Origin of the sequence: Cryobacterium sp. SO1 (assembly GCF_004210215.2) — a bacterium.
Classification (GTDB): Bacteria; Actinomycetota; Actinomycetes; order Actinomycetales; family Microbacteriaceae; genus Cryobacterium.
In genome coordinates this window covers 2,385,077-2,442,747 of record NZ_CP067394.1, presented here as the reverse complement: position 1 = coordinate 2,442,747, position 57,671 = coordinate 2,385,077, and the positions used below count along the sequence as shown (strand labels likewise).

General features: G+C 68.1%; 41 protein-coding genes, 1 tRNA gene and 1 pseudogene (1 of these 43 cut by a window edge). 34 read left to right on the top strand and 9 right to left on the bottom strand.

All coding sequences use genetic code 11. The annotated features are described in order from the left end of the window. Nucleotides 1–158 precede the first annotated feature (158 nt). From BJQ95_RS11520 to BJQ95_RS11460, 13 genes are all read left to right on the top strand, one after another. Nucleotides 159–231, top strand: a tRNA-Glu gene (locus BJQ95_RS11520). A 154-nt stretch (nucleotides 232–385) separates the two neighbouring features. Continuing rightward, nucleotides 386–946 carry a DoxX family protein gene (locus BJQ95_RS11515; RefSeq protein WP_205750240.1) on the top strand — a complete coding sequence of 187 codons (561 nt, stop codon included), beginning with the start codon at nucleotides 386–388 and terminating at the stop codon, nucleotides 944–946. Between the two features lie 190 nt (nucleotides 947–1,136). Then, entirely contained in the window at nucleotides 1,137–2,162 is a 1,026-nt protein-coding gene (locus BJQ95_RS11510; RefSeq protein ID WP_130179086.1) for a TerC family protein, read from the top strand. A gap of 92 nt (nucleotides 2,163–2,254) precedes the next feature. After that, nucleotides 2,255–3,157, top strand: coding sequence for a PP2C family serine/threonine-protein phosphatase (locus BJQ95_RS11505; RefSeq protein WP_240694920.1), 903 nt, complete (start codon nucleotides 2,255–2,257; stop codon nucleotides 3,155–3,157). A gap of 14 nt (nucleotides 3,158–3,171) precedes the next feature. Continuing rightward, nucleotides 3,172–4,536 carry an FHA domain-containing protein gene (locus tag BJQ95_RS11500; protein WP_130179087.1) on the top strand — a complete coding sequence of 455 codons (1,365 nt, stop codon included), beginning with the start codon at nucleotides 3,172–3,174 and terminating at the stop codon, nucleotides 4,534–4,536. Then, complete coding sequence (locus tag BJQ95_RS11495; protein WP_256041363.1) at nucleotides 4,536–6,188, top strand: serine/threonine-protein kinase; 1,653 nt, start codon at nucleotides 4,536–4,538, stop codon at nucleotides 6,186–6,188. Before BJQ95_RS11500 ends, BJQ95_RS11495 begins: the two co-directional genes overlap by 1 nt. Then, a complete protein-coding gene (locus BJQ95_RS11490) occupies nucleotides 6,172–6,948 on the top strand; it encodes a hypothetical protein (RefSeq protein WP_370688333.1) in 777 nt (258 codons plus the stop codon). Before BJQ95_RS11495 ends, BJQ95_RS11490 begins: the two co-directional genes overlap by 17 nt. A gap of 172 nt (nucleotides 6,949–7,120) precedes the next feature. Beyond that, nucleotides 7,121–12,403 carry an Ig-like domain-containing protein gene (locus tag BJQ95_RS11485; RefSeq protein ID WP_256041362.1) on the top strand — a complete coding sequence of 1,761 codons (5,283 nt, stop codon included), beginning with the start codon at nucleotides 7,121–7,123 and terminating at the stop codon, nucleotides 12,401–12,403. 146 nt (nucleotides 12,404–12,549) lie between these two features. Next, entirely contained in the window at nucleotides 12,550–17,907 is a 5,358-nt protein-coding gene (locus BJQ95_RS11480) for an Ig-like domain-containing protein (protein WP_256041361.1), read from the top strand. Nucleotides 17,908–17,932: 25 nt separating this feature from the next. Then, nucleotides 17,933–18,901 carry a MoxR family ATPase gene (locus BJQ95_RS11475; protein WP_130179090.1) on the top strand — a complete coding sequence of 323 codons (969 nt, stop codon included), beginning with the start codon at nucleotides 17,933–17,935 and terminating at the stop codon, nucleotides 18,899–18,901. Continuing rightward, entirely contained in the window at nucleotides 18,898–20,199 is a 1,302-nt protein-coding gene (locus tag BJQ95_RS11470) for a DUF58 domain-containing protein (RefSeq protein ID WP_130179091.1), read from the top strand. The genes BJQ95_RS11475 and BJQ95_RS11470 overlap by 4 nt, the downstream gene beginning before the upstream one ends. Beyond that, nucleotides 20,196–22,772, top strand: coding sequence for a transglutaminase domain-containing protein (locus BJQ95_RS11465; RefSeq protein WP_165385024.1), 2,577 nt, complete (start codon nucleotides 20,196–20,198; stop codon nucleotides 22,770–22,772). Before BJQ95_RS11470 ends, BJQ95_RS11465 begins: the two co-directional genes overlap by 4 nt. A gap of 70 nt (nucleotides 22,773–22,842) precedes the next feature. After that, complete coding sequence (locus BJQ95_RS11460) at nucleotides 22,843–23,541, top strand: FHA domain-containing protein (RefSeq protein ID WP_130179093.1); 699 nt, start codon at nucleotides 22,843–22,845, stop codon at nucleotides 23,539–23,541. A 68-nt stretch (nucleotides 23,542–23,609) separates the two neighbouring features. Here BJQ95_RS11460 and BJQ95_RS11455 read toward each other — a convergent pair whose 3' ends face one another. After that, nucleotides 23,610–25,253, bottom strand: coding sequence for an MFS transporter (locus BJQ95_RS11455; RefSeq protein WP_165385025.1), 1,644 nt, complete (start codon nucleotides 25,251–25,253; stop codon nucleotides 23,610–23,612). Nucleotides 25,254–25,524: 271 nt separating this feature from the next. Between BJQ95_RS11455 and leuC the strand changes: the two genes are divergently transcribed. From leuC to BJQ95_RS11425, 6 genes are all read left to right on the top strand, one after another. After that, nucleotides 25,525–27,042 carry a 3-isopropylmalate dehydratase large subunit gene (gene leuC, locus BJQ95_RS11450; RefSeq protein WP_130179095.1) on the top strand — a complete coding sequence of 506 codons (1,518 nt, stop codon included), beginning with the start codon at nucleotides 25,525–25,527 and terminating at the stop codon, nucleotides 27,040–27,042. A gap of 11 nt (nucleotides 27,043–27,053) precedes the next feature. Next, complete coding sequence (leuD, locus tag BJQ95_RS11445) at nucleotides 27,054–27,662, top strand: 3-isopropylmalate dehydratase small subunit (RefSeq protein ID WP_130179096.1); 609 nt, start codon at nucleotides 27,054–27,056, stop codon at nucleotides 27,660–27,662. Between the two features lie 83 nt (nucleotides 27,663–27,745). After that, nucleotides 27,746–29,074 carry a UDP-N-acetylglucosamine 1-carboxyvinyltransferase gene (murA, locus tag BJQ95_RS11440; RefSeq protein WP_130179147.1) on the top strand — a complete coding sequence of 443 codons (1,329 nt, stop codon included), beginning with the start codon at nucleotides 27,746–27,748 and terminating at the stop codon, nucleotides 29,072–29,074. Between the two features lie 64 nt (nucleotides 29,075–29,138). Beyond that, nucleotides 29,139–29,897 (top strand): 1-acyl-sn-glycerol-3-phosphate acyltransferase, encoded by a 759-nt coding sequence (locus tag BJQ95_RS11435; protein ID WP_256041360.1) that lies wholly within the window; start codon nucleotides 29,139–29,141, stop codon nucleotides 29,895–29,897. Then, complete coding sequence (locus BJQ95_RS11430) at nucleotides 29,887–31,014, top strand: NAD(P)H-dependent glycerol-3-phosphate dehydrogenase (RefSeq protein ID WP_240694923.1); 1,128 nt, start codon at nucleotides 29,887–29,889, stop codon at nucleotides 31,012–31,014. The genes BJQ95_RS11435 and BJQ95_RS11430 overlap by 11 nt, the downstream gene beginning before the upstream one ends. Then, nucleotides 30,917–32,044 (top strand): D-alanine--D-alanine ligase family protein, encoded by a 1,128-nt coding sequence (locus BJQ95_RS11425; protein ID WP_130179098.1) that lies wholly within the window; start codon nucleotides 30,917–30,919, stop codon nucleotides 32,042–32,044. Before BJQ95_RS11430 ends, BJQ95_RS11425 begins: the two co-directional genes overlap by 98 nt. A 9-nt stretch (nucleotides 32,045–32,053) precedes the next feature. On the opposite strand, the gene BJQ95_RS11420 is transcribed toward BJQ95_RS11425, so the two are convergent. Then, on the bottom strand, nucleotides 32,054–32,596 hold the full coding sequence (locus BJQ95_RS11420) for a DUF3515 domain-containing protein (RefSeq protein ID WP_130179099.1): 543 nt from the start codon (nucleotides 32,594–32,596) through the stop codon (nucleotides 32,054–32,056). 24 nt (nucleotides 32,597–32,620) lie between these two features. Between BJQ95_RS11420 and thiL the strand changes: the two genes are divergently transcribed. Further along, nucleotides 32,621–33,670, top strand: coding sequence for a thiamine-phosphate kinase (gene thiL / locus BJQ95_RS11415; RefSeq protein ID WP_130179100.1), 1,050 nt, complete (start codon nucleotides 32,621–32,623; stop codon nucleotides 33,668–33,670). 51 nt (nucleotides 33,671–33,721) lie between these two features. Here the strand turns inward: thiL and BJQ95_RS11410 are convergent, their stop codons facing one another. Both BJQ95_RS11410 and rsmD read right to left on the bottom strand, forming a co-directional pair. Further along, entirely contained in the window at nucleotides 33,722–34,261 is a 540-nt protein-coding gene (locus BJQ95_RS11410) for a flavodoxin domain-containing protein (protein ID WP_130179101.1), read from the bottom strand. A 133-nt stretch (nucleotides 34,262–34,394) separates the two neighbouring features. After that, nucleotides 34,395–34,973, bottom strand: coding sequence for a 16S rRNA (guanine(966)-N(2))-methyltransferase RsmD (gene rsmD / locus BJQ95_RS11405; protein ID WP_130179102.1), 579 nt, complete (start codon nucleotides 34,971–34,973; stop codon nucleotides 34,395–34,397). An 84-nt stretch (nucleotides 34,974–35,057) separates the two neighbouring features. Between rsmD and BJQ95_RS11400 the strand changes: the two genes are divergently transcribed. The 9 genes from BJQ95_RS11400 to BJQ95_RS11360 all read left to right on the top strand — a co-directional run bounded on the left by BJQ95_RS11400 (nucleotide 35,058) and on the right by BJQ95_RS11360 (nucleotide 45,566). Next, entirely contained in the window at nucleotides 35,058–37,295 is a 2,238-nt protein-coding gene (locus BJQ95_RS11400; protein ID WP_130179103.1) for an ATP-dependent DNA helicase RecG, read from the top strand. A gap of 147 nt (nucleotides 37,296–37,442) precedes the next feature. Further along, the gene (gene coaD, locus BJQ95_RS11395) at nucleotides 37,443–37,931 is read left to right on the top strand and encodes a pantetheine-phosphate adenylyltransferase (RefSeq protein WP_130179104.1); all 489 of its coding nucleotides are present in this window, start codon (nucleotides 37,443–37,445) and stop codon (nucleotides 37,929–37,931) included. Beyond that, nucleotides 37,928–39,007 carry a MoxR family ATPase gene (locus BJQ95_RS11390; RefSeq protein ID WP_130179105.1) on the top strand — a complete coding sequence of 360 codons (1,080 nt, stop codon included), beginning with the start codon at nucleotides 37,928–37,930 and terminating at the stop codon, nucleotides 39,005–39,007. Before coaD ends, BJQ95_RS11390 begins: the two co-directional genes overlap by 4 nt. A 77-nt stretch (nucleotides 39,008–39,084) precedes the next feature. Beyond that, entirely contained in the window at nucleotides 39,085–40,467 is a 1,383-nt protein-coding gene (locus BJQ95_RS11385; RefSeq protein ID WP_130179106.1) for a DUF58 domain-containing protein, read from the top strand. Next, entirely contained in the window at nucleotides 40,464–42,875 is a 2,412-nt protein-coding gene (locus BJQ95_RS11380) for a DUF3488 and transglutaminase-like domain-containing protein (RefSeq protein WP_130179107.1), read from the top strand. Before BJQ95_RS11385 ends, BJQ95_RS11380 begins: the two co-directional genes overlap by 4 nt. Before the next feature lie 64 nt (nucleotides 42,876–42,939). Then, on the top strand, nucleotides 42,940–43,512 hold the full coding sequence (locus tag BJQ95_RS11375; RefSeq protein ID WP_240694924.1) for a DUF177 domain-containing protein: 573 nt from the start codon (nucleotides 42,940–42,942) through the stop codon (nucleotides 43,510–43,512). A 2-nt stretch (nucleotides 43,513–43,514) separates the two neighbouring features. Then, nucleotides 43,515–43,718 carry a 50S ribosomal protein L32 gene (rpmF, locus tag BJQ95_RS11370; RefSeq protein ID WP_130179108.1) on the top strand — a complete coding sequence of 68 codons (204 nt, stop codon included), beginning with the start codon at nucleotides 43,515–43,517 and terminating at the stop codon, nucleotides 43,716–43,718. Nucleotides 43,719–43,853: 135 nt separating this feature from the next. Further along, entirely contained in the window at nucleotides 43,854–44,531 is a 678-nt protein-coding gene (gene rnc / locus BJQ95_RS11365) for a ribonuclease III (protein WP_130179109.1), read from the top strand. Nucleotides 44,532–44,534: 3 nt separating this feature from the next. Beyond that, nucleotides 44,535–45,566, top strand: a complete 1,032-nt coding sequence (locus BJQ95_RS11360; protein WP_130179110.1) for an Fpg/Nei family DNA glycosylase — start codon at nucleotides 44,535–44,537, stop codon at nucleotides 45,564–45,566. On the opposite strand, the gene BJQ95_RS11355 is transcribed toward BJQ95_RS11360, so the two are convergent. Next, complete coding sequence (locus BJQ95_RS11355) at nucleotides 45,481–45,963, bottom strand: hypothetical protein (protein WP_240694925.1); 483 nt, start codon at nucleotides 45,961–45,963, stop codon at nucleotides 45,481–45,483. The two genes, BJQ95_RS11360 and BJQ95_RS11355, sit on opposite strands and share 86 nt — an antisense overlap. A 142-nt stretch (nucleotides 45,964–46,105) precedes the next feature. Then, nucleotides 46,106–46,429, bottom strand: a pseudogene (locus BJQ95_RS19540) (GNAT family N-acetyltransferase); the annotation flags it as partial. Between the two features lie 133 nt (nucleotides 46,430–46,562). Between BJQ95_RS19540 and smc the strand changes: the two are divergent. Further along, nucleotides 46,563–50,168 (top strand): chromosome segregation protein SMC, encoded by a 3,606-nt coding sequence (gene smc, locus BJQ95_RS11350; RefSeq protein ID WP_130179112.1) that lies wholly within the window; start codon nucleotides 46,563–46,565, stop codon nucleotides 50,166–50,168. Nucleotides 50,169–50,177: 9 nt separating this feature from the next. Here smc and BJQ95_RS11345 read toward each other — a convergent pair whose 3' ends face one another. Then, on the bottom strand, nucleotides 50,178–51,575 hold the full coding sequence (locus BJQ95_RS11345) for an FAD-binding oxidoreductase (protein ID WP_165385026.1): 1,398 nt from the start codon (nucleotides 51,573–51,575) through the stop codon (nucleotides 50,178–50,180). Nucleotides 51,576–51,692: 117 nt separating this feature from the next. Between BJQ95_RS11345 and ftsY the strand changes: the two genes are divergently transcribed. The 4 genes from ftsY (at nucleotide 51,693) to BJQ95_RS11325 (ending at nucleotide 55,683) form a co-directional block, all read left to right on the top strand. Further along, nucleotides 51,693–52,568: a signal recognition particle-docking protein FtsY gene (gene ftsY / locus BJQ95_RS11340; RefSeq protein ID WP_130179114.1), complete on the top strand. Its 876-nt coding sequence runs from the start codon at nucleotides 51,693–51,695 to the stop codon at nucleotides 52,566–52,568. A gap of 8 nt (nucleotides 52,569–52,576) precedes the next feature. Continuing rightward, a complete protein-coding gene (locus BJQ95_RS11335; protein WP_130179115.1) occupies nucleotides 52,577–53,083 on the top strand; it encodes a DUF2004 domain-containing protein in 507 nt (168 codons plus the stop codon). A 131-nt stretch (nucleotides 53,084–53,214) separates the two neighbouring features. Then, a complete protein-coding gene (gene ffh / locus BJQ95_RS11330) occupies nucleotides 53,215–54,786 on the top strand; it encodes a signal recognition particle protein (protein ID WP_130179116.1) in 1,572 nt (523 codons plus the stop codon). Nucleotides 54,787–54,876: 90 nt separating this feature from the next. Beyond that, the gene (locus BJQ95_RS11325; RefSeq protein ID WP_130179117.1) at nucleotides 54,877–55,683 is read left to right on the top strand and encodes an LLM class F420-dependent oxidoreductase; all 807 of its coding nucleotides are present in this window, start codon (nucleotides 54,877–54,879) and stop codon (nucleotides 55,681–55,683) included. A gap of 18 nt (nucleotides 55,684–55,701) precedes the next feature. Here the strand turns inward: BJQ95_RS11325 and BJQ95_RS11320 are convergent, their stop codons facing one another. Both BJQ95_RS11320 and BJQ95_RS11315 read right to left on the bottom strand, forming a co-directional pair. Next, nucleotides 55,702–57,315, bottom strand: coding sequence for an HNH endonuclease signature motif containing protein (locus BJQ95_RS11320; protein ID WP_256041359.1), 1,614 nt, complete (start codon nucleotides 57,313–57,315; stop codon nucleotides 55,702–55,704). A gap of 152 nt (nucleotides 57,316–57,467) precedes the next feature. Beyond that, a protein-coding gene (locus tag BJQ95_RS11315; protein ID WP_240694596.1) for a glutamate--cysteine ligase crosses the window boundary here: on the bottom strand, nucleotides 57,468–57,671 show its final stretch. 966 nt of this gene lie beyond the right edge of the window; 204 of the gene's 1,170 nt are visible here — the last part of the coding sequence; its start codon lies beyond the right edge, outside the window; the stop codon is at nucleotides 57,468–57,470.

Here is a 57,671-nt window from a genome sequence, read left to right as displayed (position 1 = left end):
CAGAGCACGGGCAACGCGCGACACGCGCATCCTGTGAGCACCCGCAGTCGGCCCAGGCATCCCGGCAGGTGCAGAGGATGCCCCGCGCGACGCGCGGACGACGCACTCGATTTGAACTCGGTATCAAGCCTGTGGCATACTCGTGAAGTTGCAAAAACGGCCCCATCGTTTAGCGGCCTAGGACACCGCCCTCTCACGGCGGTAACACCGGTTCGAATCCGGTTGGGGTCACAAACGCCCGTTCTCCTTCTTCACGAGGGAGGTCGGGCTTTTTCTTTTGGGACCTTCGACCCTATCGTTGCTGAAAACGGGCTGGGAGTCTGGAATTCACAGTCCAGTATCAGACGACTCGGGGCTTCGAATTCGACACAGAGGAAACCATCCCATGGCCAGCACCACCACCCGCGGGGCAGCGGTCACCGCCCCCGCCGCGACGACCGGCACCACCCTGCTCCAGCGTCGCACCCTTGCGGTGCTGCGCCTGGCCACTGGATTCATCTTCCTGTGGGCCTTCCTCGACAAGACCTTCGGCCTGGGCTTCTCCACTCCCGCCGAGCGCGCTTGGCTCAACGGCGGCACCCCGGCGCAGGGCTTCCTGAACAGCCCCGGCGTCACCGGTCCGCTGCAGCCGTTCTTCGTGGGGATCGCCAGCCCGCTGGTCGACTTCCTCTTCATGCTCGGCATGATCGCCGTGGGACTTGCTGTGATGCTCGGTGTTGGCCTGCGCATCAGCGCCGTCGCCGGCAGCCTCATCATGGTCTTCATGTACCTGGCCGAGTGGCCGTTCGCCGCCGGCGCGGCCTCGAACAACCCGCTCGTGGACTACCACATCATCTACGCGCTCGCGCTGATCGTCATCGCCGTCTTCGCGGCCGGTGACACCTGGGGCTTCGGCAAGACCTGGAAGGCTCTGCCGATCGTGCAGAAGTACACCTGGCTGATCTAGGCAGCGCCAGTACGACCCAGCCGGCCGCCCTTCGGGGTGGCCGGTTTTGTCTGCACCCCGGCGGAACCGGGAAGCACGCGAGGGGTAACATTGAAGGGCGTAGGGGATCATCCCTCTGGGCCCCCGCCTGGCCCTCTGCCGCGGGTGTCAACGCCCAGCATTCGCCGCACGTTCGAAAGGCCCCTTTTTCGTGAATCTTGAGCTGCCGATCGCCTTCGAAGTGATCTCGCTGGTCGTTCTGACCCTGGTGCTCGTCGCCGACCTCCTGATCGTCTACAAACGCCCGCACGTCCCCTCTATCCGCGAGGCGACCCTCTGGGTTGTCTTCTACGTGGGCCTGGCGCTGGTGTTCGCCCTTTTGATGCTGATCTTCGGCGGCGGCGAACACGCCGGGCAGTTCCTGGCCGGCTGGCTCACCGAGTACAGCCTGTCGATCGACAACCTCTTCGTCTTCGTGATCATCATGGCGAGGTTCTCGGTGCCTCGAAAGTACCAGCAGGAAGTGCTGATGATAGGCATCATCATCGCCCTCGTGCTGCGCGGCGTCTTCATCCTGCTCGGCGCCCAGCTGATCGAGAACTTCAGCTGGATCTTCTACATCTTCGGAGCCTTCCTGCTCTACACGGCCGTCCACCAGGCCTTCGCCAAGGAAGGCGGCGAGGACGACGCGGAGAACTCTCTGGTGCGCTACCTGCGTCGGCACATCCGCATTTCGCCCAGCTTCGACGGCGCGAAGATCCGCACCACCATCGACGGTCGTCGCCTCTTCACACCCATGCTGATCGTGCTGATCGCCATCGGCACCACCGACCTGATTTTCGCTCTGGATTCGATCCCGGCCATCTTCGGTATCACCCAGAGCCCGTTCATCGTGTTCACCGCCAATGTGTTCGCCCTGATGGGCCTGCGCCAGCTGTACTTCCTGCTCGGCGGGCTGCTCGAACGCCTGGAATACCTCAAGTATGGAATCGCGTTCATCCTCTTCTTCATCGGCGTCAAGCTGGTCTTCCACGCCCTGCATAACAACGAAGTGCCGTTCCTCAACGGCGGCGAGGGCTTCAGTTGGGCGCCGGAGATCGACACCTGGACGTCCCTGGCCGTGATCATCCTGTCGATGGCCGTCGCGACCATCGCCAGCCTGATCAAGACCCGGCGAGATGCCCGCCGCGAGCGGAATGCCGCCGTTGCTGAGCCCGTGCCCACGACCGGTGAATGACCCGGTCAGACTGCGTCTGAACGAGCCCGGGGTATTGGTACGGTGGTAGCTCCACTTCCCCCGAACGGGGCGGGAGCGCTTCGAGTCGGAGCATGGACGGGACTTTCGGGGTGCACATGGCGGTGAAAGGTGAGAGTGCGATCACGCTCGGCAACTCGAGCGTGCGTTTCAGTTTCAGTGCCGGCAGCGACGTCGGACGGGTGCGCAAGATCAACGAGGACAGCTACCTGGCGCAGTCGCCGGTGTTTTTCGTCGCCGATGGCATGGGCGGCCACGCCCACGGTGATGCCGCCAGCCAGACCGTCATCCGAGTCTTCAACGACCACATCGAACAAGACGTGCCGTCGACCCCCGAGCGGATCCTCGACGCGATCCACTCGTCCAACGACGCCGTGCGGGATCTCAGCTCCGCCGACGACTTCGGCACGGCCGTCTCCGGCACCACGCTGGCCGGTGTCGCGTTCGTTGACGCCGGCGACGACGTCGGCTTCCACTGGATGGCCTTCAACATCGGTGACTCGCGCATCTACACCTGGGACGGCCGCACCCTCGAACAGCTCAGCGTCGACCATTCTGCTGTGCAGGAGATGGTGGATGCCGGCTTGATCAAGGCGACGGATGCCGAGAAGCACCCGGACCGCAACGTCATCACCCGCGCCATCGGTGCCGACGAATTCGTCGACGCGGATGTCTGGCTGCTGCCCGCTACGGGACGGCATTCCTTCCTGATCTGCTCCGACGGCCTCACCAAGGAGCTGTCGGTGGTCGAGATCGCCGAGCTGCTGGCCTCGCATACCGTGCCGGAGGACCTGGGCTCGTTGGCCGACGTGCTCGTCGCCGCCGCCCTGGCCAAGGGCGGCCGGGACAACGTCACCGTCGTCATCGTCGAGTCGACCTGGGGTGACCCCGGCCATGACACCGATGTGACCCGCGAACGGCCGGCGGGGATACACGAGCACCTCGAAGACACTCGGCCGCGCAACACGAATCCTTAGGTAGGATCAAGGCAATGGGGGGATCTGTGCTTTCGTACGACGACGACATCCGGGGCGGATGGCTGGCGGGCGCCATGGCGGACCGTCTGGTGCTGTTCCCTGCCGCCGGCCCCGCTGCCACGGCCAGAGTCTGGGAGAGCCTGATCGGCCCGGGCCCCGCCGAGCAGGCTGCACGCGCCGTACTCGACGAGCTCACCGCGGGGGGACTGTCCAAGACCCCGCCCTTTGCACTCCTGTCCTGGGACACAGCGGCTCCGGCGACCATGCGGGTTTTCGTGCGCGGGGACGTCGTCGTGGTTTTGGCCACCGCCGACGGGGACGTCTCGATCGGCGGCCTGGGCATCTCCACCTGGGTGGAACGCTCCGTGATGCATGTCACCGGGGTGGACATCACCGCCGCGCCGGTGACCGCGGCGCCGGGCACCGAGAAGCCGGACGCTGACCTGACCGATGCAAACGATCATGCCGCCCTGCCGCTGGGAACGGGCCTTCCCCTGGAAGCGGGCATGGTGCGCACCCGCCGCCTGCACGTGGTGGTCGACAGCGCCCGTGCGGTGGAGCCCGTCCGGGCGGGGCCGCCCTCGCCTGTCGCTCCTCCGCTGCACATCGTGCCGCCCGTCGCCCCGCCCGTCGCCCCGGCGACCGCCCCGGCGACCGCCCCGGCGCCGCTGCCGGTTCCGCAACGCACGATCGCCGAACCCGTCAGCGAGCAAACCATTGCCGGGCAGCCCTTTATCGAGCAGACCATCTCAGACATCACCACCGCCGACCCGGCCGTCGAGAACAATGCCGACCTCGCCGGCGGCTACGACCACCTGTTCGGAGCGACCGTGATGCGCGGCGTCGAACAGGCGGCCGTTCGGCCCGACGCCGAGGACGACAACGAGAGCGTCAGCGCCCCGGACTCGGTCGGCATCGCCGACGTCCCCGGCGACCACGACGGCCACACCGTGATGAGCGGCGACATCCAGAAGCTGCGGGATTCACGCCGCCGCAACAACTCCGGGTCTGCCTCAGACGCGCCAACACCCGTCGCCGTACCGCGGCTGTACCTGCTGCTGCCCAGCGGTGTGCGGGAACCGCTCAACCAGCCCATCCGGGTCGGCCGGGCACCGAGCGTCAGCAAAATGTCCGGCGACCTCGTGCCCCGCCTGGTGAGTCTGGGCGGTGCCGATCAAGACGTCTCGCGCAACCACGTGCACTTTACCGTCGAGGGGGACACCGTGGTGGTCACCGATCTGCACTCGCGCAACGGCACTCTCGTGTCCCTGCCCGGCAAACCCGCCCAGAAGCTGCGCCAGGGTGAGCCAACGGCGGTCATCGTCGGCACTGTCATCGACCTCGGCAGCGGCATCACCATCACGGTCGGGCAAGAGTGATGCGCCGCCCGCCCTCCGTCGCCCCCGAACTGCCCGGCTACGAATTCGTCTCCATTCTCGGCTCCGGCGGGTTCTCCGACGTATTCCTCTACCAGCAGCGGCTTCCTCGGCGCCGGGTCGCGGTGAAGGTGCTGCTCACCGAGCAGCTGAACCCCTCGACCCAGGCGCAGTTCGTCGACGAAGCGAACCTGATGGCGCAACTGTCGACCCACCCGTACATCGTCACGATCTACCACGCCGACGTCGCCGGCGACGGACGACCGTACTTCGTGATGGAGCATTGCTCGGGCCCGAGCCTGGCCGAGCGATACAAGCGGGAGAAGTTCGGCGTCGAAGACGCCCTGCGCACCGGGGTCCGCCTGGCGGGCGCGATCGCCACCGCCCATTCCGCAGGCATCCTGCACCGCGACATCAAACCGGCCAATGTGCTCACCAACGACTTCGGCTGGCCCGCCCTCACCGACTTCGGCATCTCGTCGAGCCTTGACGAGGAACTGCCCGTGCAAACCAGCACCGGCGGCCACCGCCCGGCCGTACCGGAATCCACCGGCACCGGAGAGAGCCAGTCGGTGGGCATGAGCGTGCCCTGGTCGCCGCCGGAGATGTTCGAGGACGACCCCCGGCCGGACGTCCGCAGCGATGTCTTCTCGCTGGCCGCCACCATCCACACCCTGCTGGCCGGCCAGACACCGTTCGAGATCCACGGACGTTCCAACGGCACCCTCGACCTGATCGGTCGCATCGAACGCGGCGCCATCACCCCCATCGGCCGCGACGACGTGCCGCGCTCGCTCGTGGCGGTGCTGGCCAAGGCCATGGCCACCCGCCGCGACGACAGATTCGCCACGGCTGTGGACTTCGCCCGCGCCCTGCAACGGGTGGAGCTGGAGCTGGGTTACGCACCCACGGGCATCGACATCCCCACCGTCGCGGGCGTGCAGCACGTCAGACCGGATGCGCCGGCCGGCGACGACGAGACCCGGGCCAGGTCGGTGGTGTCGATCAGCGCCCAGGCACCGGCGGCTGCGACCGCTCGCCCGGCAACCGAAGCCCCGCCGGAAAAACCGAACTCGGCCGACGCCACACGGGTGCGGGGCGCCCGAGTCATCGAGCCAGTCAGGGAGCGCACCGTTGTGCGTCCCCGCGGAGCCGTGCGCCCGGCGGCCGCGCCCATGCCGGACGCAGTCCAGGCATCCGTTGACGACCCGGCCGCCCTCGTCGATAGCCCTCCGCGGCGACGCCCGTTGTTGCTGATCGGCTCCATCGTGGCCGGTGCCCTGCTTGTCGGCGCCGTGGCCACCGCCGTGGTGCTCACGGGCGTTGACGGCTCGGCCCAGACTCCCACGAAATCCCCGGCACCGGCGGAGCCGGGCGGCGCCAACGTCGCCGCCGGGGTGCCGGCCCCGGTGCTCGACGGCACGGCGACCTCGGTGGACGGCACCCAGGTCACCTTCACCGTGAGCAACCCCAGCCCGCAGGAGGGCGACGTGTACCGGTGGGCCCGTGCTGAGAACCCGGCACAGCCCTCCCTCAGCACGACGGCGGACATCACCGTGGACGGAATCGTCCCCGGTACGACCGTGTGCCTGGACATCTACCTGCAACGCGCCGACGGCAAGGTCTCGGAGGCCAACCGTGCCTGCAACCGTTGAGACCGGCGCCGACGAGACCGGCGCCGCCGCGACCGGCGCCGTGAAACCGCTGCGGATCGAGTTCTGCGGTGAGTGGTACTCGGTCGAGCCCGGCTCGGCATTCTCGATCGGGCGGGAATCCGACCTCACCATCGACGATAACCCCTACCTGCACCGCACGTTCCTGCGCCTCTACGAGGACTTCGGGATGTGGTGGATCGCCAACGTCGGCAACCTGCTCTCAGCAACCGTGTCGGACACGACAGGGTCCGTGCAGGCCTGGCTGGCACCCGGAGCGAAACTGCCGATCGTGTTCCAGACCATGCACGTGATGTTCAGCGCCGGATCGTCGACCTACGACTTCACGATCCACGCTGAAGACGATTTCTACAACACCTCGTTGTCCGCATCGCACGAAAGCGGCAGCACCACCATCCTTCCGGTGACCCTCACCACCAGTCAGCGGCTGTTGATCGTGGCTCTATCCGAGCGCATCCTCACCCAGTCGGTCCCCGGCCGCGGGGCCATCCCCAGCTCGGCCGAGGCCGCGGCCAGGGTGGGGTGGAGCATGACCACCTTCAACCGCAAGCTCGACAACGTGTGCAGCAAGCTCGACAAGCTCGGTGTCGCCGGGCTCCGCGGCGGCACCGGCCACCTGGCCACCAACCGGCGGGCCCGACTGGTCGAATACGCCGTGGCCACTCGACTGGTCAGCGTGGACGATGTTGTGCTGCTGGACCGGGCGGCCGAGGAGTCCCGCAAGGGTGAGGAGTACCCGTAGTGGTGGCACTCCTTCGCGTGTTAGCGTAAGAGCCGATCAGGAGCCAGTGCTAACGTCCCGCGGTAGCGGATGACGCGCACGGTCCTGCAGCTGGAGCTGTTTCGTACGGCGACTGCTACACGCGAGGGGAAAACGGGTGGGGACCCTCAGTTCGTGGTTGCGGGGCCGGCGGATGTCCGCTTCCGTCGTGGTCCTGTCGGTGTTGGCCGGGGTGCCGTTGACGTTCGCCGTGCTGCACGAGGGCTTCCCAGTGACGGATGTAGACCTTGCGGCCCGCGATGTGTGGGTGACGAACGGTAAGCAGTTGTTGGCGGGCCGGTTGAATCGGCAGATCGAGGAGTTGAACGGGTCGGTCAATGCCGCCTCGAGTGCGTTCGATGTGTTGCAGGACGGTGATGATGTCTTCCTGATCGACGGCAGTGTCGGTTCGATTGAGCGGGTCGATCCGGCGTTCACGACGCTGGGTGAACGGGTGGATGTGGCGCCCGGGTCCGAGGTCGTCTATGGCGGCGATTCCTTGGCCGTGATGGCGCCTACCGGTGAGGTGTGGGTGATCAACGCCGCCGGGGAGTTGAGCTTCGACCCCCAGACCACTGACCCGGTTCTGGAGCTGGGCAAGGGCGGCCACATCGCCGTGTCGCCGGGCGGGATTGTCTTCGGCGCGTCGCGGGCCGAGAAGACCCTGTTCACCTACGACCCGGCCTCCGAAGACGCGGTCGAGCCCGTCTCGAGCGACCTGCTGAAGCTGGGCGAGTTCCAGATCGCCGCGGTGGGGGAGAAGGCCGTGCTCCTCGACCCGGAGAACGACCGCGTCGTCCTCGACGGCGAGTCACTGGATATTCCGGCCGGAGCCCTCAAGCTGCAGCAGTCCGGCGCCGAGAACGACAGCGTGCTCGTCGCCACGGGTGCTGCGCTGCTGCAGGTTCCGTTCGACGGCGGCACGGTCGTCACCGTTGACGCGTCGATGGAGAACCCGGTCACGGAGCCGGCGGATATGTCCTCGCCGGTGTGGCTGAACGGCTGCGCGCACGGGGCCTGGGCCGGCGCGCAACGTTACATCGCTGCGTGTGAGGGTTCTGCGGTGTTGACCGAGTCGATCCAGCAGCCCACTCAGGGGTCGGTGTTGGAGTTCCGGGTGAACCGCGATGTGATCGCGTTGAACAATCTCTCCAACGGCAATGTGTGGTTGGTTGATTCGAATATGCGCCTGGTGGAGAACTGGGAAGAGGTGACTCCTCCGGAGGAGGAGGAAGCCGAGGACGGCACCGAGAAGGCCGCGCAGCAGTCCTTTGAGGACACTCTGGCGGAGCGTACGAATGTGAACCGGGCGCCGTTGGCTCGTGATGATGATTACGGGGTGCGGCCGGGTAAGACCACGGTGTTGCCGGTGTTGGAGAATGACACGGACCCCGATGGTGATGTGTTGACGGTGACGAATGTGAGTGGTTTTTCGGAGTCGCAGGGCAGTCTGGATTTCATCGATGGTGGCCGGGCGTTGCAGTTCACGCCGGCGGAGGCGGTGGCGGGGACGGTGTCGTTCAGGTACACGGTGGCCGATGGTCGTGGTGCGGTGGCTGAGGCGCAGGTGAATGTGACGATGCGCCCGGTGGATCAGAATCTGGCGCCGGTGTCGAACCGGGTCGGTGCGATCAGTGTGGAGCAGGGCCAGATCGTGAGCTACAACGTGCTCTCGGACTGGATCGATCCCGACGGTGACGACATCTACCTGGTGTCGGCGTCGCCGACCACGGGCGACGGGGTGCGGTTTGGCCCGGAGGGTTTTGTGACGTTCGAGTCCAAGACCGCCGAGCTGGGGGTCAAAGAGGTGCAGTTCGTCGTCTCGGACGGCACCCTGACCGCGACGGGTGTGTTGACGGTGGACGTCAAGGCCGCCGGCACCTTGAACCCGGTGGGCACGCCGGACTTCACGACGGTGTTCGTGGGCGAGACGGCGTTGATCGAACCGTTGAAGAACGACGTCACCCCCTCGGGCGCCCCGCTCGCGTTGATCGGCGTCAACGAGGTGCCCAAGGACCTCACCGCCGTGGCGAACCTCGAGCGGGGCACGATCGCGGTGTCGTCGGGCAAGGCCGGCAGCTACGTCTTCACCTACAGCCTCGGCGCCGGCGCCACCTCCAGCGTCGGCCTCATCCGCGTCGACATCGTCGAAAGCCCCACCCAGATTCTGCCTCCGATCGCTGTCAAGGACACCGCCTACCTCCGGGCCGCGGAACCCGTGACGATCCCGGTTCTCGACAATGACGTCTCGCCGAGCGGCCGGGTGCTGGCCGTGCAGTCGGTGGACCTCAGCACGACGGACGATCTGGTGACGGTGGAGATCCTCACCAACACGGTGCTGCGGGTCACCGCATCCGCTGCCCTGACTCAGCAGGTGCAGTTCACCTATACGATCAGCGACGGCGAGGGCACCTCCACCGCGGGCGTCACCGTGGTGCCGGTGCCCCCGCTGATCAAGCACCAGCCGCCGGTCGCTGTCGACGACTCCGTGAGTGTGCGCGCCGGAGACATCGTCAGCGTTCCGGTGCTCGACAACGACTACCACCCCGACTCCGCCACCATGAGCGTGCTGCCCGAGCTCGCTGACACGTCCAGTGCCGGTGGACTCGCTTTTGTCACGGGTAATCAGGTGCGGTTCCAGGCGCCCGCCGAGGCGGGTGCCTACAGTGTGGACTACACGATCACGGATGCCTTCCAGGAGACCGCCACCGCCACCGTGCGGTTCACCGTGATCGGAGTGAACGCGGCCGAGAACCAGGCGCCCACCCCGCTGCCGTTGACCATGCGCACCTTTGCGGAGTCGACCATCAAGGTGCAGGTGCCGTTGGATGGCATCGACCCTGACGGTGACTCGGTCTACCTCACCGCCGTCACATCGGCTCCCACCCTGGGCCGCGTCGTCGACCAGGGCAGTGACTTCTTCATCTACGAGGCCTACCCCGGCACGGCCGGCACCGACTCGTTCACCTACCAGGTCGCGGACACCTTCGGCGCGACCGCCGAGGGCACGGTTCGGATCGGCGTGATTCCGCGACCAGCCGAGCTGCTGGCCCCGAACGCCGTCGACGACGCCATCGAGATCAAGCCCGGCCGCGCCGGCTCGATCCCGGTCGTGTTGAACGACTCCGATCCCAACGGTTACAAGCTGACGCTGTCCAAGAAGCTGCCCGAGGTGGACCCGGGGATCACGGCCATAGTCGACGGTAGCCGGGTCATCGTGAAGGCTCCGGCCGAAGAGGGCACGTACACGCTGCGCTACGAGATCACCAACGGGCATGGCGGCGCCGACACGGCGTTTGTGCAGGTCAAGGTGACCGAAGACGCCAAGGCGCAGTACCCCGTGGCGATCGACCACTTCGTCGAACCCGAGGAGGTCCTGGCCGGCACGCCGATCGACGTGACCGTGCTGGACGGTGCCGAAAACCCCAGCGGCCTGATCGAGGACCTGGTGATCACCCTCGAGGGCCCCAACGCCGACAACGGTGTGCTGCAGACCGACGGCACCGTGCGGGTCAAACCGTCCGAGGAACGCCAGGCCATCGCGTACCGGCTCACCAACGAGCTCGACGAGCTCAGCGCCACGGCGTTCATCATCGTGCCCCCGCAACCCCAAGCCGTCGAACCCGAGAACCAACCCTCCACCGAACCCACCCCGGACGAGGAACAGTTCCCACCGCCGTTCCTGAAAGACATCGGCCCGCAGGTCGTCAAAATGAACGGGTCCAAGTCGTGGACCCTCGGCGACATCGTCGAGGTCCCGTCCGGCCGGCCGGCGCTGCTGCTGGGCGCCACCGCCACCAACAGCGACGGGTCCAAGGTGGCCGGCGGATCCTCCTTGAGTTTCGTCGCGGCGAGGGACTACCGGGGCCCGGCGTCGGTGACGTTCGTCGTCACCGACGGTACCGGCGCCGATGACCCGAAGGGAAGGCAGGCCACCCTGACCATCCCGATCACCGTCGGCGACCCTGACTTCGAAGATGTCGCCCCCACCTTCACCCCGCCCAAGGTCACCGTCGAGGCCGGCGAAGCCGCGGCCGCGGTGAACTTGCGTTCCTCCAGCGGACATCCGAACCCTGCCATCATCGAGCAGCTCAGTTACGGCTCCCTCGGCAGCGCCACGGCGGATGTGGCCGCGTCGATCTCGGGAGGCACGCTGACGGTGTCGTCACCGCTGGGCACCCAGCCGGGCACCAAGGTGCGGCTGACCTTCTCGGTCACCTACAAGGAGTTCACCGTCCCCGGCGCCGTGGACGTCACCGTCGTGTCGTCGACCCGTGCAGCGCCGCAGGCCGTTGACGACGCCGGACCCAACGGCGCCGGCATCGAAACCACCCCGAGCTCGGTCGTGCAGGTGCCCGTGCTCGACAACGACTACAACCCGTTCGCTCAAGACGGCAAACCGCTCACGGTCGTGGCCGCGTCGATCGAACAGGACGTCAGCGGAGGCAAGGCCTCGGTCTCCTACTCCTCGAGCGGGGTGACCATCACGACCGGGCCCGGCGCCACCGGCACCCTCACCGCGGTGTACCGCATCCTCGACGCCACCAAGGATCAGGCCAGGGCCACCCAGGGGCGCATCACCCTGGTCATCAGGGATCGCCCGGACGCCCCCAATGCGCCCGCCGCGGCCGAGGGCGATGCCGGCGCCACCATCAGCTTCTCGGCGCCGTCCTCGAACAACTCCCAGATCACCGGCTACACGATCAGCTGGACCGGCGGCGGGAGCCGGAACGTGACCAGCGCCGGCACCTACGAGATCACCGAACTCACCAACGGACAGAGCTATGCGTTCCAGGTGACGGCCCAGAACGCCAAGGGCACCTCGGACGCCTCGGCGCGGAGCAGCACCATCACTCCCTACGGCGTTCCCGGTGCACCCGCCAGCGCCAACCTCACCGCGTCGGCCAGCGGCAATGGCGCGCTCGGTCTCAGCTGGGCCGCTCCGGGCAGCACCGGCGGGCGCGGGGTCAGCAGCTACACATACGAGTGGGTCGCCGGCGGCGCCGCGAACGGTTCGACCAACGGCGCGAGGATCGCCTCGGCCACCGGCACCGCAAACACCCCATACCAGTACCGGGTGCAGGCCTGCAACCCGCGCGGTTGCGGCGACTGGGCCACCTCGAACGTCGCAACGCCCACCACCCCGCCGCCGCCACCGCCCTGGGCGCCGAGCAACAATGCCGCCTCTGTGACCAGGACAACCTGTCCTGAGAGCACGGCGTCGTACCAGAACAACAACCTGAATAGTTCGCACGGCTGCACGGACAATCCCCGCGGTTACCTGCAGGCGGGCACCGTTGTCGATGCCGTCTGTCACTCGGTGCGACGCGGGGTGCACTACTTCTACTTCCTCATCGAAGACGCCAGTTACAACGGCTGGTTTATACCGTCGGCGGACACGACACGTCCGGACTGGCAGAACATCAGGGATTGCTGAAACGGGTAGTCCTCCCCATCCGAGTGGCCCCTGTTTGCGTGTTAGCGTAAGAGCCGGTCAGAGGGCAGCGCCCAAGATCACAGCGCAGCCAGCACGACATGATTTCTTGCCAGACACGTTCGAACAGCACAGGTGGGGGAGTACGGGTGGGGACCCTCAGTTCGTGGTTGCGGGGCCGCCGGGTATCGGCATCCGTCGTGGCCCTGTCGGTGCTGGCTGGGGTTCCGTTGACGTTCGCTGTGCTGCACGAGGGGTTCCCGGTCACGGATGTGGACCTCGAGGCCCGTGACGTGTGGGTGACGAACGGTAAGCAGTTGTTGGCGGGCCGGTTGAACCGGCAGATCGAGGAGCTGAACGGGTCGGTCAATGCCGCCTCGAGTGCGTTCGATGTGTTGCAGGACGGTGATGACGTCTTCCTGATCGACGGCAGTGTGGGCTCGATCGAGCGGGTCGACCCGGCGTTCACCACGCTGGGTGAACGGGTGGATGTGGCGCCCGGGTCTGAGGTCGTCTACGGCGGCGACTCGTTGGCGGTGATGGCGCCCACCGGTGAGGTGTGGGTGATCAATGCCGCGGGGGAGTTGAGCTTTGACCCCCAGACGACGGACCCGGTTCTGAAGCTGGGTAAGGGCGGTCACATCGCCGTGTCGCCGGCCGGCGTCGTCTTCGGAGCCTCCCCGAAAGACAAAAGCCTCAGCACCTACGATCCCACGGCCGAGGAACCCACAGCCGCCACGAGCGACCTGCCCAAGCTGGGCGAGTTCCAGATCGCCGCAGTGGGGGAGAAACCCGTGCTGCTCGACACCGAGAACGGCCGGCTGATCGTGGACGGCGTCAGCACGAAATTGCCGGCAGACACGCTCAAGCTTCAACAGACCGGTGCCGAGAACGACAGCGTTCTCGTTGCCACCGGCGCAGCCCTGCTCCAGATCCCCCTGGACGGCTCCGACGACGGATCCGACATCATCACGATCGACGCCAAGCTCTCCACCGCCGTCACCGACCCGGCGGATGTGTCGTCGCCGGTGTGGTTGAACGGCTGCGGCCACGGGGCCTGGGCGGGTGCGCAACGTTATCTGGCGGCCTGCGACGGCGCCGAGGTCCTGCGGGAAATCATTGAGCAGCCCACGCGGGGGTCGGTGTTGGAGTTTCGGGTGAACCGGGACGTGATCGCGTTGAACAATCTCTCCAACGGCAATGTGTGGTTGGTGGATGCGAATATGCGCCTGGTGGAGAACTGGGAGGAGGTGACTCCTCCGGAGGAGGAGGAAGCCGAGGACGGCACCGAGAAGGCCGCGCAGCAGTCCTTTGAGGACACTCTGGCGGAGCGTACGAATGTGAACCGGGCGCCGTTGGCTCGGGATGATGAGTACGGGGTGCGGCCGGGTAAGACCACGGTGTTGCCGGTGTTGGAGAATGACACGGACCCCGATGGTGATGTGTTGACGGTGACGAATGTGAGTGGTTTTTCGGAGTCGCAGGGCAGTCTGGATTTCATCGATGGTGGTCGGGCGTTGCAGTTCACGCCGGCGGAGGCGGTGGCGGGGACGGTGTCGTTCAGGTACACGGTGGCCGATGGGCGTGGCGCGGTGGCCGAGGCCCAGGTGAACGTGACCATGCGGCCGTTGGATCAGAATTTGGCGCCGGTGTCGAACCGGGTCGGTGCGGTCAGTGTGGAGCAGGGCCAGATCGTGAGTTACAACGTGCTCTCGGACTGGATCGATCCCGACGGTGACGACATCTACCTGGTGTCGGCGTCGCCGACCACGGGCGACGGGGTGCGGTTTGGCCCGGAGGGTTTTGTGACGTTCGAGTCCAAGACCGCGGAGCTGGGGGTCAAAGAGGTGCAGTTCGTCGTCTCGGACGGCACCCTCACCGCGACGGGTGTGCTGACGGTGGATGTGAAGGCGGCCGGGACCCTGAACCCGGTCGGGACGCCGGACTTCACGACGGTGTTCGTGGGCGAGACGGCGTTGATCGAACCGTTGAAGAACGACGTCACCCCCTCGGGCGCCCCGCTGGCGTTGATCGGGGTGAACGAGGTGCCCAAGGATCTCACCGCCGTGGCGAACCTCGAGCGGGGCACGATCGCGGTGTCGTCGGGTAAGGCCGGCAGTTATGTTTTCACCTACAGCCTCGGCGCCGGCCCCACCTCCAGCGTCGGCCTCATCCGCGTCGACGTCATCGAAAGCCCCACCCAGATTCTGCCGCCGATCGCGGTGAAGGACACCGCCTACCTGCGCGCGGCCGAACCGGTCACCATCCCGGTTCTCGACAACGACGTCTCGCCCAGCGGCCGGGTCCTCGCCGTGCAATCGGTGGACCTCAGCAGCACCGACGACCTCGTCACCGTCGAGATCCTCACCAACACGGTGTTGCGGGTCACGGCATCCGCCGCCCTGACGCAGCAGGTGCAGTTCACCTACACGATCAGTGACGGTGAGGGCACCTCCACCGCCGGCGTCACCGTGGTGCCGGTGCCGCCGTTGATCAAGCATCAGCCGCCGGTCGCCGTCGACGACTCCGTGAGTGTGCGCGCCGGTGACATCGTCAGCGTGCCGGTGCTCGACAACGACTACCACCCCGACTCCGCCACCATGTCGGTCGTCCCCGACCTCTCCGGCACCGAGAACGTGGGCGGCCTGGCCTTCGTCACCGGTAGTCAGGTGCGCTTCCAGGCGCCCGACCAGGCCGGCGCCTACAGTGTGGCCTACACGATCACGGATTCCTTCCAGGAGACTGCCACCGCCACCGTGCGATTCACGGTGATCGGGCTCGATGACGCGGGCAACCGCCCGCCCACCCCGCTGCCGCTCACGATGCGCACCTTCGCGGAGTCGACCATCAAGGTTCAGGTGCCGTTGGACGGCATCGACCCCGACGGCGACTCGGTCTACCTCACCGCCGTCACCAGCAGTCCCGAACTCGGCCGTATCGTCGATCAGGGCAGCGACTTCTTCATCTACGAGGCCTACCCCGGTACCGCCGGCACCGACTCGTTCACCTACCAGGTCGCGGACACCTTCGGCGCGACCGCCGAGGGCACCGTTCGGATCGGCGTGATTCCGCGGCCGGCCGAGCTGCTGGCCCCGAACGCCGTCGATGACGCCATTGAGATCAAGCCCGGCCGCGCCGGGTCGATCCCGGTGGTGTTGAACGACTCCGATCCCAACGGTTACAAGCTGACGCTGTCCAAGAAGCTGCCCGAGGTGGATCCTGGGATCACGGCCATGGTCGACGGTAGCCGGGTCATCGTGAAGGCTCCGGCCGAAGAGGGCACGTACACGCTGCGGTACGAGATCACCAACGGGCATGGCGGCGCCGACACGGCGTTTGTGCAGGTCAAGGTCACCGAAGACGCCAAGGCGCAGTACCCCGTGGCGATCGACCACTTCGTCGAACCCGAGGAGGTCCTGGCCGGCACGCCGATCGACGTGACCGTGCTGGACGGTGCCGAAAACCCCAGCGGCCTGATCGAGGACCTGGTGATCACCCTCGAGGGCCCCAACGCCGACAACGGTGTGCTGCAGACCGACGGCACCGTGCGGGTCAGACCGTCCGAGGAACGCCAGGCCATCGCCTACCGGCTCACCAACGAGCTCGACCAGCTCAGCGCCACGGCGTTCATCATCGTGCCCCCGCAACCCCAACCCGAGCCCGTCGAGCCCGAAAACGCGCCCTCCACAGAGCCCACGCCCGAAGAGGAACAGTTCCCGCCGCCGTTCCTGAAAGACATCGGCCCGCAGGTCGTGAAAATGAACGGCTCCAAGTCGTGGACCCTCGGCGACATCGTCGAGGTCCCGTCCGGCCGGCCGGCGCTGCTGCTGGGCGCCACCGCCACCAACAGCGACGGGTCCAATGCCATGACCGGCGCCACCGGGCTGAGCTTCGTGGCGGCCAAGGACTATCGCGGCCCCGCCTCCCTCACCTTCGTCGTCACCGACGGTACCGGCGCCGATGACCCCAAAGGCAACCAGGCCACCCTCACCATCCCGATTACCGTCGGCGACCCCAACTTCGAAGACGTCGCCCCCACCTTCACCCCACCCAAGGCCACAGTGCAGGCCGGCGAGGCCGCGACTGTCGTGAACCTGCGCTCCTCCAGTGGGCATCCCAACCCGGCGATCATCGAACAGCTCAGCTACGGCTCGCTCGGCGGCACGACGGCGGATGTGGCCGCATCCATCTCGGGAGGCAACCTCACGGTCTCCTCCCCGCTCGGCACCCAGCCGGGCACCAAGGTGCGGCTCACTTTCACGGTCACCTACAAGGAGTTCACCATTCCCGGCTCGGTGGACGTGAGCGTGGTCTCCTCGACCCGGCCGGTGCCGCAGGCCGTGGACGATGCCGGGCCCAACGGCGCCGGCATCGAGACCCGGCCGAGCTCCTCGATCACCGTGCCCGTGCTCGACAACGATTACAACCCGTTCGCTCAAGACGGCAAACCGCTGACCGTGCTCTCCGCCACCATCGAACAGCAGGTCGGCACCGCCTCGGTCAGCAACACCGCCAGCGGCGTCACCGTGAAAACCGGCTCCGGCGCCACCGGCACGCTAACTGTCGTCTATCGCATCCAGGACGCCACCAGGGACCCCGCCCGGCAGACCCAGGCCCGCATCACCTTCGTGATCCGCAACAACCCGGATGCGCCCAAACAACCCCAGGCCGTGGAGGGCGACGCCAGCGCCAGCGTGACGTTCGCCGCCCCGTCGTCCAACAACTCGGAAATCCTGGACTACACGATCAGCTGGACCGGCGGTAGGCAGACTGTCACCAGCGCCGGAACGCACCCGATCACAGGGTTGACCAACGGCACCAGCTACGCCTTCTCCGTGACCGCGCGCAATGCCCTGGGTGACTCGGCAGTGTCGGCCGCCAGTAACACCGTCACGCCTTACGGGCGGCCGGGGGCACCGGCATCCGCCACCCTCAAGGCGCCCGGCCAGGGTACCGGAGCGCTCAGCCTGAGCTGGGCAGCACCCGGCAGTGACGGCGGCCGTGGCGTGGGCAGTTACGAGTACCAGTGGATCAAGGGCAGGGCGGCCGACGGGTCCACCAACGGCGCGCGGACCGCATCGGCCACCGGCAACGTCGATGAGCAGTACCAGTACAAGGTCCGGGCCTGCAATCCGCGCGGATGCGGCGACTGGACCTCATCGGATACCGCCACCCCGCAACCGACCCCGCCGCCCCCGGCGCCGAGCGCGTTCATCTGCAAGGGCGCCAATGCTCCTGTCGGGAACTATGTGGAGATGAGGTACGAGAACTTCACCGCCGGCAACCACCGACTGACCACCGCCATCAACGGCGATTCGAGCGCGTTCACGAACATCGACTACTCGGTGAACGTCAACGGCAAGGTGCGCCTCCAGAACTGGCTGGGCGTGCGCGTCGGCGGCGAGAACATCAAGGTACTTGTCAACGGTCCCACAGGGATCCCCGAGACCAACACGATCTCCGGCGCCGCCTGGAACAACCTGGCGCCCAACACATGCTCCGGCTAACGAACGAGAACAGGAAGAACATCAGATGAGCGTCACACAAGAACAGGCAGACTGGTTCGCCGAGGCGTTCGGCAAGCTCGCCGGCAACGTCGAACAGGCCATCCTGGGTAAGGAACACGTGATCCGCCTGGTTGTGGCCGCGATGCTCACCAATGGCCACGTGCTGCTGGAGGATTTTCCCGGTACCGGCAAGACCGTGCTCGCCAAGGCCCTGGCCAACACCCTCGACGGCACCCACTCGCGCATCCAGTTCACCCCGGACCTGCTGCCCTCCGATGTCACCGGTGTCACGATCTACGACCAGGGCAAGGGCCTGTTCGAGTTCCACAAGGGACCGATCTTCGCCTCCATTGTGCTCGCCGACGAGATCAACCGGGCCAGCCCCAAGACCCAGTCGGCGCTGCTGGAGGTCATGGAAGAGGGCCGGGTCACCGTCGACGGTGTCAGCCACGAGGTCGGCAGCCCGTTCATGGTGATCGCCACCCAGAACCCGATCGAGCAGGCCGGCACCTACACGCTCCCCGAGGCCCAGCTGGACCGCTTCCTGTTCAAGACGTCGCTCGGCTACCCCGACCACGACACGGCGGTGACCCTGCTGCTCGACTCGTCGAACCGGGCCAGAGATGCCGGTATCACGCCCATCATCGCGTCCAGCTCCGTGGTCACCATGGCCCAGCTCGCCTCCGAGGTGTTCGTGGACGCCGCCGTGCTCGGCTACCTCAACGAGATCGTCACCGCCACCCGCACCGACGTGTCGTCCACCCTCGGCGTCAGCATGCGCGGCGCCCTGGCCCTCGCCCGCGCCTCCAAGACCTGGGCGTTGTCGCAGGGACGTACCTTCGTTGCCCCCGACGACATCCGTGACCTCGCCGTGCCCGTGCTCGCCCACCGCATCATGGTCGACCCCGAAGCCGACTTCGCCGGCGTCACCGCCGAGGACATTGTCAACCGCATCCTGGTCGAGGTCGCACCGCCCGCATTCCGCGCCGCATGAAACCCCGCCCCGAACGCGCCGCCCGCAGAACCTCACCGGCCGAACACGCCCTGAGGTCGCTGGCGCGCGCACTCGGCGCCGGGGCGCAGAACGCCTGGCGCCTGCTGCGCCAGGTGCTGGCCGTCGCCTGGCAGCGCATCCGGCCGGTCACCGACGTGATCGGCCCGGCCGGCCGGCTCGTGCTGCTGGGAGCACTACTGTCCTACGGACTCAGCATCACCTTCGGCTGGGTCGAATTCACCTACCTCGCCACCACCCTGCTGGCCGCGATGCTGGTAGCCGTGCCGTTCATCGTGGGCCGCGCCACCTACACCGTCGACCTGCAGCTGAATCCGCACCGGGTCGTGGCCGGCGGCCGTGCGCTCGGTCAGATGACCGTCACCAACTCGGGAGAGCGCGCCCTGCTGCCCGCCCGCATGGAACTTCCGGTCGGCAGCGGCCTGGCGGAGTTCGTGATCCCCGGGCTGGCCGCCGCCGCCTTGCACGACGAGCTCTTCGCCGTACCCACCCACCGCCGGGCCGTGATCGTTGCCGGCCCCGCCGTCTCGGTTCGTGGTGACCAGCTGGGGCTGCTGCGCCGCATCGTGCGCTGGACCGAGGCCGTTGAACTGTTCGTGCACCCGGTGACCACCCGGATCGCCTCATCGGCCGCCGGCCTGATGCGCGACCTCGAGGGTGAGATCACCAAGAAGATCACCAGCGACGACATCTCCTTCCACGCCCTGCGCGCCTACGAACCCGGCGATGCCCTCCGCAACGTGCACTGGCGTACCTCCGCGCGCACCGGCCAGCTGATGGTGCGGCAATTCGAAGAGACCCGGCGCACCCAACTCACCATCGTGCACACCGCGGAGTCCCGCTACTACGCCTCGGAGGACGAGTTCGAACTAGCCGTCTCCGTGACGGCGTCGCTGGCCCTCCAGGTGATCAGGGACGGCACCGGAATCAGCGTGGTCTCCGAGAAGCTGGCCCTGCGCACCGCGACGCCGGTGGCCCTGCTCGACGACTCGTCCCGCATCGAAGCGGTCAGTGACGAGTTCCCCAGCCTGCGTGAATTCGCCCGCATCGCTACCAGGCGCCTGCCGCCGCCGAGCGTGGTGATGGTGGTCGCCGGTTCCCTGATCGACCTCACCGAGTTCCGCGCCGCGCAGACCCTCTTCGGCAAGGACACCACAACCATCGCCTTCCGTATCGAACCCGGGGCCCAGTCCCGGTTGTCCACGGTGTCGGGCCTCACGGTCCTCACTCTCGGCGACCTCGCCGACCTGCCCAAACTTCTCCGACGGGTCCACCGATGAGCCGCTTCACCCGCGCTGCCCGCAGCATTCCAGAGCCGGCCCGCGCCGACAGCACCGCGGCCAGCACCGCCACCACCACCGCCGGCACCGGCACCGTTCGCGCGGCGCTCCGGCGATTCCCAAGCACCGGCTGGACCGATGTCGCCGTTCTGTCGTTGCTCTCCCTGCTCGGTGTGCTCGGCCTGGAGACCTCCTTCGGCGACTACAACTTCCTGGTGGCCGGCCTCGGCGGGCTGCTCGTCGGCACCGGCGCCGCCGTTCTCGGCTACATGCTGCGGCTCGGCGTGGTCACCAACGTGCTCGCCGCGATCCTGCTCTACTTCCTCCTCGGCACCCCGTTCACCATGCCTGGGGAGGCGCTGATCGGCGTGCTGCCCAGCATCGCCTCCACCGCCGGGCTCGCGCTCGGTGCCGTCTTCGGCTGGGCCGACATCGTGACCCTCGGAACGCCCGTCGAAGCGCCCTACTACATGCCGGTGCTGCCGTACTTCGCCGCCTGGCTGGTGGCCCTGGTGGGTACCATGCTGGCCAGCCGCTGGCTGCCCGGGCGCCGCCGCACCGCCTGGCGCACCGGCATCCTGCTCATTGGGCCGGTGCTGCTCTACCTGACCGGCATCCTGATGGGCACCGACAAGACCTACTTCGCGGGCCTGCGCGGCGTGGCCTTCGCCGTGGTCGCCATCGTCTGGGTCGGCTGGCGACGCACCAGCGTGCAAGGCGCGGACGCCGCGGGCCGCAGACGGCTCCTGCGCCGCAAACTCCTGGGCACCGCAACGGTGATGCTGGGAGCCATCCTGATCGGCGCCCTCGTCGGCGGTGTGCTCGCCCCCAACCCGAAGGACCGTTTCGTCCTACGCGAGGAGATCCAGCCGCCCTTCGACCCCCTCGAGTTCAACAGCCCACTGTCCGGCTTCCGGCAGTACACCAAGACCCTCGCGGACACCCCACTGTTCACGGTCTCCGGCCTGCAGCCGGGCGAAGTGGTGCGCCTGGCCAGCATGGATGCCTATGACGGCAAACTCTGGAACGTGGCCGCCGCCGAGAGCGTCGCCAACGGTTCCGGCAGCTTCCGCCTCGTCGGCCGCACCATCCCTGAGCCGCCGTTGGTCACCAGCGCCCAGAACAGAACCGTGACCGTCGACGTGGTCGGCTACGAAGACGTCTGGCTGCCCGGGGTGGGGTACCCGAGCACGGTCGACTTCGACGACGCCGACAGTCAGGCCGAATCGGAGAACCTGCGCTACAACGCCGACAGTGGAACCTCCGTGCTCACCAACGGGGTGCATCCGGGGTACGAGTACACGATGTCCGCCATGTTGCAGCAGACCTACCGGGACGAAGACCTCGCCGACGTTCCCGTGGCCGAGGTCACCCTGCCGAGCGTTCAGAACATCCCCGACGTCGTCGTGGCCAAGGCCATCGAGTACTCCGGCGGCACCGACACGCCCATCGACAGCCTGCGCGCCATCGAGCAGGCGCTGAAGACCAAGGGATTCCTCAGTCACGGGCTCGCGTCCGACGGTATCCCGTCCCGCGCCGGCCACGGAGCCGACCGGCTCAACGAGCTTTTCACCCGCACCCAGATGGTCGGTGACGAGGAACAGTACGCGGCGGCCATGGCCCTGATGGCGCGCAGCCTGAACTACCCGGCGCGGGTGGTCATGGGCTTCGCGCCCGAGGTGCCCGAAGACGCCACCAGCGTCGAGGTCACCGGAACGGACGTGACGGCCTGGGTCGAGGTAGCGTTCGACGGCATCGGCTGGGTCGCGTTCTATCCCACTCCCGAGCAGACCGACGTGCCCCAGGACCAGACTCCCAAGCCCAAGACGGTGCCGCAGCCGCAGGTGCGGCAGCCCCCGCGGATGGACAACGAGGCCGACGACCTGCTCACGGCGGTGGAGATCGACGACACCAAGAACGAGAGCAAGGACAAGGACTTCGTGCTGCCCGGCTGGGCGTGGGCGATCATCGGGGTGGTGGGCATCCCACTGCTGCTGCTCGGTGTGCCGTTGCTGATCGTCGCCGCGCTCAAGGCCCGGCGCCGGCGCCGGCGCAAAACCCTGGGCACCGGTGATCAGCGTGCCGCCGGCGCCTGGTCCGAGCTGACCGACGGATTCGCCGAGCTCGGCTTCGACGTACCGAGGGACTCGACCCGCCGTCAGGTCGCGGTGAGCCTGGACGCTCAGCTGGCCGCTCAGCTGGCCGGTCAGCCTGAACCCAAAAAACCGCGCAGCCGGGTCGCCGGGACCGAGGCGGCCGCGGGTACCGACATGGGCGCCGCCGATCCCGCCGAGGCCCAGCCGATCGAGGTCGTCGACACGGCCGCGTTCGTGGCCGCGCACCGCCTGGTGCCGGTGGCCGACGCCGTCGACAGCGCCGTATTCGGCGGCGCCGACGTCGACGACGAGCTCGTTGAAACCACCTGGACTCAGGCCGAGGAGTCCCTCGCCACCGCGAAAACCTCCGCCGGGCGTCTGCGCCGGCTGTTCAGCCGGTTCCGGCTGCGGTCCAAGCGGGACTGGAACCAGGTGAACCTGCGCGGCGGCCGTGCCACCGCCCGAGGCCGCGGCTAGGCTTGATCAGCGCATACGCGAGCCGGGAATCCACCCGGAACCAAGAGGGATCACAGGGTTAGGACCCACAGTGGATAAGCCGGGTTTCATCGTTCCCCCACCGGGGATGTTCCCGTCCAGCGACGAGAGTGACGAGGTGACGGCACGAGTTCCCCACGCCGACCCGCTCGTCAGTGTTTCGCTCGTCATCGTCCCGCCCGTGCGCGACGCCCCGGCTCCGGCGGCGACACCGGCGGGGGACGCGGCGCCGCCGACGGGTCCGTCGCCGGCGGTCCTGGCCATCCCTGCGTTCGTGCCCACCAAGCTGGGCACCACGCCGGTGCCGCCGCGCCCGTTCGTCAGCGCCGCCCCCGTCAGTGTCGCCCCCCTCGGCGCCGCGCCCGTCAGTGTCGCGCCCGTCAGCGCAGTACACGGCAATGCTGCGCCGGCTCAGACCGTGACCGGCTGGCAGCTGCGACTGGCCGACGGCCAACGGATGCCGGTGACCGGATCGCTCGTCTTCGGCCGCGACCCCTCGCCGGTGACCCGGCGGCCCTCCACCATGGTCAGCGTCGTCGACCCTGCCCGGTCGGTCTCCAAGTCACACGCCCTCGTGGAGCTTTCCTTCGACGACGACCTTTCGGTCACCGATCTGCACTCCACCAATGGCGTGAGCCTCATCGGCGCCGACGGGAGCAGGGTGGAACTCGAACCCGGCATCCGCACCCCGCTCCCGGCCGACACCCGACTGATGCTCGGCGAATTCGCCGTCGAGGTCACCCGGGCCTGACTGTTGCCGAAGCGGACATCTGCGCCCGGCGCACCGGGCACAATAGTCCGAACGAGTAACAGTTACGGCTACACCTCGGCCCGTGTCGCGGTGCTCGCCAGCGGCGGGGTTCTGGGCAGCCGCAGGGCCGCGCCGAAACCGAGGAGACCGGCCAACGCCAGTCCGGCATAAACCACCGTCAGCGCGGTCTGCCTGGCATCGGCATTGATGGCGATCATCGCGTCCTGCTGCTCGGCCGGGTACTCCGAGATCGCGGTGCTGAGCTGGGCGTCGCTGATGATCTGCGCCTTCTCGGTGACCGCCGTGTCCAGTTGTGATTGCTCCGACGCAGTGAACGCCGGACTGTCGTCGATCAGGCTCGTGGCAGTCAGCACGAACACCGACAGGATCAGTGCCCCGGCCAGCGACGTTCCGAGCGACGCCCCGATGTTCTGCGCGGTGTTGATCACCCCAGACGTCTCATTGGACCGTTGCGGTTTCACCGACGACATGATGAGGTTCTGGTTCTGGGAGGCTATGGTGCCCGCACCGAAGCCGACCAGCGCCAGTCCCAGGATGAACTGGGTGCCGCTGGTCGCATCCCTGGCCAGCAGCCCCATCGCCGCGGCCCCCAGCACGATGATGCCGAAGCCGGCGAGAATAACCGAGCGCGGGGCGAACCGGCGACTGAAAACCCGCCCGCTGACCCCGGCCGAGAGGAGCACGGCCAGGGACAGCGGCAGCAGGGTGAGCCCACTCTGAATGGCCGAGTAATTCAACTCCATCTGCACGTAGAGAGACAATGCGAAGATCGCGCCGGTCAGCACGAGGTACTGCAGCAGCTGCACGGATGTTCCGGATGAGACGGCGCGGATGCTGAAGAGACTCAGGTCGAGAAGGGTGTCGTGGTGGTGCCGGTCCCGGCTCCGCTCCACCAGGATGAAGACGATCAGGACGAGCAGTCCGATCGACACGAGGATCACGGTGGGGGAGATCTGGCCTGCTGTGAGCACAACCTGACCGAACACCTCCACGTCGACCCGGCTGACGAACAGGCCGTACGCCGAGGCCATCACGATGCCTAGGACCACGGTGATGAGTCCGGCGGAGCTGAGGATGAATCCAGTCCAGTCGAATCGCGGTTTCCTGCCGAGGAACGGCGCATCCTTGATGATCTTCAGCTGGGTGAAGATATAAAGCGCCACGAGGAGTTCGCTGGCGAAGGCCAGTCGCCAGGACAGGTACGACGTGAAGAGGCCGCCGATGATCGGCCCGATCCCCGCCGCGATGCCCGCGATGGCGGCGAAACCGGCATAGGCCTTCGCGCGGGCGGGACCGGCAACGAAGTTCGACACGATCAGCGACATCATGGCGGGGAGCATCATCGCCGCGCCGAGGCCTTCGAGGATCGACCAGCCCAGGATGAAGATGCCCAGGGTGGGGGAGAGGGCGGTGATGGTGGTGCCGACGGAGTAGACGCTGAGGCCGATCACGAAGGCGCGTTTGCGGCCGATGATGTCGCCCACCTTGGCGCCGGCGATCATGAACGCCGCCATCACCAGGGTGTACAGCGTGATGGCGTTCTGGATGCCGGTGACCGTGGTGTCGAATTCCGCCACCAGGGTGGACAGCGACACGTTCATGAAGGTCGAGTCGACGACGATGATGAACTGGGCCAGCAGGATCACCACCAGCACCCTGCCTGTCTTCTGCCCAGCGGCCACCGTCGTCATGCGCACACCATACGTCGGCCGTCCCTCCGTGGCCAGCGTCAGCGGCCCCAGCACGCGGCCGAGCATCCGCGAACCGTGAGCAAAGCACCTGAAAGCCCCGATTTTGAGGTGCAAAGCTCACAGTTCGCGGACTCGAAGGGGAGTGTTAGCCTGAGGTGTGCTGCAACGTCGACTACTTCTTCTGTGCCGCGGCGAGTCTCGTATCTGACAAGGCCCACTCGTCGCGGAGTTTGTCGTTGGCTGCCACCGTTCCCGAGGAAGACGCACGAACATGACTAACGCAGTGAACACGGACTCACCCACGTCGGGGATCCGTCCCCGCACCCTGGCCGAGAAGGTCTGGGACAAGCACCTGGTGGCCAAGGGCGAGAACGGCACCCCTGACCTCATCTACATCGACCTGCACCTCGTGCACGAGGTCACCAGCCCGCAGGCCTTCGATGGTCTGCGCCTGGCCGGTCGCCCCGTACGCCGGCCGGACCTCACGATCGCGACCGAGGACCACAACACGCCGACCCTGGCGATCGACAGGCCCATAGCCGACCTGACCAGCCGCACCCAGATCGATACCCTGCGCAAGAACTGCGCCGAGTTCGGCATTCGCCTGCACTCGTTGGGCGACATCGAACAGGGCATCGTGCACGTGGTCGGCCCGCAGCTGGGCCTGACCCAGCCGGGCATCACCGTGGTCTGCGGCGACTCGCACACCTCCACCCACGGAGCCTTCGGCGCCATGGCGCTGGGCATCGGCACCAGCGAGGTGGAGCACGTCATGGCCACCCAGACGCTGCCGCTCACGCCGTTCAAGACCATGGCCATCACCGTGAACGGCGCCCTGCGCCCCGGCGTTACCGCCAAGGACATCATCCTGGCCGTTATCGCCAAGATCGGCACCGGCGGCGGCCAGGGCTACGTGCTCGAATACCGCGGCAGCGCCATCCGCGCCCTCTCCATGGAGGGTCGGATGACCATTTGCAACATGTCGATCGAGGCGGGCGCCCGCGCCGGCATGGTCGCTCCGGATGCCACCACCTACGCGTACCTCGAAGGCCGTGCGCACGCGCCACAGGGCGCCGACTGGGACGCCGCCGTCGAGTACTGGGACACCCTGGCCACCGATGAGGGCGCCACGTTCGACGCCGAGGTCATCCTCGACGCCGATACCCTCGAACCGTTCGTGACCTGGGGCACCAACCCCGGCCAGGGCGTCTCCCTCAGCGACACCGTGCCCAACCCCGCCGACATCGACGACGCCAACGAGCGCAGCGCAGCCGAACGGGCCCTGGAATACATGGACCTGGCCGCCGGCACCGCGATGAAGGACATCCGCGTCGACACCGTATTCCTCGGCTCCTGCACCAACAGCCGGGTCGAAGACCTGCGTGCCGCAGCCGACATCATCAAGGGCAAGGTCATCGCCGACGGCGTCCGGATGCTCGTGGTGCCCGGCTCCGCCCGCGTGCGGATCGAAGCCGAGGCCGAGGGCCTCGACAAGATCTTCCTCGCCTTCGGCGCCGAGTGGCGCTTCGCCGGCTGCTCGATGTGCCTGGGCATGAACCCCGACCAGCTCGCCCCGGGGGAACGCTGCGCCTCCACCAGCAACCGCAACTTCGAGGGACGGCAGGGCAAGGGCGGACGCACCCACCTGGTCTCCCCGCTCGTGGCCGCAGCCACGGCCATTCGCGGCACCCTGTCCAGCCCCTGGGACCTCGTGCAGGACGGCACCATCCCGGCCGGCGCTGTGCCCGCCGACATCGTGCCCGCCGATCTCACGACCGCGAAGCTGTAGGAGCGCCCGACATGCAGAAATTCACGACCGTCACCGGCGTCGCCGTCCCCATGCGCCGGTCCAACGTGGACACCGACCAGATCATCCCCGCGGTTTTCCTCAAACGGGTCACCAAGACCGGATTCGAAGACGCCCTCTTCTACGGATGGCGGCAGGATCCTGAGTTCATTCTCAACCGATCCGCGTACCAGAACCCCCGGGTCCTCGTGGTCGGCGCCGACTTCGGCACCGGATCCTCACGGGAACACGCCGTCTGGGCACTGCGCGATTTCGGCTTCGACGTCGTGCTCAGCCCCCGGTTCGGCGACATCTTCCGCGGCAACGCCGGCAAGCAAGGACTGCTCGCCGGCCAGATCAGCGAGGCCGACGCGGAGACCCTGTGGCGAGTTCTCGAAGCCGACCCCGGAATAGATTTGACCGTGGATCTGGTTGCCTGTACTGCCAGTGTCGGCGAGCTCACAGTCTCATTCGAGGTCGACGAATACACTAGATGGCGACTGCTGGAAGGGCTTGACGACATCGGCCTCACCCTGCGCGATGAAGCGCGCATCGCAGAATTCGAATCCCACCGGGAGCCCTGGCGCCCCCGCACACTCCCCGCAAGGCAGGTAAATTTGTGATCATCGTCGGAGACACCAATCAGGTGCGCGAGAACGTTCAAGACAGCTCAGAGCGTGGGAACGCGCAGAGCCATGGTGCCAATGTGGGCCTGGTAGGCGACAAGATCACCATCCGCGGCGGACGCCCGCTGATCGGCCGCATCGAGGTCAAGGGTGCCAAGAACCTGGTCACCAAGGCTATGGTCGCCGCCCTCCTCGGTGAGACGCCCAGTATCCTGCGCGACGTGCCCAACATCAGCGACGTGCGCATCGTGCGCGGCCTGCTCGAGGCGCACGGTGTCAAGGTGACCGAGGGCGACGAGCCCGGCAGCCTGATGCTCGACCCGGTGGATGTGGAGAGCGCGCACTACGCCGACATCGACGCCCACGCCGGCTCCTCCCGCATCCCGATCCTGTTCTGCGGCCCGCTGCTGCACCGCCTCGGCGAAGCCTTCATCCCCGACCTGGGCGGCTGCCGCATCGGCGACCGACCCATCGACTACCACCTCGAGGTTCTGCGCAAGTTCGGCGCCGTCGTCGAGAAGCAGCCCAACGGCATCCGCATGTCGGCGCCGAACGGCCTCAAGGGCACCAAGGTAGAGCTGCCCTACCCGAGCGTGGGCGCCACCGAGCAGGTTCTGCTCACCGCCGTGCGTGCCGAGGGCATCACCGAGCTCAAGAACGCGGCCATCGAGCCCGAGATCATGGATCTCATCAACATCCTGCAGAAGATGGGCGCCATCATCACGGTCGACACCGACCGCGTGATCCGCATCGAGGGTGTCGACAGCCTGCAGGGCTACCAGCACCGCGCCCTGTTCGATCGCAACGAGGCCGCCAGCTGGGCCGCGGCCGCGCTGGCCACCGACGGCGACATCTTCGTCGGCGGCGCCAAGCAGGCCGAGATGCTCACCTTCCTCAACGTTTTCCGCAAGGTCGGCGGCGCGTTCGACATCCACGACGACGGCATCCGGTTCTACCACCCGGGCGGCGACCTCAAGCCCGTCATCATCGAAACGGATGTTCACCCAGGCTTCATGACCGACTGGCAGCAGCCGCTCGTGATCGCGCTGACCCACGCCCACGGTGTGTCGATCGTGCACGAGACCGTCTACGAGCAGCGCTTCGGCTTCGTCGATGCTCTTGTGGAGATGGGCGCGACCATCCAGATCCACCGCGAATGCCTCGGCGGGCACCCGTGCCGCTTCGGCCAGCGCAACTTCAACCACTCCGCCGTCATCGCCGGGCCCACCAAGCTCGTCGGCGCCGACATCGAGGTCCCGGACCTGCGCGGTGGCTTCAGCCACCTGATCGCGGCCCTCACGGCCGAAGGCACCTCCACCGTGAGCAACGTGGGCATCATCAGCCGCGGGTACGAGAACTTCATCACCAAGCTGCGACTATTGGGAGCTGACTTCGATCTCGCAGGATAATGGCACCGTGCCAGATCCAAACGTGCCAGATCCAAACGTGCCAGATTCGCCCAGTCCGTCGACGGTGACGACCAACCGCAGGGTCCGCTCCGAGAAGAGCACACCCTCGATCTTCTGGCTGCTGGCCGTGCTGGTGGTCCCGCCGATGAATGCGGTTGCCCGCTACAAGATCACCGACGGTCACAAGTTCCCGCGTCAGGGTGCGTTCGTCTTCTCGCCCAATCATTACAGCGAGATCGACCCGATCGTGATGGGCATGGTCAGCTGGAAGCTTGGTCGGCTGCCGAGGTTCCTGGCCAAGGCGTCGCTGTTCAAGCTGCCCGTCGCCGGCTGGCTGCTGAAGAAATCCGGTCAGATTCCGGTGCAGCGTGGCGGTGCGGTGCGCGGCAGTGAGCCCGTCAAGGCCGCCCGTCGCCTGGTCGAGCGCGGCCAGATGGTGGTGGTCTACCCGGAAGGGTCGCTCACCCGTGACCCGGAGCTGTGGCCGATGCGCGGCAAGAGCGGCGCCGTGCGCATCGCTCTGGAGCAGGGCATCCCCATCGTGCCCGCGGCGCACTGGGGCACCCAGCAGCTGATGGAGCGCTACTCCAAGAAGCTGCACCTGTTCCCGCGCAAGACCATCCTGGTGAAGATCGGCGACCCGATCGACCTGGCCGAGTTCCGCGGCCGCAACCCTGACACCGCCACGCTGAACGAGGCGACCGCCGTGGTGATGGATGCCATCACCGCCCTGCTCGAAGACCTGCGCAACGAGACCGCACCGGCCAAACGCTGGAACCCCTCTGAGCACGACCAGAAAGAGACCGGCCGTTTTGAAGCCTAAAGTCCAGCCAGGCACCCGAGTCGCCGTCCTCGGCGCGGGAAGCTGGGGCACCACGTTTGCCAAGATCCTCACCGACGGGGGAGCGGATGTCGTCCTTTGGGCCCGCCGCCCCGAGCTGGCCAGGGAGATCACCGAGGGACGCCGCAACAGCGACTACCTGCCAGGGATCAACCTTCCCGTGGGCCTCCGCGCCACGTCAAGCCTCGACCTGGCACTGGCCGGCGCCGAGCAGGTCTTCGTCTCGGTGCCGAGCCAGTCCCTGCGCGAGAACCTCATCCAGGCGGAGCCGTTCCTGGCTCCGGGCGCCATCATCGTGTCGCTGATGAAGGGCGTCGAACGCTCCTCCGGCTTGCGGATGAGCGAGATCATCGAGCAGGTCCTGCCGATCGACCCGTCCCGCATCGCCGCCATCTCCGGGCCCAACCTCGCCCTGGAGATCGCCAAGGAGCAGCCCACCGCCGCGGTGGTCTCCTCGTCGAGCCTGGAGACGGCGCACGCCGTTGCCCTGCTGGCCACGACCAAGTATTTCCGTTCCTACGTGAACACTGATGTCATCGGCACCGAGTTCGGCGGCGTCCTGAAGAACCTCATAGCCGTGGCGATCGGCATCGTCGACGGAGTCGGCTACGGCGAGAACACCAAGGCGTCCATCATCACCCGCGGCCTCGTGGAGATGACCGATTTCGCGGTGGCCTACGGCGCCCATCCGGAGACCCTGGCGGGCCTGGCGGGTCTCGGCGACCTGATCGCCACCTGCCAGTCACCGCTGTCCCGCAACAACACCGCCGGACGACTGCTCGGCCAGGGCTACAGCTACAACGACGTCATCGCCCAGATGCAGCAGACCACGGAAGGCTTGGCATCCGTGAGCCCGATCCTCGAGCTGGCGCGCGCCAAGGGTGTCGACATGCCCATCGTCGAACAGGTGCGACAGGTGCTGGCAGGTACGCTGAAGCCGCGGGATATCGCGCCGCACCTCACCACTGACTCCGGCGCACCGCAGGGTGAAAGGACCATTGATGACGGAGAAGCTCACGGTAGCGCTGCTGTTTGGGGGGCGTTCAAGCGAACATTCGATCAGCTGCGCCACAGCGGGCGGGGTACTCGCGGCAATTGACCGGGACCGTTACGCGGTCATCCCGGTCGGCATCACCCGCGACGGCGCCTTTGTGCTCGAGGACGACGACCCGACCAAGTTCACGCTGTCCGCAGCGGCCCTGCCCGAGGTCACCGACAACGGCAGCCGGGTGCTTTGGCCCGACAGCGCAGCGAGCCGCGAACTGACCGTCGTCGACGGCTCCGGCCGCCGCAGCCTCGGCTCGGTCGACCTGGTCTTCCCCATCCTGCACGGCCCGTACGGCGAAGACGGCACGGTGCAAGGGATGCTCGAACTGGTCGATCTGCCGTTCGTCGGCTCTGGTGTGCTGGCGTCCGCACTGGGGATGGACAAGCACTTCACCAAGACCGTCTTGCAGCACTCCGGGCTGGCCGTCGCGCCCTGGCACACCGTCACCGCGGACGACTGGGCCGAAACACCCGACCAGGCCTACGCGGCGCTGACAGAGCTCGGCCTGCCGGCGTTCGTGAAGCCGGCCAGGGCCGGTTCCAGCGTGGGCGTGAGCCGGGTCGTCAGCCCCGACCAGTTGGCCGAGGCGATGGCCGTGGCCCTGGCCGAGGACGACAAGGTGCTCATCGAGGCCGGACTGGTGGGCCGCGAACTCGAGGTCGCCGTTCTGCAGGGCCGCCCCGGCGATCCCGCGCACGCCTCGGTTGCGGGAGAGGTCGTGGTCACCGGGCGTGACTTCTACGACTTCGCCGCCAAGTACCTCGACGCTGCGGGAATCGAGCTGGTCTGCCCGGCGAACCTCGCCGCGGCCGACCTGGCTGAGATGCAGCGCGTCGCCGTGCGGGCGTTCGAGGCCATCGACGCCCGCGGCCTGGCCCGGGTGGACTTCTTCCTCACCGCCGATGGCTGGGTGATCAACGAGATCAACACCATGCCCGGCTTCACGCCAATCTCTATGTTCCCCAGCTGCTGGCTGGCCAGCGGCTACACCTACCCGCAGCTGATCGACGAACTCATCGAGGTGGCCCTGGCACGCGCGGCGCACAAGCGCCGCCGCACCTCGGCCGTCGTCACGGAATAACCGGGCGGCTCAGGGCGCGGGGATGTCCGTGGGCAGCGTGGCGTCCTCGGCGCCGAGGCACTGCTTCGTGGCGGGAATGTTGGAAATGGCCGAGGAGAGATCGACCAGGGTGGTCGACCCGCTGACCAGTTCGGAGTCGATATACACCTCGGTGGCGGGCTCCCGGCCGTAGGTCGTGTACCGGTATTTGGGCGCCTCGGAGTCGTCCTCGATCCAGTCGATCCCGTTGATGCTCACGCAGGGCAGCGTGGTGGGACCGGGCACCTCGACTCCGCAGGTGAGCAGCACCGCGCTGGGCTCGCCCCAGGCGCCGGTGGACTGGGCGTTCGTCTCCCGCTCGGGCTGGTCGGCCACGGTCGTGGGCAGGCGCACGATGATGTCGGCGCAGGCCGGGTTCTCTGCATCCGCTGCCGGCTGCATCGGAACCGCGGCGGCGCAGCCGGTGATCAGCACGGCGGCGACCGCGAGCAGCAGCGCTGTGGCGGCGCGTCGGCGCGGGACCGGGCCGGTGCGGCGACCGGGACGGCGCAGGTGAGTGAACTGGAAAGTCATCGCATTCAGGTTACCGTTTGAAGCATGACGAAAGCTCCCGACCGGGCCGCGCTCGACCAGACGGCTCCCGACCAGACCGCTCCCGACCAGACCGCTCCCGACCAGACCCTGGCCGACCTCAGCGAGGGCGAGGTGCTCGCCCGCATCTTTCCCAGGCTGCCGCACGCCGACACCGAACTCCTCGGTCCGGGGGATGATGCCGCGGTGCTGTCCGTCGCCGACGGCCGGTTCGTCGTCACGTGCGACATGATGATCCAGGGCCCGGACTTCAGACTGGCCTGGTCGACGCCGCACGACCTGGGCTGGAAGGCTGCCGCCACCAACCTGTCCGACGTCGCCGCGATGGGCGCCAGGCCCACGGCCCTCGTGGTCGCGATCGCCGCTCCGCCGTCGACGCCGATTTCTGTCATCCTCGGCATCGCCGACGGGCTGCGTGACGGCTGTGAAGCGCTGGCGCCGGGTTGCGGGGTGGTGGGCGGCGACCTGTCCGCCTCCGACGCAATCACCCTGTCGATCACGGCGTTCGGCGACCTCGAGGGCCGGGCTCCGGTGCTGCGTTCGGGCGCCACGGCCGGTGACGTCGTCGCCCACGCCGGCCGACTGGGTGATGCCGGCATCGGGCTCGGGCTGTTGTTCCGCTTCGGTGTGGATGCCGACGGTATGCCTGACCGGGCGGCCGCCGACGACCTGAAACTGCGCGAGCCGCGCTTCGTCGAGGCGCAGCTGGCGCCCGTTCCGCCGATCGGGTTGGGGCCGGTCGCCGCGGCGGCCGGAGCGAGCGCCATGCTCGACGTGTCCGACGGCCTCGCCATCGACGCGGGACGGCTCGCGCGGGCCAGCGGCGTGGGCGTCGACTTCGATTCGGCCGCGCTCGGCGACCAACCTGAGCTGGCTTTGGGCGGGGGAGAGGACCATGGCCTGCTGGCCACCTTCCCACCCGCCGCCACGCTCCCCGCCGGATTCCGGCGCATCGGCACCGTCACCGATCAGCCCGGCCTCGTGCTCGTCGACGGTGAACCGCACACCCAGGGCGGTTGGGATCCGTACCGGGGCTGGGACGGCGCCACCTCGTAGCCGCACCTCCCAAGCCGCTGCCCCGACTATGCCGGTGCGGTGTTGCTCGGCTCAGCCGGCCTTCACCAGGGTGCGGGCGATCTCCCGGGCCCAGGCTTCGATCTCCGTCCAGTCCCTGAAGTCGCCGGCCGGGATCTTCTCGGCGGCCCCGGGGAATTTGCGGATCATCCGATGGGGCAGGCTCAGAGCCTCCGGGTCGATGGCACCGAAGAACACCCGGTGGCCGACCGGGCGCACAGCGTTGGTGAACTCGTCGATCTCGGCGGGCACTGTGCTCTCCCGGAGGTCGGCCCCGTCGGCATCCGTCGTCTCCGTGCCGAGCGGGCCGCTGCTGAACAGCCAGACCTGGTGTTCGAGCAGGGTCGGCTGATGGCGGCGCACGAAGGTGCTCGCATCCTTGAGCCAGTGGCCCATGTACACCGCGCTGCCCACGACGAAAGCGTCGAAACCCGCGACATCCTCGGCGTGCGGGGGTGTGGCGGCGTCGTAGACGTGCGCATCGAGGCCGGCGAGGGTGAGTTCGGCGCCGATCCGTTCTGCGATTCCGAGCGTGGCGCCGTAATGGCTGGCACAAACTACCGCTATGCGCACGGGGTCGACCTTTCGGATGGGTGGACGACGATGCCCACACCCCAAACGTAGGCCGTCCATACCCGTTCTGACCAGCCCTCTTCAGGGGCTCGGCTCAGGGGGTCGGCCCAGCGGCTGCGCGCGGCAGAACAAACTACTGGGCCGGGCCGGCCACCCCGGCGTACCAGAGGGTGGTGTCGCCGTAGTCCTTGCGGCGCTCGAGCTCGAGTCCGGGTCCCCACGCGGGTTCGGGTGACCGGGAGGAGCGCTCAACGACCACGAGGGCGTCGGGATCGAGCAACGGCGTCAGTGCGGCGAGGTTCGCGGCCAGTTCCGTGTCGGCAAGGTCGTACGGCGGGTCGAGGAAGACCAGGTCGAAGCCGTCAGGCGTGCCCGCGAGGAAAGACTGCACGGCCTGGCTGGACACCGCGATGGAGAGGGTCGAGCCTTTCGGGGCGGCCTTCTGCACGGCGGCGGCGTTCTTGCGGCAGGTCTGGCTGGCGGCGAAGCCGTTCTCGACCAGGGTCACCACCCTGGCACCACGACTGGCGGCCTCCAGGCCAAGAGCGCCGGAACCCGCATACAGGTCGAGCACCCGGTACTCGCGGATGGCGTCCCGTGCGTCGAGGGCCGAGAAGAGCGCCTCGCGCACCTGGTCGCTGGTGGGCCGGGTGCCCTTGGCCGGCACGGTGAGGGTGAGGGAGCCGGCGAACCCGGCGACAATTCGCGTCATTTGCCTTCGAGCCTAGCCGCCGCGGCTCCTGCACAGTCTGCGCCGCGGGCGTTGAGTGTCGGCGGTGACGTTTAGCATCGGAGTATGACCGGTTCGGATGCCGCCGCCTCGCACGGGGACCCCGCGGACGACCCCCACACACTGACCCTCGACTCCGGCCTGCCGGGCGTTCTCGGCGCGGCCCCGGCGACCCTGCTGGGCAAGGCGTTCGGCATGTCCACGGTGGGTGACCTGCTCAGTCACTATCCGCGACGGTACGCTCGCCGCGGCGAGCTCACCACCCTGGCGGCGTTGCCGCTGGATGAGGCCGTGACAGTGCTTGCCGAGGTGCTGTCGGTGACCGTGAAACACCCCGGCAGCCGGCAGCCGGGCAAGAAGTCGCCGCACCGCACGGAGGTCATCATCTCCGACGGGCGCGGCATGCTCTCGCTGACCTTCTTCAACCAGCCGTGGCTGCCCAGGACGCTGCGCCCCGGCATGCGGGCGATGTTCTCCGGCAAGGTCACGATCTTCAACAAGACCCGTCAGCTCGCCCACCCCGACTATGAGATCGTGCCGGGCAGCGACGACCCGATGGATGCCGCCATCTCTCCGGAGGACGCCGCAGAGGCCCGGCTGTGGGCCGACCGGCCCATCCCCATCTACGCCGCGACGGCAGCGGTGACCAGCTGGCAGATCGCCAAGCTGATCGTGAAGGTCATCGAGAAACTCGGCCCGATCGAGGACCCGATCCCCGAGCGGCTGCGGCGCGAACAGGGTTTGCTCGAGCACCGAGACGCACTGGTGCGGATCCACCGCCCGGCCACCGACGAGGACTGGAACGAAGCCAGAGCCACCCTGCGCTTCACCGAGGCGTTCGTGCTGCAGTGCGTGTTGGTGCAGCAGCACACCGAGCATCGGGCCCTGCGCACCCGGTCGCGGCAGCCGGTTGCCGGCGGCTACCTGGAACGGTTCGACGCTGCTCTGCCGTTCGCGCTCACCGTCGACCAGGAGATCACCGGCGCGGAGATCCTGCGGGACATCGCCCTCACGGCCCCGATGAACCGGCTGGTGCAGGGCGAGGTCGGCTCCGGCAAGACCGTCGTGGCCCTGCGCGCCATGCTCGCGGTGGCCGACTCCGGCGGCCAGACGGCGTTGCTGGCGCCCACCGAAGTGCTCGCTGGACAGCACCTGCGTTCGATCAGTCGCATCCTCGGCCCCGACCTGGCCGCAGAACTGATGCCCACCCTGCTCACCGGCCAGCTTCCGGTGGCCGAGCGGCGCAAGGCCCTGCTGCGCACGGTGTCCGGCCAGGCGCGCATCGTGATCGGCACCCACGCCCTGCTCAGCGACACCGTCGGCTTCTTCGACCTCGGCCTCGTCGTGATCGATGAACAGCACCGCTTCGGCGTCGACCAGCGTGAGGCACTGCGGCAGAAGGCCGAGCTGCCCCCGCACGTGCTCGTGCTCACGGCCACGCCCATCCCACGCACCATCGCGATGACGGTGTTCGGCGACCTCGACGTGAGCACCATTATGATGCTGCCCTCCGGGCGCCCCGGCATCGAGAGCTTCCTGGTGCCGGTGGATGAAAAACCGGCCTGGGTGCTGCGGGTCTGGCAGCGGGTGGCCGAGGAGCTGGCGCTCGGTCGCCAGTGCTTCGTGGTGTGCCCGGCGATCGCGCCGAAGAAGCTGGAACAGGGCGAGGAGATCGATTTCGACGCCACCCCGATGACCACAGTAGAGGAGCTGCACGCCGAACTCCGCCGCCATCCGTTGTTGAGGGATGCCCGCATGGCGCCCCTGCACGGCGCGATGAGCGCCGACGAGAAGGATGCCACCATGCAGGCCTTCGCGGCCGGCGACATCCAGGTGCTCGTGGCAACGACGGTCATCGAGGTCGGCGTCGACGTTCCGAACGCCTCGGTGATGGTCGTGATGGATGCGCACCGCTTCGGTGTCTCCCAGCTGCACCAGCTGCGCGGCCGGGTGGGCCGGGGCGGCGTGCCCGGCCTGTGCCTGCTGGTGACGGCGGCGCCGTCGGGGACCCCGGCCAGGGACCGGATCGAGGCGGTCGCCAAGACCCTCGACGGCTTCATCCTGGCGCAGGTCGACCTCGAACAACGCCAGGAGGGCGATGTGCTCGGCCGTTTCCAGTCCGGCGGCCAGTCGTCGCTTCGGCTGCTTCGCGTAGCGACCGACGGTGACATCATCGCCGAGGCCAGGACCGCGGCGCGGGTGCTGATCGGCGGCGACCCGGAGATCCGCACCATCCCGGCGCTGCGGGCGGCCGTGCGCCGCCGGCTCGACGACTCGGAGCGTGCGGCGCTGTCCAAGGGCTGAGCGTTCTCCAGCGCCGGCCCTCTCTCCCCGGGGTGGGGGGCTTGGCAGCGCCCCTGATAAGCAGCGCCCCTGACAAAGGACTAGACGTCTGGCAAATCCGACCGGACCGGGCAGCGGCCGCTGCACGCTGGCGCTAGGGTGAACCGTATGCGCAGGATCGCCGTCGTACCTGGTTCGTTCGACCCCGTCACACTGGGGCATCTGGACGTGATCCAACGGGCCGCCGGGCTCTTCGACGAACTCCACGTACTCGTGGTGCACAACCCGGGCAAGTCGGCGCTCCTCCCCATCACCCAACGGGTGTCCCTCATCGAACGGGCGATCCTCGAGGCCGAAGTGCCCGGCAACGTCATCGTCAGCTCCTGGAGCATGGGGCTGCTCGTGGACTACTGCGTCGACGTGGGCGCCAGCGTGCTGGTCAAGGGCATCCGCTCACAGATCGACGTGGCGTATGAGACGCCGATGGCGATCGTGAACCGCAACCTGGCCGGCGTCGAAACTGTTTTCATGCTGCCCGATCCCGCCCACGCCCACGTGTCGAGTTCCCTAGTGCGTCAGGTCGCCGCCCTCGGTGGCGACATCGCCCCGTACGTGCCGCCCGCCGTCGCGGCCTTTCTGAATCGACAGCTCGCATGAACGCGTTCCCGGGGCGCTGGGTCTCGGAGTCAACCGTCGCCGACTCGGCGACGGCCAGGGTGAACCCTCTTGGCGCCATCGATGTCGAGCGCGAAACCGACGTGGCGTTGCCCGAAGTGCAGGCAGCCGCCCTGGCGATCATGCGCAATGTCGAGTCCGTCATCGACGGCAAGCACTCCGCCGTGCAGATCGCGCTCACCGTGCTTCTGGCCGAGGGCCACCTCCTCATCGAGGACGTGCCGGGCGTGGGCAAGACCATGCTCGCCAAGGCCCTCGCCAAATCGGTGGACTGCAGCGTCGGCCGCATCCAGTTCACCCCGGACCTATTGCCCTCGGATGTCACGGGGGTCTCGGTCTACAACCAGGCCGAACGAAGGTTCGAGTTCAAGCCAGGCGCGATCTTCGCGAACATCGTGATCGGCGACGAGATCAACCGGGCCAGTCCCAAGACCCAGTCGGCGTTGCTGGAATGCATGGAGGAACGCCAGGTCACCGTCGACGGGCACAGTTACCCTCTGGCCCGCCCGTTCGCCGTCGTGGCCACCCAGAACCCCATCGAGATGGAGGGCACCTACGCCCTGCCGGAGGCACAGCGGGACCGGTTCATGGCACGCATTTCAATGGGCTATCCCGACCCGGCGTCCGAACTCGCGATGCTCGACTCCCGAGACCTGACGAGCCCGCTGGCCCGGATCGACGCCGTGGTCACCGGCGCCCAACTGCGCGGCATGATGTCGGCCGCCCGCAGCGTCTACGCCTCCGCTGCGGTCAAGGAATACGCGGTGGCCGTGGTGCGCGCCACCCGCGAGGACCGCGACCTGCGGTTGGGCGCGAGTCCGCGGGCGACACTGCAGCTCATCAGGGCCGCGAAGGCCCAGGCGGCGCTGCACGGCCGGGAATATGCGCTTCCCGACGACATCGATTCCCTCGCCGTCGCCGTGCTCGGTCACCGGTTGGTTCCCACCACCCGCGCGCTGGGCCACCGCTCCCAGGACAGCGCCATGCTCATCGAGGAGACGGTCAGGCGGATCCTGGCCGCCACACCCGTACCGACGGGTTCCCAGGGCCGGCTGTAGCGGCCGGCACGTGATGGAGCCATCATGGGAATGCACACGCAGGTGGACGTGACGCAGACGACCGTGACGCAGACGACATGACGCAGAGTATGACCAGGAGCGACCTGACCGCAACGACCCGCCGGGCCCGCCGGATGGTCCGACCCACGCTGCGCGGGGCCGTCTTCCTGGGTGTGGGGGCGGTGCTCTTCGTGCTCGCCTGGACCTACGACGAACGGGACCTCTTGTTCATGGCGGGCCTGCTGCTGCTGGTGCCCCTGGCGGCACTCGGGTACGTCCTGGTGCATCCGCTTCGTATGGCCGTCAGCCGCAGCTTCAGGCCAGGCACCGTGTCGGCGGGGCTCAGCGCCACCGTGACGATCCAGATCCAGAATCTGGCCCCGGCGCCCCTCCTCGGGCTGCGCTGGCGCGACACCGCGGGCCGGGGAGTCGACGTGCCGCCGAGTCAGCCATTGCGGGGCCTCGCTCCGGCCCGGGTCCGGCGCCCGGGGGCGGCAGACACCGCACGGGTCAGCTACCAGCTGCGACCGCCCCGGCGAGGCGTGTACCCGGTCGGCCCGATCATGGTCGGCCGAACCGACCCCTTCGGTCTCGCCTGCAGCGAGTGGCCGGTCGGCTCCCAGCACGACCTGACCGTGACGCCGACTGTCACACCGCTGCCGGGCAACGGTGTCTCAATCACCAGGGGCGAGGGTTCCCGGCACGAGCGCCTCAGCCATCTCAACAACGACTCCGACGAGCTGATCGCCAGAGAATACCGGCCGGGGGACCCGATGCGCAGGGTCAACTGGCCGGCCACCGCCCGGCACGGCGAGATCATGGTGCGGCAGGAGGAGCAGCGCAGCCACCCCGAGGCCCGCATCATTCTGGACACCACCCGCGGTGGGCGCGGAACCGGCCTCGCACACGACGCCGAATTCGAACTGGCCATCGAACTGGCGGCATCCATCGCGGTCCATCTGCTCGATGGTGGTTTCCGGGTCGATGTCGTGGAGCTCGGACCCTGCCAGCTCCTGCCCGCCAGGACCCGAGCAGGAGATACCCGGGCCCTGCACGACCCCGACGACGGGCGTCGGGGTGGACTGCGCGGCGACGACCCGGTCTCCTTCACCGGTCCGGAGGGAGCGCTCGCGCTCATCGACGCGCTGGCGAGCGTGGTCCAGCGCGATCGTGTTGAGCACGGCACACACGACCAGCCCGGCTCCCGGCACACCGTCGCGCTCGGCCGGCAGATCCCGGCGTTCGCCGTGCTTGTTGACATCGGCGCCGCCGACACGAACGATCTGGTCACTCTCCGCGGGCTCTGCCAGCCCGCTGTCGCGTTCGTGTTCGACACTGTCGACAGCTCCGCCGTCGAGCGCCTGAGCGACGCGGGCTGGCAATGCGTGCCGCTGACCGCCAGGACGCCGGTAGACGCCGCGTGGGCGCAGGCCGGCCAGGACCGGGCGGAGGCGCGGTGACCGGGACCGAGGTGGCCGGCGCCGACCGCGCCGTGGCTGACCAACCCAGGGCCGCCCGGGCTCGGGCCGGTCAGACCGGGGGCGGGCCCTCCGGTCGTGGGCCGAACAGGGAGTCCCACCGACCGCCGGTGGTGCGCTGGCCGCTGACCCTGGCGGTGCTTGGCCTGTTGATGACCGGATGCACCGCCCTGGGCACTGTGCTCGCCGGGTCGGCCTGGTGGTTGGTGCTGCTGATCGTGGCGAGCGTCGTCCTGGCCGGCGCCGCCGGGCTGCGTCGGGCCGGGGTCCCCGCGGTGATCGTGCCGTTGCTGTCCGCCGGCGTGCTCGTGATGGTGCTCACGCTGTTTTTCGGCGGCGGCACCGGACTGCTCTGGCTGGTCCCCACCGGTGACACCCTCACCCGCTTCACCGAGCTGGCCACGGCCGGTGTCAGCTCCATCCAGGTGCAGGGCACCCCCGCGGAGGTGCTGGACGGCATCCTGTTCCTCCTGGCCGGCGGGGTGGGCCTGCTGGCGATCGTGATGGACCTCCTGGCCATCGGGCTACGCCGACCGGCGCTGGCCGGAATCCCGGCCCTGGTGCCCCTCGCGGTGCCCGGTTTCGTGGTGTCCACCGGAGCGGACTGGATCGCCCTGGCCGCGACAGCGACCGCCTATCTGCTCCTGCTCCGTATCGACGTGCACCTGCGCGGCCTGCAGGTCAACCGCCAGGCCGGCGGACGCGGAACTGGAATCACCGGCGCGGCGGGGGCCGTTCGAGGCGCCATCGCCATCGGTGCCATCGGCATCATCGGCTCACTCGTGTTCAGTTTCTCCGCGCCCGTGATCTCCGGCGGCGCGTTCGGCTCGCGGCCCAACAGCGCCCTGTTCAACCGGGGGATCAGCCCGATGATCGATCTCGGCCAGGACCTGCGCCGGCCCCAGCCCGGTCCGGCCCTGCACTACCGCACGTCAGCCAATGAGCAGCCCTACCTCGCCGTGCTCACCCTCGATGACATCAAGGGGACCAGCTGGCTGCCCAGAGCCAGTGAGATCGACGAGGACCTGACCGTCGAGTCGATCCCAGCCCCACCGGGCCTGTCTGAGCAGGTGGACCGCACCGAGGCCAGCACGATGATCGTGATCGACGGTGTGGACACCCAGATGCTGCCCGTTCCAGTGCCGGCCACGAGAGTGGACGGGCTCACCGGGAGCTGGTATTGGAACGACCGGAACCGGTCGATAACGAGCACCGACAGCTCCACGATCGGCCAACGCTACACGGTGACCTCCCTCGAACTTCAACCCACCAGGGAACAACTGCGCGACGCCGGTGGCCGATACCCGGTGTCGATCGAGCCGAGCTTGTTCCTGCCGATGGGCACGCCGGGGATCATCGGCGAGACGGCCCGCACGGTCAGCCAGGGCACGGATTCGACCTATGACGCCGCGGTGGCCATTCAGGATTACCTGCGCGGAAACGACTTCACCTACGACACCGAGGCACCGGTGGAGGACGGGTACGACGGCGGGGGAGCGGATGTCATCGCCACCTTCCTCGACGTGAAACGCGGCTACTGCGTGCACTTCGCCTCGGCGATGGCGTTGATGTCACGGAGCCTGGGCATACCGGCCAGGGTGTCACTGGGCTACCTCCCCGGCACCCGCACCACCACGGCCGTCAACGACCAGAACCGCTACAACGTCGATTCCGACGATCTGCACGCCTGGCCGGAGCTCTACTTCGTCGGGATCGGCTGGGTGCCCTTCGAACCGACTCCCGGCCGGGGGTCCGTTCCGGACTATGCCCAACCCGAGAGCACCACGGCTTCCGGCGCGCCATCCGCCGGCGATGCCCAGTCGGTCGTACCCCGGCAAAACGACAATCCGGGGCTGGAGAGCGGACCGCTGGACAGCCTGGTCGCGCCGGAGGATGAGCTGCCAGGCACCCTGGCCCGGATCGGGCTTGTTGCCGGGTGCGTCCTCATCCTCCTGCTCACCCCCGGCGCGATCCGGCTGGTCCGGCGCCGCCGACGCCGGCGCCTGTTGGCGGCGAACCGGGCCGGGCCCGTGCTGGCCTGGCGCGAGCTGGCCGACACCGCGGTGGACCAGGGGGTGACGGTCTACGACACGCTCACCCCCCGGGAACTGGCCGACAGCATCCGGGACAAGGTCGTCGTCAGCGCTGCGCCGGAGGTGCGCGAGGCGCTCGACCGACTGCTGGTGGCCACCGAGCAGGCGCACTACGCCCGCCGGCAGGGTCCGGCGGCCAACCAAGGCGCTACTCTGCTGGGCGACCTCGACCTACTCCTGGCCGCCCTGCGGCAGAGTTCCGGGCCGGCCCAACGGGCCAGGGCCCTGATCATTCCGGCGTCGCTGACGTCGACGGCGCTGCGCCGGATGGGCCTGGCCGCCGGTACCGCGGAGTGACCGGCGCATGGCGACACACCGGAGCGGACCGACCACCCCGATTCGACGCGTAGAATTTTCCCTTGTGAATAAGTTCAAGAAGACCCCGTACAAGGTTGACGTCCGCGACGTCATCAACCGCCCGGGAACGATGTTTGAGCGCAACATCGACATCGTCGTGCCCAACGACCTCGGTGAAGCGCTCGTTGCCGTGAAAGCCGGCTCCACCCTCGAAGCAGATCTGCGCCTTGAGTGCATCCACGAGGGCATCCTGGTGACCGCGGATGTGACCGGAAAAGCCGCCGGAGAGTGCGGAAGATGCCTGATTGACATCGAATTGCCTGTCCGAGTTCATTTTGTGGAGCTTTTCGCGTACGATCTAGACGAAGCTTATGAGTGTGCGGTTCAAGATGACCACGTGGATCTTGAACCACTAATCAGGGATGCAGTGGTGTTGTCACTGCCGTTCCAGCCGGTTTGCCGGCGGGATTGCCCAGGTCTCGACCCAGAGACCGGGGAACGGCGTGCCACTTCCCCTGAACTTGAACCGAGTGACGTGCAGGATCCCCGCTGGTCCGCACTATTGGAATTCCAAGCTTCCGAAAGCATCAGCACGGATGACGACATCCAGGCTGTACCGGATAGAGAAGAGAAGTAGTCATGGCAGTCCCGAAGCGCAAGCAATCACGCTCCAACACCCGCTCACGCCGCTCCTGCTGGAAGGCCGAAGCCCCCACCCTGGTGAAGACCATGGAAAACGGCAAGGTTGTCTACAGCCTCCCGCACCGCGCGAAGGTTGTCTCCGACGCTGCAGGCACCGCACTCTTCATGGAGTACAAGGGCCGCAAGGTCGCTGACGTCTAATCAGAGGGTTTAGTCACAGGGGTGGTGCGCACAACCGTGTCAGGTTCTGACGCCGATCCCGGAACAGCCGATGCTCCTGCAGCGCACCCCGCTGCAGGAGTTTCTGCTGCCCGGGCGTCGCAACCGGATGATCCGATGGCGGCCCTGCAGGTGATCCTTGGCCTGCAGGTCGAAGCCGGTCTTCTCGAACTGGCGTTGACACACCGGTCCTACGCATACGAACACGGTGGCCTGCCCACGAACGAGCGCCTGGAATTCCTCGGCGACTCGATTCTGGGCCAAGCCGTCACGGTGATGCTGTACCGCGACTACCCGCTGTTGCCGGAGGGTGACCTCGCCAAGCGCCGGGCCAGTCTGGTGTCAACGGCCGCGCTGTCGGAGATCGCCCGCGGCATCGGCCTGGGCGAATTCGTGCGCCTCGGACGTGGGGAGACCCTCACCGGTGGTCGTGACAAGTCGTCGATCCTGGCCGACACCGTCGAGGCCCTCATCGGTGCCGTCTACCTCGACACCGGTGTGGAATCCGCGACCCGATTCGTGATGCGGCTGCTGCAGCCCATGCTGGCCGATCCCGGTCACTTCGGAATCTCCATGGACCCCAAGACCAGCCTGCAGGAGACCGCTGCCCGGCTCGGTGCCGGCGTCCCGGTCTACTCCGTCGCCGAAAGCGGGCCGGACCACTCCAAGGTTTTTGTCGCCACGGTGACCGTGGGAACCGCCGTCACGGCCACGGGCGAGGGCACCAGCAAGAAGCACGCCGAGATGGCCGCCGCCCTCGAGGCGTGGACGCGCCTGCGCACACCCCGGCGCTGACCCGTGCCCGAACTCCCCGAGGTCGAGGTCGTTCGGGCCGGTCTGGAAACCGCCGTCTCCGGCGCGGTCGTCACGGGCGTCGAGGTGTTCGACGACCGGTCCCTGCGCCGCCACGACGGATCGCTGGGCGGCTTCGACACCCTCCTGACCGGCGCCAGGATCGAGGCCGCCGTCCGACGGGGCAAGTTCCTCTGGTTCCCACTGGCCCGGGCGGGAGACACCGCCGGCGGCGCCGAGCGCCTGGCCCTCGTGGCCCACCTCGGCATGAGCGGACAGGTACTGCTGCGCACACCGGGGGAGAACCCGGAGAAGCTGCTGCGCATCCGGTTGACCCTGCAGCACCCCGAGCACGGCGAACTGGCCCTGCACTTCGTGGACCAGCGCCTCTTCGGCAGCATGGCAGTGGACAGGATGCGCGCCACCGCCGACGGCCTCCCGGCCGGCTACTCCGGGCCCGGCATGGCACCTGGCCGCAGCGGGGCCGCCGATTCCGATTCCGATCCCGGCGCGCCGACCGATTCCGGCCCGGCCTGGGCGGGCCTCATTCCCGGCCAGGTGGCGCACATCGGCCGCGACCCGCTCGACCCTGGCTTCTCCGCCCCGGCCTTCTACCGAGCGTTGGCACACACCAGGTCCGGCATCAAACGGGTGCTGCTCGACCAGAAGGTGGTCAGCGGAATAGGCAACATCTATGCCGACGAAGCCCTCTTCGCCGCCCGGGTGCACTTCGACCAGCCCGCCGCGTCGCTGTCCGCGGCGAGCACCCGCCGCCTGCTCGGCGCCATCCGCGAGATTCTGCTGAAGGCGTTGGCCGAGGGCGGCACCAGCTTCGACGCCCAATACGTGAACGTCAACGGTCAGTCAGGGTACTTTTCGCACAGCCTCAACGCCTACGGCCGGCAGGGCACGCCGTGCCCCCGATGCGCAACCGACCTGGTGCGGGTCAAGTTCATGAACCGGTCCTCGCACTACTGCCCGCGGTGCCAGCGGCTGCGCCGACCTTCCGCCAGGCCCCCTCGTACCCCATCGGTGTGAACCCGAGCGCCTCATTGACGTCGAGCATGTAGCGGTTCTCCTCCGCGTTGAACGTGGTCACCGCCCGCTGCTCCGGATGCCCCAGGGCGAGTTGCTGCAGATTGGCCAGCTTCATCAGCATGCCGAGGCGATGCCCGCGGTGCTCGCGCAGCACCAGGGTGTCCTCCTGCGAGACGGCTCGGCCGGGATCGCCAGGCACCGAGAGCTCGGTGAAGCCGGCGAGGTGACCGCTCGGCCGATGCAGCGCCGCGGTCACCACGGCCAACCGTGGGCCGGTGGCGTAGGCGTCCTGTTCGCGCTGCAGCCGCTCCACGGTCCAGAGCTCCATCGGCAACTGCAGGCGGCTGCCTCGCTCCACCTGCTCGAGCCGGTAGCCCCGCTTGAGGAGAAAGCGCACCTCGGGGTGCCGACGGCACCGAACCGAAGCCAGTGGGCGCCGCGACACGTTCGCCGGGCCCGGGCGGCGAGACCGCGTAGACCACGCGGCTGCTGCGCCGCTCGGCGTCGGCCAGCGACTCCAGAACCGTCGACAGTGCGGAGCCGATGCCCCGGCCACGCCATTCAGGCAGGACCTCCACGGTGAACCAGGCGAACAGGGACGCCGGGTCCGACTGCGTCTCGTAGAGAGCGCGGGCCACGATCGTGCCCGCGGAGCGCGCCACGAACAACTGTCTGGGGGAGTGCTCCGGCGTCAGGGACGCCGGGAGCAGCTCCTCGGCCGACTGGGCTAGCTCACCGGTGCCGTAGGCGTGTGCCTCCACCCGGTTGCGCACCTCGACGGCGGCAGCGAACTCCGCCCAGCCCGACCGTCCTGGCGCAGCCGGGATGCTCAATTCATCGACGCTGAACGGTCGACCCTCCATGCCCGCTGAGCCGAGACCCGGTGCCGCGGAACCGACAGGCTGGCGTGGATCGCGGGCGGGCCGATCCCAGTAAACGAGGGGCCGTCCGGTACCGTGGACTGATCACGATACTTTTGCGGGAAGGACGGCCGGGTTGTACCTGAAGAGCCTCACCCTCAAGGGTTTCAAGTCCTTCGCGCAGTCGACGACCTTCGCCTTCGAACCCGGCGTCACCTGTGTCGTGGGTCCGAATGGCTCCGGCAAGTCCAACGTGGTCGATGCCCTGGCTTGGGTGATGGGCGAGCAGGGTGTGAAAACCCTCCGCGGCGGCAAGATGGAAGACGTCATCTTCGCCGGCACCTCCACCAGGGGACCGCTCGGCCGGGCCGAGGTGATCCTGTCGATCGACAACAGCGACGGGGCGCTGCCGATCGAGTACGCCGAAGTGACCATCTCGCGCACCCTGTTCCGCAACGGCGGCAGCGACTACGCCATCAACGGTCGTACCTGCCGGTTGCTCGACGTGCAGGAGCTGCTCAGCGATTCCGGGCTCGGCCGGGAAATGCACGTGATCGTCGGCCAGGGGCAACTGGATGCCGTGCTCCGCGCCAGCCCGGAGGAACGCCGTGGCTTCATCGAGGAGGCCGCCGGAATTCTCAAACACCGCCGCCGCAAGGAAAAGACCGTGCGCAAGCTCGAGGCGATGCAGACCAACCTCACCAGGCTCAGCGACCTGGCCGGTGAGATCCGCCGACAGCTCAAGCCGCTCGGTCAGCAGGCGCAGGTGGCCAGGGAGGCCCAGCACATCGCCGCTGCCGTGCGCGATGCCCGTGCCCGGCTGCTCGCCGACGATGTGGTCTCCCTGCGCACCGCCCTCGACGCCCACGGACAAACCGAGAGCGAACGTCACTCGGAGCGCATCGTCATCCAGGACCAGCTCGAAAACAACCAGGTGCGCGTCCGCCGGCTCGAAGACGCCCAGGTCGGCGACGCCGTCGACGTCGCCCGCCGCACCGCCTTCGGACTCGAATCCGCCCAGGAACGCCTCCGCAGCCTCTACACCCTGGCCAACCAGCGCCTCGCCCTCCTCGGTACGCAGGCCGAACCGGTCGAGCGAAACCCCACGGTCACGCCGCAGCGGGTGCAGGACGCTGCCGCTGAGGTCGAACGGCTCCGGGCGAGCATCCTCGCCGCCGAGAACGCATGGTCCCGGGCGCGGAGCAGAACGGCCACCGTGCGCCGCGACCTCGACGCCGTGGACCACGAGATCGCCGCGCAATCCGCGCTGGTCTCCAGGCATGACCTGCAGGTCTCCCACCTCGCCGGGCAGGCGGACACCGCGGCGTCCCGCCTGGCCGCGGTGCGCGGGGAAGTGCTGCGCCAGGAGGGTGCCCTCGATTCCGCCCGTGCCAGGTTGACCGACGCCCGCGGCCGGCTCGCCGAACTCGACGATGCCGATGATGCCGAGGACACCGGCATCGACCTGAACGAGGCCGTACAGGGTGCCGAAAGCGAGGTCGCCCACGCGGAAACCGAAATCGAGCGGCTCCGCGAGCTCCTGCACGGCAACGAACGTGAGCGCGACGCCCTGGCCGCGCGAACCGGCGCCCTGTCCCTCGCCCTCGGCCAGAAGGACGGGTCGTCCGCCCTGATCGACGCCGACCTGCCCGGTATCGGCGGGTTGGTCGCCGAACTGATGAGAGTGCAGCCCGGCTTCGAGCGCGCGATCGCCGCCGCGCTGGGCTCCCTGGCCAACGCCGTCGCCGCCGACGACCGGGAGGCCGCCGTCGCCGCCGTGGCGCACGCCGACCTCGAGAGCCTCGGCCGGGTCGACCTGCTCCTCACCCAGGCGGGTGATGCGGCGCCCGTAACGCCGCTCGATCTGACCGGACTGGCCGGCAGCCGGGCCGCGCACAGCGTCGTCGATGCGCCGGCCGGGGTGCTCGGCCTGCTCGCCGACACCGTGATCGTGGATGACCTCGCCGCCGCTGGTGCCGCCGCTGACGCCCTCGCGGCGGCCGGGGCCGCCGGCAGGGTCAAGCTCATCACCCGGGCGGGAGACGTGCTGACCGTGCACTCCCTGCAGGGCGGCGCCGGAGCCGCGCCGAGCAAACTCGAGCTCGTCACCGAACGCGACGCCGCCGAGAACCGGCTGGCCGAGGTGACCTCCCAGATCGAACAGGTCTCCGGCGACCTCGGTGGGCAACGCTCCCGGCTGGCCACCGCGAGGGAGCAGGCGCGGGCTGCCAAGACCACCCTGCGGGAGCACAGCAGCCGGCAGACCGCCCGCGCAGACTCGCGCAGCCGCCTCACCGTGCAGGTGGATGCTGCGGCGGCCGAATTCGACCGGTTGTCCGCCGCCGCCGACCTGGCGTCTGCGGGCGTCGCCGACGCCGAGCGGGCGGCGGCCGCGAGCGCGTCCGCGCTGGACACCCTGCGGTCCGCGCCCCGGCCCATCCTCGACGTCAGTGCCCGCGACGGGTTGTATGCCGAGCTGGAAGCGGCCAGGGAAACCGAGATCGAGGCGCGCCTGCAGGTCGACACGGCCAAGGAACGGGTGCGGAGCGGTGAGGCCAGGGCGGCGTCTCTGGCCCGGCAGCTCAAATCGGACCGGGCCGAGGCCGATGCCGCCGCCCGCCGGGCCGTGATCCGCCGGCGCCAGGTGGACGCCGCCTCCGTCGTGGCCGATGCACTGCCCGCCGTGCTGGGCTCGATCGAGCGCGCCGTCGCCGGAGCCCGGCAGAGGCTGGCCACCGCGGAAGCCGATCGGGCCAGCCAGAACCAGGAACTCACCCAGCTTCGCCGGGCCGAAAACGATCTGCGCACTCGCCTGCAAGCCATCACCGAGAACGTGCACGGGCTGGAGCTGGCGATCTACGAGAAGAAGCTGCAGCTGTCAGCCCTCCTGGAGCGCGCCGCCGGCGAGTTGGGTTTGGTCGAAGAGGTTCTCGTGACAGAGTACGGGCCCGATCAGCCGGTGCCGGTCGGAGACGGCTCCGACAGCACCGGCTCAGACCACACCGGCTCTGACGACGGCTCCGGCCGGTCGGTTCCGTTCGACCGCGACGCGCAGCAGGCCCGCCTGGCCGCAGCCGAACGTAAATATGCGCGGCTTGGCCGCATCAACCCGCTGGCCCTCGAGGAGTTCGCGGCGCTCGAACAGCGGCACTCCTTCCTCACCGAGCAGCTCACGGACCTCACCAATACCCGCGCCGACCTGCTGACCATCATCGATGATATCGACGACAAGATGGGGACCATTTTCGCCAGAGCCTTCGACGACACCCAGGCAGCGTTCGCGGAGGTCTTCCCGGTGCTGTTCCCCGGCGGTAGCGGCAGCATCCAGCTCACCGACCCGTCGGACATGCTGACCACCGGCATCGAGGTCTCGGTGAAACCGGCCGGCAAGAAGATCGAACGGCTCTCCCTGCTCTCTGGAGGGGAACGCTCGCTGGCGGCGGTGGCCCTCCTCATCGCGATCTTCAAGGCCAGGCCCAGCCCGTTCTACATCATGGACGAGGTGGAGGCGGCGCTCGACGACGCCAACCTGGGCCGGCTTCTGACCATCTTCGAGGACCTCCGCACCACCAGCCAGCTGATCGTCATCACCCATCAGAAGCGCACCATGGAGATCGCCGACGCCCTCTATGGGGTGTCCATGAGGCAGGACGGCGTGTCCGCGGTCGTGGGCCAACGCATCGTACGGGGCGACGGCGCCGCGGCCCGGAGTGCCGCCGACGTCGACGAGAGGGCGTCCTGACCAGAACGCTCAGGCGAGCAGATAGGCCGATGGCAGCGGACGGTTGCTGCGGAACAGGTTCTCCGGGTCGATCGCCTGCTTGATCTCACCCAGCCGTTCCAGGGCATCCGGCGCTAATGCGGCACCGAGATCCTGCCCGGCCGAGAGCAGCGACGGCACGGTGCGTGGCGACCCGACGGCCTGCAGGGTGTCCTCGAGTGGCTGGAAGAGGAGGTGGCGCACGTCACCGGGCGGGACGGGCGCGCCGGGCGGCAGAATGGCCGCCGCGAAGAGCAGGAACGCCGCGTCGAGATGCCCGGCCACGCCGTCGGCACCCACGCCGTCGTCGACGATCACCCCGCCGAGCGGCCGGATCTGCAGCAGCGTGAGGCCGGCGTAGCTGCTGGTGCGGAAGGCCTCGAGCAGCTCGGCGATGGTCGCGGCATCAAGCTCGGTGACGGCCATCGACCAATCGAGAGTTGCCGAGGGGTCCTGGGGCTCGGCCGACACATCACCGAGCTGACCGATGGGGAATGCGCGGGTGAGGTCGGCGATCACGGGGGCGATGCTGTGCAACGGGGCGAGCAGCGCCTGGCCCTCCGCTTCCGAACCGACAAAGACGGCGTCGACCTGGGTGAAGCTTCGCCCGCGCAGCAGCTCCGGCACCATCGGGATGTCCGGCATGTTGATCAGGCCCAGGATCAGGCTCAGCTCCGGCGGCGCATCCAGCAGGATGTCGAGGGCGGCGCCGATGACCACCTCGGCCGACTCGGCCGGGAACAGCAGCTTGCCGCCGAACAGCTCCGGTGCGGAGAATAGGTCGATTTCCAGGGTGGTCACCACGCCGAACAGGCCGGCCGCGCCGCGGAGCGCCCAGAGCAGGTCAGGATCGCTCTCCCGGGTGACCCGGCGCAGCACCCCACCGGCGTCGACTATCTCGACGGCCCGGATTGAATGCGCCGCGAGGCCCTTCCACCGGCTGAACCAGGAGTGCCCGCCGGAGAGTAGGTACCCGGCAACACTCACGTTGGGATTCGATCCGGCGAGGGCGACCAGCCCGGTGCCGTCGAGCCGGTTGAGCAGGGTGCCCCACGGTACGCCGGCACCGACACGGGCGAATCGGCCGACGACGTTCACCGTCACCTCGTCGAACGCCGTGGTCCGCACCAGAATGGTGTCGGCCAGGCTCCCGTTCGCCCCGTGTCCGCGCGGCTGCACGGCCACGCCTACGCCGCTCTCCCTGGCGGCGACGATGATGTGGCGGATGTCCCTTACCGACCTCGGGCGCGCGATGGCGCGCGGCTGCTGGTCCACGCTGAGGTTCCAGGCCGCCCGGGCGTCGTCCCACCCGGCGGCGCCGGGCAAGAGCACGCGTCCCTCTAGCTGCGCATCCAGACCGGCCAGGGCAATTGTGGGCTCGGGAGACATCGGACGTCCTTTCGCCGGGGAGCGCATCGGCGTTACCGGTGAAGATACCCAGCACCCCGGACTCCCCGCCACCCCGCGGGGTGCACGCGGCAGGTCCGCGCCGACTAGCCTTGACCCATGGCAGAACGCACCCCGTGGTCGCTCTCCGGCGCATTGCGCGGAGTGTTCGCGAAGAAGACGATCGACGCAGACACCTGGGATGACCTGGAGGACTCGCTGATCCAGGCCGACTTCGGCCCGGACATCACCGACGCGATCGTCGCCGAGCTCCGCGCCAAGGTGTCCAGGTACAACACCACGGACCCCAAGGACCTGCACCGGATGCTCCGCGAGGGCATCGAGGAACGCCTGGCGAAGCTGGACCCCACCCTGAACTTGAGTGCCAGGCCCGCCGTGGTGCTCGTCGTCGGCGTGAACGGGGTCGGCAAGACCACCACCATCGGCAAGTTCGCCAAGTTCCTGCGCGTCTATGACCGCAGCGTGCTGATCGGCGCGGCCGACACCTTCCGGGCCGCCGCGGTGGAGCAACTGGCGACCTGGGCAGAACGTGCGGGCGCCGACATCGTCAAGCCGCAGGCCCAGGGCCAGGACCCGGCCTCCGTGGCGTTCCAGACTGTGGAACGTGCCATCAACACGGGCACTGAAATCGTGATCATCGACACTGCCGGCCGGCTGCAGACCAAGGGCGGCCTGATGGACGAGCTCACCAAGATCCGCCGGGTGATCGAGAAGCAGACGCCCATCTCCGAGGTGCTACTTGTGCTCGACGCCACCACCGGCCAGAACGGCCTCGCCCAGGCGGAGGCTTTCATCGAGCACGCCGGGGTGACCGGGCTGGTGCTCACCAAGCTCGACGGCTCCGCCAAGGGCGGTTTTGTGCTCGCCGTCCAGGAGAAGACCGGAATCCCCATCAAACTCGTCGGGCAGGGTGAGGGGATCAACGACCTCACCGGTTTCACCCCGCACGTTTTCGCGCAAAAACTCGTCGGATAGGACGTCCCATGACCATCGAACACGATTTCTTCGGAATTCTCGGCAGCGACGACGACAGCGGCGAGGTCTATTGGTCGGACACGGCTGAGCTCGGCGACCAGAACGTCGAGATCGACGTGAGCTCTCCCGATGAGGAGTCGGTGTCGTCCGAGGCCCTCGACATCGTCGCCGCCATGATCAGCGCCCTGGAAGACCTGGACTCGCAGGCCCGGGAGTCGCTCGTGGCCGACCTGAGCGCCGAGGTCTCCGTGACCAGCCAGTTCATCGTCGCGCAGTTCGAAGAACTCGACGCCGAGGTACTCGAAGACGCCTTGATCTGGGATTCGGGTGACAAGCAGATCGACTACCTGCGCTCGATCCAGCTGCAGCGCATCGGATTCCACCCGCACCACATCGGCAATGACCAGCACTTCGCGGTGCTGGACTACTCGATCAGCCCACACGAGACGGATGCCCTTCTCGTCGTGACCCTTGACGTGCACGGTGACACCATCGTGATCGCCACCGATAGCTGACACTCGCTGTGGTGCGGGCCGTGGAACGCTTGATCGCCCCCGGGGCCTGACCGGCGCCGGATCGGCGCCGAACGGGCCGGAATGCCGTGGGTGAGCCGATGCAGCGCTGATCCGGTTAAACTAGGACAACAATGGCTACTTTTGGAAACCTCTCAGATCGCCTCGCCGAGACGTTTAAAAATCTCCGCACCAAGGGCAAGCTCAGCGCCGCAGATGTCGACGGCACCGTCCGCGAGATCCGTCGCGCACTCCTCGACGCCGACGTGGCGCTCGAGGTGGTCAAGGACTTCACCGGCAAGGTGCGCGAACGCGCCCTCGGCGATGAGGTCAGCAAAGCACTGAACCCGGCTCAGCAGGTCGTGCAGATCGTCAACGAGGAGCTCATCCAGATCCTCGGTGGCCAGCAGCGCCGCCTCGAGTTCGCGAAGAAGCCGCCGACCATCATCATGCTCGCCGGCCTCCAGGGCGCCGGTAAGACCACCCTGGCCGGCAAGCTCGCCAAGTGGCTCGCCAAAGACGGCCACACACCGATCCTCGTCGCCGCCGACCTGCAGCGGCCCAACGCGGTGACGCAGCTCGAGGTTGTCGCGGCCCAGGCCGGCGTCGCGGTCTACGCCCCCGAGCCCGGCAACGGTGTCGGCAACCCGGTCAAGGTCGCCCGCGACGGCGTGAAGTTCGCCCAGCAGAAGCTGCACGACGTGGTCATCGTCGACACCGCCGGACGCCTCGGCGTCGACGCCGAGATGATGAAGCAGGCCGCGGACATCCGCAAGGCCATCGACCCCGACGAGGTGCTCTTCGTCATCGACGCCATGATCGGCCAGGATGCCGTGGCGACCGCCCGCGCCTTCCAGGACGGCGTCGACTTCACCGGTGTGGTGCTCTCCAAGCTCGACGGCGACGCCCGCGGTGGCGCCGCCCTGTCGGTGGCGTCGATCACCGGCCGCCCGATCATGTTCGCGTCGACGGGTGAAGGGCTGGATGACTTCGAGCCATTCCACCCCGACCGGATGGCCAGCCGCATCCTCGACCTCGGTGACATCCTCACCCTGATCGAACAGGCGCAGGGTGCCTTCGACGAGGAGGAAGCCCGCAAGATCGCGGAGAAGTTCTCCACCGATTCCTTCACCCTCGACGACTTCCTCGGCCAGATGCAGCAGTTGCGCAATATGGGCTCGATCAAGAAGATGATGGGTATGCTGCCCGGTGCAGGCGCCATGAAGCAGCAGCTGGAGAACTTCGACGAGCGTGAGATCGTGCGCACCGAGGCCATCATCCAGTCGATGACCAAGGCGGAGCGGGTCACCCCGAAGCTGCTCAACGGGTCGCGTCGCCTGCGCATCGCCCGGGGCTCCGGGTCCAGCGTGACCGAGGTCAACCAGCTGGTGCAGCGGTTCGAACAGGCCGCGAAGATGATGAAGACCGTGGCCAAGGGCGGCATGCCCAACATTCCCGGCATGGGTCCGGTGCCCGGCGGCATGGGCGGCAAGCGCCCGCAGGTGCAGCAGAAGAAGAAGGGCTCGAAGTCGGGCAACCCGGCCAAGCGTGCCGCAGAGAACGCGGCCATCGCCTCCGGTGAAAAGGTCGGCGGCGTGGCCGCTGGCGGCGGCTCGGGCTTCGGCCTGGGCGGCGGCGCCAAGACGGGCGCCGACGGTCCCTCCGCCGAGGAGATGGCGGCCCTGCAGAAGATGCTCGGCCGGTAGCGCCAGAGCCGGACCGATTGGCACGACCGGATCGGCACGAACCGACCTGGACGAGCCGAGCCGGGCGAGGCCGGGGATTAGGATTTTGCAATGACCTCTTCTCAGCCCCGTCCGGTACGCCTCGGCGTCCAGATCGCCCCACAGCACGCCGACTACACGTCCATCCGCAACACAGTCTCGGCCGTCGAAGCCCTCGGCGTGGACATCGCCTTCAACTGGGACCACTTCTACCCGCTCTCCGGCGACCCCGAGGGCCTGCATTTCGAGTCCTGGACTCTCCTGGCCGCCTGGGCCGAGCAGACCAGTGTGATCGAAATGGGTGCCCTGGTGAACTGCAACAGCTACCGCAACGCTGACCTGCAGGCGGATATGGCGCGCTCCATCGACCACATCAGCGGCGGGCGGTTCATCTTCGGTACCGGCTCGGGCTGGTTCGAACGCGACTACGTCGAGTACGGCTACGAGTTCGGCACGGTCGGCAGCCGGCTGGATGCCCTGGCCGTGGACCTGCCCCGTATCGAGGCGCGCTGGGCCAGGCTCAATCCCGCGCCCGTGCGCGACATCCCGGTCCTGATCGGCGGTGGCGGCGAGAAGAAGACGCTGCGCATCGTCGCGCAGCACGCCGACATCTGGCACTCGTTCTCCACCCCGGAGGTTCTCGCGCACAAGCTCGGTGTTCTGGGAACGTGGTGCGACACGGTGGGTCGCGACATGACCGAGATCGAGATCTCCACTGAGCTGCGCCACAAGACCACCGCGGAGGCCGACGACCTCTATGAACTCGGCACCACCCTCTTCACCCTCGGCATCTCAGGCCCGGCATACGACTTGGCGCCGGTCGAGGACTGGATCGCGTGGCGCGACAGTAAGAATGCCGCCCGCGTCCTCGCCTCCTAGACCGGCTCGATTGCGTCGTCAGAACGGCGGGTTGTCGGGGACCGGTGGTGTGGGTGTCCGGGTTGGCCGGTGCCGGGGAGGCATCAGATAGCTATCCTCCGGGGGTCGTTTCCGGGTTTTCGGACCCACCACCGGTGGTTGTGGCCGGGGTGGTCCCATCGGGTTGGCGGGGTCGGTGCGGTAGCTGCGTTTGCCCGGGGAGGTCCAAAGCAGGATCCCGCCGGGTTCCTGAGTGACTCGCCAGTGGGTGAGGTGTTTGAGTCGGTGGTGGGGTTCGCAGAGATGGGCGAGGTTGTCGCAGTCGGTCGTGCCGCCGTCGGCCCAGTCGTGGGTGTGGTCGATGTCGCTGGTGACCGCGGGCCGGGAGCAGCCGGGGAATCGGCAGGTTTCGTCGCGCACCCTCAGCCATTTCTTCATGGCTGTGGTGTTCTTGTGCTGGGTTTTGCCCAGGGAGAGCACGACTCCGGTTTCGGGGTGGGTGAGTAGTCGGGTGAAGCTGGGGGCGTGTCCGGCGATCTGTCGGGCCATCTCGGGGGAGATGGGCCCGTAGCCCTCGAGGGTGGCGGGTTCCTCGTCCAGGCCGAGCAGGGTGAGCACGGGCACGGTGATCATGACCGTGCCGCGGATCCCGGCGCCCATCCCGTCGGGGGTGATGCCGTCCAGCAGGAGTGCCCGGGTGATGTCGGCGCGGAGCTGGTCCAGGGTGCGCTTGTGCTGCTCCTCGTCCTCAGCCAGGCGCGAGTTGGAGCCCGCACCGGCTGCCGCGTCGTCCTCGGTGCCTGTCCCCGCGCTCGCGTCCGCGCCTGCCCGCCCGCCGGCTTCCCCGGCCGCGTCGCCGGCCCGGGTGGGGTCGCCGAGTTTTTTCAGTTTCACGGCCATGGTGTTGATCCGGGTGTAGGCGGCTTTGGTGTCGTGGGCGGTGCCGTACCAGTGCAACCAGCCCATCCCATCCGGGGCTGCCTCCCACCGGGTGTGCCTCTCGGCCAGGGCGTTGGTGGTGCGGGTCACGATGGACTCCGGGTGCAGCCGCTCCCGGAGCCGGCGGGCTTTGTCGCGGAACCGGCCCACCGGGAGTCGCTTGGCCTCCGGGAGTATCCGTTCTTCAAACCCGGCTTGGTGGTCCGTGGGGAGTGAGCGCAGTTGGTCGAGCAGGGTGGTGGCGTGCCGGTAGCTGATCTGTCCGGCCGCGAAGGCCTCGAACGTGGCCGGGGCGAAGCCGCAGAGGTTCCGGGCCTCGTCGAGTTGCCGGTCGATGGTGCGTTCGGCCACCCGGGTCAGGCACGCGGTTTCGCTCACGATGGTCCGCCGGGCGACGTCGTGGTCGTCCCACCGGTTGTGCGCGGCCGCGCGGGCCTGGTCCGCCGTCATCGTGGCCGCGTTGTGGTCGGCGAGGCGGATGTTCTCCGGGTTGCCGTGCAGCCGGGACGCGACCTGGGGCTGTTCGCTCCAGTCCTGCATGTCCACGAGATGTTCGATGCGGCGGGCCTGGGCCCTGGCGATCAGGCGGTCCTGGGCCGCGATGAGTTCGGTGTAGCGGATCAGATCGGCCTGGACCTGTTCGTCCAGGCTGGGCGTCGGAGAGTGGTCGTCATCGTCCGGAGCCGGCGTTGGTGCCTCAACAGTGATGCTCATACCTGAGATCGTCTCACCTACCACCGACACCGCCCCTGCCCGCGCACCCCCCCGTCTCACCCCATCCGCGAACCGTGAGAAAAGCACCCAAAATCACGAAAACACGGTGCTTAACTCACAGTTCGCGGGAGTGGCGCGAGCGCGAACCTGGGCTAGGTGAGCGGGGCCAGGCCCTCGCGGAGTTCCCGAGCGAGGGCGGCGACCACGGCGGAGAGGTGGCCGTTGTGCGTGGCCGCGACCGCCAACTGGCGCTGGTAGCTGGCACCGTGGTCGAGGATCAGATTCAGCTGCACCAGCTCCGGCAGGCAGCCCAGCCGCTCGGCGGTGGGGGAGAGCACCTCGACCAGACGGCGCAC

Bases quoted from the DNA above. Each gene is read 5' to 3' on its own strand.
- BJQ95_RS11515 (WP_205750240.1), top strand. From the start codon at position 386: ATGGCCAGCACCACCACCCGCGGGGCAGCGGTCACCGCCCCCGCCGCG.
- BJQ95_RS11505 (WP_240694920.1), top strand. From the start codon at position 2,255: ATGGACGGGACTTTCGGGGTGCACATGGCGGTGAAAGGTGAGAGTGCG.
- BJQ95_RS11500 (WP_130179087.1), top strand. From the start codon at position 3,172: ATGGGGGGATCTGTGCTTTCGTACGACGACGACATCCGGGGCGGATGG.
- BJQ95_RS11495 (WP_256041363.1), top strand. From the start codon at position 4,536: ATGCGCCGCCCGCCCTCCGTCGCCCCCGAACTGCCCGGCTACGAATTC.
- BJQ95_RS11485 (WP_256041362.1), top strand. From the start codon at position 7,121: ATGTCCGCTTCCGTCGTGGTCCTGTCGGTGTTGGCCGGGGTGCCGTTG.
- BJQ95_RS11475 (WP_130179090.1), top strand. From the start codon at position 17,933: ATGAGCGTCACACAAGAACAGGCAGACTGGTTCGCCGAGGCGTTCGGC.
- BJQ95_RS11470 (WP_130179091.1), top strand. From the start codon at position 18,898: ATGAAACCCCGCCCCGAACGCGCCGCCCGCAGAACCTCACCGGCCGAA.
- BJQ95_RS11465 (WP_165385024.1), top strand. From the start codon at position 20,196: ATGAGCCGCTTCACCCGCGCTGCCCGCAGCATTCCAGAGCCGGCCCGC.
- BJQ95_RS11455 (WP_165385025.1), bottom strand. From the start codon at position 25,253: ATGACGACGGTGGCCGCTGGGCAGAAGACAGGCAGGGTGCTGGTGGTG.
- leuC (WP_130179095.1), top strand. From the start codon at position 25,525: ATGACTAACGCAGTGAACACGGACTCACCCACGTCGGGGATCCGTCCC.
- leuD (WP_130179096.1), top strand. From the start codon at position 27,054: ATGCAGAAATTCACGACCGTCACCGGCGTCGCCGTCCCCATGCGCCGG.
- BJQ95_RS11425 (WP_130179098.1), top strand. From the start codon at position 30,917: ATGACGGAGAAGCTCACGGTAGCGCTGCTGTTTGGGGGGCGTTCAAGC.
- BJQ95_RS11420 (WP_130179099.1), bottom strand. From the start codon at position 32,596: ATGACTTTCCAGTTCACTCACCTGCGCCGTCCCGGTCGCCGCACCGGC.
- thiL (WP_130179100.1), top strand. From the start codon at position 32,621: ATGACGAAAGCTCCCGACCGGGCCGCGCTCGACCAGACGGCTCCCGAC.
- rsmD (WP_130179102.1), bottom strand. From the start codon at position 34,973: ATGACGCGAATTGTCGCCGGGTTCGCCGGCTCCCTCACCCTCACCGTG.
- BJQ95_RS11400 (WP_130179103.1), top strand. From the start codon at position 35,058: ATGACCGGTTCGGATGCCGCCGCCTCGCACGGGGACCCCGCGGACGAC.
- coaD (WP_130179104.1), top strand. From the start codon at position 37,443: ATGCGCAGGATCGCCGTCGTACCTGGTTCGTTCGACCCCGTCACACTG.
- BJQ95_RS11390 (WP_130179105.1), top strand. From the start codon at position 37,928: ATGAACGCGTTCCCGGGGCGCTGGGTCTCGGAGTCAACCGTCGCCGAC.
- BJQ95_RS11385 (WP_130179106.1), top strand. From the start codon at position 39,085: ATGACGCAGAGTATGACCAGGAGCGACCTGACCGCAACGACCCGCCGG.
- rpmF (WP_130179108.1), top strand. From the start codon at position 43,515: ATGGCAGTCCCGAAGCGCAAGCAATCACGCTCCAACACCCGCTCACGC.
- rnc (WP_130179109.1), top strand. From the start codon at position 43,854: ATGGCGGCCCTGCAGGTGATCCTTGGCCTGCAGGTCGAAGCCGGTCTT.
- BJQ95_RS11345 (WP_165385026.1), bottom strand. From the start codon at position 51,575: ATGTCTCCCGAGCCCACAATTGCCCTGGCCGGTCTGGATGCGCAGCTA.
- ftsY (WP_130179114.1), top strand. From the start codon at position 51,693: ATGGCAGAACGCACCCCGTGGTCGCTCTCCGGCGCATTGCGCGGAGTG.
- BJQ95_RS11335 (WP_130179115.1), top strand. From the start codon at position 52,577: ATGACCATCGAACACGATTTCTTCGGAATTCTCGGCAGCGACGACGAC.
- ffh (WP_130179116.1), top strand. From the start codon at position 53,215: ATGGCTACTTTTGGAAACCTCTCAGATCGCCTCGCCGAGACGTTTAAA.
- BJQ95_RS11325 (WP_130179117.1), top strand. From the start codon at position 54,877: ATGACCTCTTCTCAGCCCCGTCCGGTACGCCTCGGCGTCCAGATCGCC.
- BJQ95_RS11320 (WP_256041359.1), bottom strand. From the start codon at position 57,315: ATGAGCATCACTGTTGAGGCACCAACGCCGGCTCCGGACGATGACGAC.